A 48,653-nucleotide genomic window follows, 5' to 3' on the forward strand; every position below is an offset into this window, starting at 1 on the left:
CACAGGAAGCACATTGAAAAGAAAGCTTGTTTTCAAGCCAATAATGCTTGATTCCAGTACATTTCTTACAGATGATTCCTTGCTTGATCCTTTGTGATTTGATGAATTCAACACAGGAAGCCTCGTCAGGAAACCGATTAATGAAATTGATAATATTCATGGTCAAAACCGTTTATTTTGACCTAATTTAAATCGAGTTAAACCCTTAATAAAGCAATTGACACCAACTGTCAAAAAGAACTTATTTGGCTACTGGTGACTTTGCGGATATTCATAGTTTCTTATCATAAGTTTTCTAAAATATCCGAAAACCCATTTTATTTCGCTAAATCTACGGGGGACTTTCCATTCTCCATTTTGACATGGAGATCAGCACCGCTTCTTACTAATAATCTGACTAAATCTTTGTTGCCATTGTGGGCTGCTGAGTGCAATGGAGTGACTCCTTTTTGTTGTTTGGTATTGACATCAGCATGGTATTCAATTAGGAGTTTGGCAATTTCAAGATTGGAACTGGCACAGGCGGAGTGAAGTGGAGTGACCCGAAAAGAATTATTGGAAGGGACGTTTGGGTTGGCATTCTGAATTAAAAGCAAACGGACAAGTTCCACATGTCCAAAATAGGCGGCTAATCCCAAAGGTGTAAATCCATCGGCTGAAAAGCTGTCGATTAATTGAGGGTTTTTAGAAAGTATCTTTTTAATTCCATCCACATCGCCAATGCTAGCTAACTCATGTAAAGTCAATTCATCTAAATATAATTTCAAGAGTTTGACTGCTTCAGAATTCTTGCAATAAGCAGCAAATTGAAGTAATGAAATCCCCTGCTCGGTCTTCTTTTTTGCCAGGTTAGGATTAGTATTAAGAAGGGAAGCCAAATACTGGGTGTCGCCCTTTTGTATAGCGTCTAGGGCAGCCTTCATTCCTTTTTCTCGTTTAAAATCTTTGCTGCGCGCTCTTCCAGATCATTGAGGTCATTTTTCTCTTTGATCGTTTCCCTGCTCATTCTCAAAATCATTTCTGCATGCTTGACGATTACTTCTTGTTGGGGTTTCCTTTTAGCAAAGAAATGGATAGTGATTAGAGCCTCCATCAGACGAATAATCACTGCAGGACTTCCGATGGAAAATTGCCGTATCTGATTGAATGCTGCATCCATCACACCCTCAAAATCTAGGGTATCTGCGATAATACGTAAGTTTTGATCTTGATCGAACCGGTATTGTGATGGAAATTTCACATCTGCCAAGTAGCTCAGCGTGGAGGATAAATTATCAATACAGGAAATAGCCGTGTAGGGGTCATTTACTCCGGGGGAAAGGGCGCGAGCGGCAATCTCCACCATCTGGTGAATGGAGTACTCGAGATCTTGCTGAGCGGTTTTTGTTTTTCCGATGACAAATTGATCATGGATTTTTCGTAGAGTATTTTCTTTCAATTCCTCTTTAGAATAAATTTTCCCCAGCTCTTTTCCTTCAACCAGATAGCTTCCCGGCCTATTGTTTAATTCCAAAACCAAGTCTTCTTGGCTAATTATTCCCATTAAATTCTCACTGTCTGCATATTGTAGGTAGCCGCTTTTCGGAGATTCAATTAGAAATGTTTTTGGATAAGAAACTAAGATTTTTTTAATATCCAATGCTTCAGGATTATCTGGTTCATTTCCCATTTTTTCTGGAAAAAGCGTTTTTACCTGGATGGCAATAAAATCCGAAATGTCAGATACTACCTTGTCTGCCTGAATACTTATAGCGATTTGATGGATGAAAACTATTAGCAAAATAATATTGACCACAGTCGCTAAAATAGCCATCAATATGGCTAAAGAGGGGATAAAGGTATAATCCTGCTGATCTTTGATCGAGTTGAGCACCAAAAGACAATACAAATAGGTGGAAATGTAAGCTCCCAAAACCACCTGATTGAGACGGATATACATGAAGTTTTTGATCAGTCTTGGGCCAAACTGAGAAGAAGCCAAAGTGAGGGCTACCAAGGTGACTGAGAACACCGTTCCGGCAACACCAATCATAGCCCCCGATATAGTGGTGAGAATACTTCTTGCGGAATCTAGATTTTGGACGAAAAAAAATCGAAGAATTCCTTTTTGGTCAATTTGGATCAAACTGTCGACATACACCATTCCAACTGACAAGGCGATGGAAAAAAAGATCAATAATACAGGAATAAACCAAAAAGAGGCTTTGAGTTCATTCCAGAAAAAGAGGAGTTTTTTCATAGGTAGGGAAGAGTTATAAATTGTGCCCATTAAGGATCATCCCATCCTTAACCGTCTTGAGATAAGTGGCGATTTTACCATCTTCTCCGATTTCGCAGACCCGGTAGGAGGGGAAAGGATTGCCCCAAGACCCTCCAAAATGTCCCGACCACAGGAACGGTTTCTTCTGGTAGAGCATCTGTCCATCTATGTCGTGATCATGACCATGAAAAGTCGCCTTTACATTTGGAAAACTTGTCACCAAATCAAGAAATTCGCTGCAAGCGATACCATGACGCGTCCAGTCATTTTGGGAAATATGGATAAAGACAAAAACCTGATCCAGGACCTTGTACTCTTCTAGTTTGGATTGAGCAAACTCCAAATCAGCACAGAGGTAATCCCCTTTTTCATTTGAGCAGTCGAGTAGGATGATCCCGACTTGATTCTGATGGATAAATGAAAAATTGCTGGGTCTCCCCCAAATCTGCTCCCAGGCAAGTAGACTCACCCGATCATGATTTCCTTTGGTGGTGAAGTAGGGCATGGAAAGTTGATCATAGACCTTTTTCACCGCGGACATCCATTTGGGGTCATCGTGAATGAGATCCCCATTGAACACCACAAAATCCAAATCCTTTTCTTGGTTTAGTGCTTCGATAAGTTGCCGATGAGAGTTTTCAAAATCCGTGTTAGGCTGCCCATAATGTCCATCAGAAGCTGTGATGAACTTAATTTTGGTTTTCTTCGGGAAATCCATTTTCCCATAGAGTAAAAAGGGCATAGTCATGATTGAAGAGCTTAAAAGACTGATTTTTTGGAGAAAGGGTCTGCGCTGCATGATGACAAGATATTTTAAAAAGGCAGAAAGAAATAATAAAAACCCAAAAAAACACCTGATATTTTGACATTATAGAGGCATTTTTTTGGAGTGGTTAATAGTAGTAAATTTTTAATATTTAGTAATTGATACTTAACTATTTAACAGTAAAGCTTTGGAGATAAAAGATTTAGAGAAGATCTTTACAAAAATTAATAAGATCCCCTAATAAATGAGGACTAAGTTTTGGTCTATAGTTTTATTATTTCTTTTGTATTTCTCGTCAAATCATACCCTGATAGCTCAATGCACGGATTGTGATGTGACGGTTGATGGAAACAATCCTCCTGTCGGCATTTTTTCGAATGGAGCGAAAGTTTGTATAACGGGTAGTCGGACGAATCAGCTCAATTTTAATAATCGGAATAATATTCAGGTTTGCATAGCAGATGGTGTCTCGTGGAATGGTGATTTTAATCAATTATCCGGCCTCAGTGAAATTCAAAATTTTGGATCATTAACCTTCAATTCTAACCCAAATGGGAGTTGGACAATCCTCAATTATGGAGCATTAGAGTTCAGTCAAAATCTTAACTCTAACAAGACCATTTTTAATTATGGTCAAATGACTGTGAACGGTGATTTTGATATTAATTCAAATGCTAGACTCGAAAGTAACGGCACCCTATCCATAAGTGGAAATACCAATTTCAATAGTAATGGTCAAGTGGTATTGGTAGGAGAAACTTTTGTAGGGGGATCCGTTGTGGTCAATTCTAATACTGACATCAAAATGTCTGGAAATCTTGAAGTTTCCGGAGCGCTTCAACTCAATTCCAATAGCTCTATTTCAGGAGTCAATTCCAATTTTTGTAACTTTTTATCAGTGGGAGGCACTTTTTCCAATAATGGAGAAATTCGAGGTAACGGTCTTACATCCCCTAATTCAACACTTTTTGTAAATAAAAATCCTAACGGAAACGTATTGTCCGAGTCTGCAGTAGTAGGGGCCTGTCCAAGTGTTGATTGTGTAGAAACTTACACCATTACCACTACAAATGGATTCGATCAACTTTATATTTTTAATTGTACGGATACATTTTTAATTCCTGATTTATTGGCGGATGAGGAGATTTTAGATGTTGAGGTGGCATTGATAGCAGGTGCTGGAGGGGGAGGATTTGGTGAGGCAGCCGGTGGAGGCGGGGCAGGAGGTATTGTTACGGCAACTGGTATTTCCTTACGTGTAGGTCAAACCTATCCGGTTGCTGTAGGACCTGGGGGCTATGGGTCTAACGCTTCAAATCGGAGAGGTGAAAATGGTTTTGAATCAGTTTTTTTTGGGTTAACATCCAATGGAGGCGGGGGAGGCGGTTCTCAATCACAGGCCTCAAGAAATGGCACTGACGGTGGAAGTGGTGGAGGAGGTGGTGCAAATAATAATCCTGGAGGAGGAGAAGGAAACGGTGGTGGCGGTATTAATTCTGAAGGAAATTCAGGTGGAGAAGGAAGCCGAAAAGGGAATGGAAACCAACTTAATGGAGGTGGGGGCGGGGGAGCTGGAACTCCTGGAGAAGGTGGAGAAAATAATAGGCCTGGAGTAGGAGGAAATGGAGTTCCTCTACCAATTTTAAATGGTTTTCCTGCTATTCCCAATGCTTTTGCAGGAGGAGGCGGAGCGACAGGCCGAAATCCCGCCCAACAATATGGTAGAGGGACAGGTGGTTTTTCTTCCTCCATTAAGCTAGGTGGAGATGGAGATCATTTGGATCCAGGTGACTCTAATTCCGACGGAATAGGTCAAGAAGGTCGACCCAATACGGGTTCGGGAGGAGGAGCCGGCAGTGTAAGAGGAGGTGCAGGGTCTGCTGGAAAAGTGATTATTAGACTTTCTTATAGAATTCTTCCTTTGAAGTTTAGGAGTATTGAAGCTAATTACGAGGAAAATTCGCATTCGGTCAAAATCGATTGGTCCATGTTTTCAGAGGTAAAAGATTTGATGCTTACCGTACAGCGATCCTTTGATCAAACTAAGACTTGGGAGGCGATTCATAAGATTGATTCAATCGGGAACGAATCTGAGGAACTAGTCTTTTCTATCCGGGATGAAGATTTAACCTTAGCAAGAGATGTGGTTTTTTATCGAGTCAAAGCTGAAGGTTCCAAGGGTATATATGGGTACAGTAATATTGCTTCTGTAGAGGTAAACTCTCCAAAAAAGGGTTCTCTCTGGAAGGTCTTCCCTAACCCTATGGGCTCATCGGAGATTCAAGTCATTCCTGTAGATTATCCAAGGGAACTGGAAGACAAGATTGAAGTGTCTATTTCTGATTTTTCCGGTAGAACTTTTAGCTTTACCGCATCTGATCCGGAAGAATTGACCCAAAGACTAAATGAGTACTTTAAACTAGCTGAAAAGGGAATTTATATTCTTCAATTTATCGATTCTAGAGGTCCAAGTGTAATTAAGCTTTTCAAATAAAAATCCCTGCTTAATAGTTTATCAAGCAGGGATTTTAGTATTCAAACTAAGCTTAGCCGTTTTCTTCCACCCATTTTCTGGCACTGACGAATGCCTCTAGCCAAGGTGTAAAATCGTCTTGCCTATCGCTAGGGTAGTGGGCCCAGTTCCAGGGCTTCAGACTTCGCTCGATATGCGGCATGATAGCCAAATGTCTGCCATTTTCAGAGGCAATCCCCGCTACTGAATAATCTGAGCCATTAGGATTTCCAGGATACGTATCGTAGCTGTATTTCATGCCGATTTGATAGGCGTTTTCTGCTTCGGGCAGTTTGAATTTACCTTCTCCGTGGGCGACCCAAACACCTAGTCGCTGACCGCTAAGTGCGCCTAGCATGACCGTGTTGTTTTGAGGCACTGTCACATTGACAAAGGCAGATTCAAATTTATGGCTCTCATTATGAAGCATTTTGGCTTTTGTGGAGTTGGTCTTGCCTACTAGTCCTAGTTCGACCATCAACTGACAACCATTGCAAACACCTAAGCTCAGCGTATTTTCTCTAGCGTAAAAATTATCTAGCGCCTCTTTAGCTTTAGGATTGTAAAGGAATGCACCTGCCCAACCTTTGGCAGAACCTAATACATCCGAATTGGAGAATCCTCCCACAAACACAATCATCTGCACGTCCGAAAGGTCTTCTCTACCAGAGATCAAGTCGGTCATGTGGATGTCTTTGACCTCAAAGCCAGCAAGCCAGAGTGCATAGGCCATTTCTCGATCACCATTTACCCCTTTTTCGCGGATAATAGCTGCCTTAGCTTGGTTTTTTTGACTTCGGAAAGGATCTAAATTTGCCGCTTTGAAACTTCCTTCCCAATCCGAAGCAAACTCATAGCTTAGTGGCTGGTTTTTATAATTCTCAAATCGCTGTTTGGCGAGCTTTTCCCCACTTTGTTTTCTGTCGAGAAGATAGGAAGAACGATACCAGGTATCTCGCATTTCTGAGACCTCCATAGACAAACCAAGTCCGTCTAGGCTTACTTGACCGCTAAGATTTACATCTGCAATGGAAATAAAGTCCACATCATAGTTATGGAGAATGGCCCTTACCACTTCAGTTTCTTTTACCTGAATTAATACTCCCGGATTTTCGGCAAAAAGCGCTTTTACCAAATCTCGCTCTTGGAATCGCTCTGTTTTCACTTTTAATCCTACCTGAGCACTTGGGAAGCACATTTCCAAGAGGGAGGTGATGATTCCACCTGCTGAGATATCGTGTCCTGCCAAAACTAAACCTTGCCCGATCAATTTCTGAACAGCCATAAAGGCATGACCGAAGTATTCAGCGTCTCCAACGGTAGGAGTTTCTTGACCGATTTTATTCAAAACCTGATAGAAGCTTGAGCCGCCTAGCTTTGCGCTATCCTTAGAAAAATCAATCCAATAAATCTTTGAGCCTTCTTCAGCTTGGAGTCCAGTCTTAACAGTTTTATTGATATCAGCACATTCTCCCACAGTGGATATAATCACCGTACCCGGAGCATATACCACTTTTCCGTCTGGATACTTTTGGGTCATGGAGAGTGAATCTTTTCCGGTAGGGATATTGATTCCTAATTCTATGGCAAATTGGGATACTGCCTCGACAGCTCGATATAGTCGGTCATTTTCTCCTTTATTCTTTGCAGGCCACATCCAGTTGGCAGAGAGGGAAATGCCTTTCATTCCGTCTGTGATCGGCGCAAATACCAAGTTAGTTAAAGCTTCTGCAATTGCTAATCTGCTGCCCGCTTCCGGATTTGCTAAAGCTGCAACAGGGGCATGTCCGATGGAAGTAGCGATTCCCTTGTTTCCTGTGAAGTCCAAAGCCATTACAGCCACATCATTGAGTGGTAGCTGAATTTCTCCCACGGTCTGTTGTGTGGCCACACGTCCGGTGACCGATCGATCGACCTTATTGGTCAACCAATCTTTGCATGCCACAGCTTCGAGTTGAAGTACTTGCTCGATGTAGGACTTTAGCTGACTGATTTGATAGCTTCCTTCACTGAAGTTGGACTGAGTAGTAGCGTCTTCAAGGATTGTTTTTGGAGAGGATCCAAACATATACATCAAATTCCAGTCTACGGGTTTTTCGCCTGTTCTCTGGTTTTCAAACTTGAAATGCATGTCTCCCGTTGTCTCACCTACTACATAAAAAGGAGCTCTTTCACGCTCAGATAGCTGTTTGAGGGTAGGAATATCTTTTTTGTCCACGACTAATCCCATTCGCTCCTGAGATTCATTGCCGATGATTTCTTTGGCAGAGAGCGTCGGATCACCCACAGGTAATTGATCAATATGGATTGTGCCTCCTGAGTTTTCTACCAGTTCGGAAAGACAGTTGAGGTGTCCTCCTGCTCCATGGTCGTGGATGGAAATAATCGGATTTTCGTCGCTCTCAGCCATAGCGCGGATCACATTAGCTACCCGCTTTTGCATTTCAGGGTTGGATCGCTGAATGGCATTGAGCTCGATCGCATTGGAAAGCTCTCCAGTATTGAGCGAGGAGACGGCCGATCCACCCATTCCGATGCGGTAATTGTCCCCGCCCATAATGACGATTTGATCCCCGGTTTTTGGTTCTGCTTTTTTGGTGTATTTGGCATTAGTAAAGCCTACTCCACCTGCAAGCATGATGACTTTGTCGAAGCCGAATTGGATGCCTTCTTCCTCATGCTCAAAAGTCAACAATGAACCAGAAATCAAAGGCTGGCCGAATTTATTTCCAAAGTCTGAAGCGCCATTGGAGGCCTTGATTAGAATGTCCATTGGCGTCTGATAAAGCCAAGGTCTCTCGTCGAGTTTTTCTTCCCAAGACCGGTTCTTTTCGCTCCTTGGATAGGAAGTCATATAAACAGCAGTTCCTGCCAGTGGGATAGAAGCTGTTCCTCCCGCCATTCGGTCACGGATTTCTCCTCCGGATCCGGTAGCTGCTCCATTAAAAGGCTCTACTGTGGTCGGGAAATTATGCGTTTCTGCTTTGAGGGAAATGACGGTGTCGATCTCTCGCTGCTCAAAAAAATCTGCTTGATGCTGTGTCTTGGGAGCGAACTGAAAAGCTTTAGGCCCCTGCACAAAAGCCACATTATCTTTGTAAGCCGAAGCGATGCGGTTTGGATTTTTCTTGGATGTTTCTTTGATGAGCTGGAATAATGTCATCGGTTTCTCTTCTCCATCGATCACAAAAGTACCATTGAAGATTTTGTGACGGCAGTGCTCTGAATTAACCTGAGAAAATCCAAACACCTCAGAGTCAGTCAAAGGTCTTCCGAGTTGAGAAGAGACCTTTTCAAGATAGCTTACCTCTTCATCGCTAAGAGCAAGGCCCTCTTTTTGGTTATAAGTAGCGATATCGTTTACCTCTTGAATGGATTCAGGCTGGATATCGATATCAAAAATAGACTGAGAAAGTCCGTCGTATGCCTTTTGGAGCATGGGGTCTATTTCATCTCCTTCGGATAGAGGTGAAAATTCTTCTACACGTTGAATCCCAGAGATTCCCATATTTAGAGTGATCTCCACAGCATTAGTAGACCATGGGGTGATCATTTCTTTTCGGGGTCCGGCAAATTTTCCGGTGATTTCAGCATCTGATAGGGCTTTTGCCTCGCCAAAAAGCCAGGAGAGCTTAGCTAAATCATCAGATGCGAAAGGATGGGGAGTCTGTACAGCGTAAACGCTTTTTTGAGGGGATTCAAAGAAGAAAATCATGTCCTTGAGCTGGTAAGCTGCAAAGGTAAGGAATTGGTAGAAGGAATGGAAAAGCAAAAGATCAGAAAATCGATCACTTTTCCATTCTTTGTGAGAAAGGGTTAAAAATAGGGATTGCTGATAAACTGTTTACCGGAACAACATTCCTTTTGATCGATTCCAGTGTTTTTCAGCAGGCCCTAAAATAGACCGGTAATAGTACCATCCTCTTCGATGTCAATCTTTTCGGCTGCCGGTACCAAAGGCAATCCTGGCATTCTTAGAATTTCACCAGCTATAGGAATGATAAACCCGGCCCCGGCTGCTATTTCGAAATCCCGTATTTGAACTTCAAAGCCTTGAGGTCTACCTAGTTTTTTCTCGTCATCACTCAGACTTTTTTGGGTTTTTGCGATGCAGATGGGGAGGTTTCCATAGCCCAACTCTTCAAATCTTCTCAATTTATTTTTGGCGGCATTCGTCAAAATGACTGATTCTGCTCCGTAAATGATTTTGGCGACTTTTTCGATTTTGGTAAGTGTATTGTCCTCCAAATTGTAGGTGAATTTAAGTTCTGAGGAATCCATTTGCTCGGCAGTTTCTGCTACTTTTTGCGCTAGCTCCATACAGCCTAATCCACCTTTGGCCCATCCTTCGCTCAGAGCTGCTGCTACTCCTAACTTTTCGCAATAGTCCAGAAGAAGTGATTTTTCTGCCTCGGTATCGCTAGAAAAGACATTGATGGAAATCACGACAGGTACTCCAAAGGACTTAAGTGCGTTGAGATGACCATCCAGATTTGCAAACCCCTGTTCCAAAGCTTCGATATTCTCTGTTTCTAATTCTTTGAGTGCTTGCCCACCATGGTATTTGAGTGCTCTGACGGTAGCTACTAGTACAATGGCTTTTGGTGCAATCTCGGCCTCCCGGCATTTGATGTTTAGAAATTTTTCAGCACCTAGATCGGATCCAAATCCTCCCTCGGTCACGACGTAGTCGCTCAGACTCATCCCGATTTTAGTGGCTAAAATAGAGTTGGTTCCTTGGGCAATATTGGCAAAAGGTCCGCCATGAATGATGGCTGGGTTATGCTCGAGGGTCTGGACAAGGTTGGGTTTGATCGCCTCTTTCATCAAGGCGGCCATGGCACCTTGAGCATTGAGATCACGGGCAAAGATGGCCTGACCTGACACAGTGTCTCCGATGTAGATATTGGCAAAACGTTCTTTGAGGTCAGCGATGCTTTTACTTTGGCAAAGAATAGCCATGACTTCGCTAGCCGCTGTGATATTAAAACCGCTCTCTCTTGGAATTCCTCCATTAGTACCTCCCAGTCCCAAAACGATATTGCGAAGCGCCCGGTCATTCATGTCCAAGGTCCGTTTCCAAAGGACCTTCCTAGGATCCAATTGGAGACTTCTTTTTTTGCTCTGCATGTTATTGTCAATCAACACGGCCAGTAGGTTGTTGGCTTTTTCGATAGCGGAAAAATCCCCAGTAAAGTGTAGGTTGATGTCTTCCATCGGGATGACCTGACTGTGGCCACCTCCTGCAGCCCCTCCTTTGATTCCGAAAACGGGACCAAGACTTGGTTCGCGGATGACTGCGGTACTTTTTTTACCGATTTGGTTTAAAGCATCCACTAGTCCGATAGTAGTAGTAGTTTTTCCTTCCCCTGCAGGAGTGGGGGTGATCGCGGTGACCAATATCAACTTGCTTTTTTTGACTTCTTTTTCATCTAAAAGTGAGAGTGGAAGCTTGGCTTTGTATTTTCCATAGTACTCCAGATGCTCTTCTGAGATGGATAGTTTTTCGGCAATTTCACGAATGGGGGCGGGGGTAATACGGGTGGCTATTTCTAGGTCTGTCATAAATTAAAATTTCTGTGAAGGTAAACTTGCCCATTGGGATTTGCTTGGGTTTTTGTTTGTTTTGAAGATGATATTTGTCAGAAGATGGGGCTCGATTCCTCTTGATTCAGGTGCTCTATTGCAGCTTCAATTAGTCCACCATGCCCCACTGAAAGGGAGTGGCTCTGAAGGTGGGGGATTTTTTTGATAAAACTGGAGAGACTTTTAGGAGTGATCATTCGGTCATGTTCTCCGATGAAGAGTATCATGGGGGTTTTGAGTACTTGAGCCTGTAGAGTGATTTTGGATAGCTTGAGCTGTAAGTTCCCGTAGACTCGCCATGTGAAATAGGCTTGGGCCCTTTGGGATCGAGTACTCATTTGTGTTTTGACAAATTTGACTAAGCTACTTTCAAGAATACCGATGGTATTTAACTTTTCTACGATGCCAAAAAAACCTTGCGGTTTGAATACCACTCTTTTAAACAGCGGATGAAAATAACTTGGGTAGCTACTCATGCTATAACTTATCCCTGTTTTGATTCCATCGGGAGCCAGGAGGATAAGACTTTTCACTTGCTTGAAAAAAAGCTCATAGGTAAGTAAAGAAAATTTCCCTCCCATACTGTAACCGATGAGGTGGAAGTCCGTGAAACCTTCTTGGTGCTGAAAGTTTTGGAGGATTTGTTTCCAATGATTTTTGGTCAAAGGGGATGAGGACTCGTACCATTGGCTTCTCCCATGATAAAACATGTCAATAAAGTGGAAAGTGAAGTTAGGTTTCAGTAGTGTCTGAAAGCCTAACATATCTCGGTGATCTTGCCCAAAACCATGAAAAAGCAAGACATGATTTGGCCCTTTTCCTATGCTTTGATAGTGGAGTTTTCCATAGTTGGTGGATAAAATTTTCATTAAGCGAAATTTATTTTTAAAAATAAGATAAAACAAATAAGTGTAAGGTTTTAGTAGTCATTAACAGAATAAAATATTTTAAATTCAATTTTAATAATGTAAAAAATATTAGGTGAATCCATTTTTCATTATTTATCGAAATAAAGTTTGATAAAAAAACTCAGGAAACTTTGAACCATTAGATAGTTTCTCTAGTTTTGACCGAAATTTTAAGAGACTAAGTGGAGACGAGAGAAAAAATATTGGATGTGGCCATGGAGCAGTTTTCCCGTTTTGGGGTGAGAAACATCACCATGGATGATGTGGCTAGATCTGTTGGAATTTCTAAGAAGACCCTTTATCAGGAGTTTACAGACAAACGGGAGCTAGTCATGGAGGCTTTCAGGAGGATGCTGGTTTTGGACAAAAGTAAAATGAGTTTTGTTTTCGAGGCCGAGGATGGAGTGATTGAGCACTTGGTGAGCTTGTCTAAAATGATGCGGGAGCGGTTGGGGAATATTAATCCTATTGCGATCATGGAGGTGCAGAAATATTTTCCTGAAGCTTGGGGAATGTTTGAAAAGCACAAAGAAGAGGTCATCATGGTGGACTTGATCAATATTCTTGAAAAGGGAAAAAAATTAGGTTATTTCAGGTCAGAGATAGACTCTGCAATCCTGGCAAGACTTAGAGTGAATCAGATTACCTCTGCATTAGAGCAGACTAGTTTTCATACCGAACCCCACGAACTTGTCGAAATGCAAATGGAAATGATGGATCATTTTCTCCATGGCATATTCACCGAGAAGGGGCGACAGTCTTATTATAGTCAACAAAAATCACAAGCTTGAAAAACAAAGCAATGAAAAAAAATCTTTTTGCCATTTGGCTCTTTCTTTCGCTACCTTTTGCCGCTATGGCCCAGGAGCAAGTTCTCCTAACACTAGAGGAAGCACTTGCGATTTCGCTGGAAAATAATGTGGACGTAAAGAATGCCAAACTGGAAACCTTGATATCCAAGGCCACTGTAAAAGAAACCACTGCTAGTGGACTACCCCAAATCACGGGTACTTTCGACTTGAATTATAACCCTGCTATTCCGGTGGTTTTCCTTCCAAACGAACCTCCGTTTGGAGACCCAAGTATTCCTTCAGATGTGATTCCAGCGAGATTTGGAGTGAGTTATCAGTCTTCCTTGGGGGCTAATGTGCGTCAAATGATTTTTGACGGTTCTTTTTTTGTCGGACTTAGAGCTGCAAAAACCTATAAGCAATTGACAGATTATGATCTGGAGAAAACAGAAATCGACGTCATTGAATCGGTCAAAAAAGCCTATTACGGTGTCTTAGTAAATGAAGAGCGGATTCGTCTTGCTCAAGCTAATCTTTCTCGCATAGATACCCTATTAAATGAAACTAGAGCATTGAACGAAGCCGGATTTGTGGAGAAAATAGACGTTTCTCGAATTCAGGTGCAGCGGAATAATTCCTACACACAATTGGAACGTAGCCGTGCAGCTTTAGAAATATCTAATCAAATACTAAAACTTCAGATGGGTCTTCCTCAGGAGTACGATTTGGTACTTACCGAGGAGCTGAAAGATTTTAATAAACTGACTGAAACAATCGACTTATTGGATGATCCGGGAAGCGACCGGATAGAGGTGAAGCAGCTGAGCACCAACATTGAACTCGTAGGCTTAGACCTTAAAAACAACCAAAGTCAATACATGCCTACTATTGACTTGGTTGGAAACATCCTAAGAGCAGGTGCCGGTAATGATTTGAGCTCTGTGTATAATAAGCAAAATTGGTTTGGGAGTTCACTCATAGGAGTTAGCATGAGCATTCCTATTTTTGACGGTTTGGCCAAAAGTGCCCGAATCCAAAAGAATAGAATTCAGATGCAGCAATTGGAAAATCAGAAGTATTTTATCCAAGAAAGTATCAAAAATGAAGTCTTCTCTGCCAAAACCAATCTGAAAAATGACCTAGCTATTCTTCAGGTTCAAGAAGAAAATTTGGAGCTTGCTCGAGAGGTCTTTGACATGTCCCGGATCAAATATACCGAAGGCGTAGGATCCAATTTGGAAGTAGTGGAGGCGGATGCAGCTCTGATCGAAGCAGAAATCAATTTCCTTTCAGCCCTCTATGACGGATTAGTGTCCAAAGTAGACCTCGAGAAAGCATTGGGAATATTAAATACATCAATAGAAAACTAAATCAACTATTTCTTTTCAATAGGAAGGAAAAAAGTAATCATAAAAGCGAAAATGAAAGCAACCTTAAAATTTTTAACCCTCGCAATAGTAATGGTGTCAGCTTTTGGCTGCGCGGAAGAGGAAAGCGTTGAAGCAAAAAAAGCCGAGTTGGAAGAACTCAAAGCACAAGTAATCGAGCTGAACGGTAACATTCGTGCACTCGAGTCTGAACTGATAGAGCTAGATCCTGAATTTGCAAAGCAAAATCAAAAATCTGTGCTCATTACCACGGCTGATGCATCAAAAGGTAATTTTGAACATTTTGTAGAGGTGACGGGCTCAGTACTTTCTAAAAAGAATGTCAGCATTTCTGCAGAATCTTCAGGCAGAATACTAGAGATTCCGGCTATAGAGGGAATGCGCGTTAGAAGAGGGCAGGTCTTGGCGAAAATTGACTCAGAGAGTATCCAAAGAAATATTGAGGAAGTGGAAAACTCTTTGAGTCTGGCAATGACTCTTTTTGAAAAGCAGGAGCGGCTTTGGAAGCAAGAAATCGGAACAGAGGTACAGTACTTGGAAGCCAAGAATCGAAAAGAAGGTTTGGAGCGTAATCTAGCCTCTTTGAAGACTCAGCTGGATAAGGCCTTCGTTCGGGCGCCATTTGACGGCACGGTAGAGACGGTGCAGGTTCGGTTGGGTGAATTGGTACAGCCTGGTGCTCCGATGTTTCAGTTTGTAGGTGATAGTGATTTATTCATAGAGGCAGATATTTCGGAGTCCTATGTGGGTGTATTGGGAAAAGGAGATTCGGTACGAGTGAACTTTCCCTCTATAGGTCAGGAAATCAAGACTAAAGTTTCTTCCGTTGGGGCGATTATCAATCCTAATAATAGAACTTTTAAAGTTGAAGTCTTTTTGCCTAGCATAGCAAATGTAAAACCGAACATGCTGGCCGTGATGAAAATCAAAGACTATGAAAATACCGAAGCTGTGATCGTGCCATCTAAGCTAGTTCTCAGCGATAATCGAGGAGATTATGTGTTTATCGTGGCAGAAGGGAAAGCTAAAAAGGTCTATATCAAACGTGGAAAGACTTTTCAGCAAAATGCAGAAATATTGGAAGGACTCAGCGGGGATGAAAAGTTAGTGGATAAAGGATTCCGCGAAGTAGGAGATAATTTTAACGTGAACATTGCGCAGCAGTAAATCATGTCAGAACAACCAAAATCGAAAACAACGAGAGAGTTCGGTCTAACAAGCATGAGTGTGGATAATTCCACCTCTATTGTTATTCTGACTCTGATAATTACGGTGCTCGGTATAGGTGCCTATCGTACCATGCCGAAGGAAAGTTTTCCCGAAGTAGTCATCCCAACAGTCTACGTGGGAACACCCTATCCGGGTAATTCTCCTGTCGATATGGAAAACCTGATCACTCGTCCGATTGAGAAGGAACTTAAATCACTCAATGATGTCAAGGATATCAAATCCACTTCTGTTCAGGATTTTTCCTCTATCGTAATCGAGTTTAATCCTGGAGTAGAAATCTCAAAAGCCATTCAGGATGTAAAAGATGCAGTAGATAAATCCAAAAGTGAGCTACCATCGGATCTGGATCAGGAACCTAATGTGTTGGAAATCAACACTTCGGACTTTCCGATTATGAATGTGAATATATCTGGGAATTACTCTGAGGCGGAACTCAAGAAATTTGGAGAATACCTGGAAGACGAGATCGAAAAGCTCCCAGAAATCTCTCAAGCTGATCTAGCAGGGACGGTGGAGCGCGAAATCCAAATCAATGCGGACCCCTATAAAATGGAGGCTGTAGGAGTGAGCTTTGACGATATTTCCAATGCGATTCGTTCAGAGAATGTGACGATCTCAGGGGGAAGTATTCGTGGAGGAGATTTTCAGCGAACCCTCCGTATCGACGGTGAATTCACCGATCCTATGGAGATTCTAGATGTGATTGTCAAGACAGACAATCAGAAAATTGTATTCCTCCGCGATGTCGCCGAGGTAAAGGATACCTATAAGGATCGTACTTCCTATGCTCGCATGAAAAATCTACCCGTGGTCACGATCAATGTGGTCAAGCGGAGTGGAGAAAACCTGCTTAATGCAGCAGATAAAATCAAGGAAATCATTGCAAAGACGAAGGCAAACCGTTTTCCGTCAGATTTGGAAATCACTATCAATAATGATCAGAGTAAGACCACTCGAACTCAGGTAAGTGACTTGGAAAACTCCATCATCTTTGGTGTAATCCTAGTGGTATTGGTATTGATGTTTTTCTTGGGTTTCCGAAACGCCCTTTTTGTGGGTTCGGCGATTCCGCTTTCCATGTTTATTTCATTTTTGGTGCTCAATGCTTTCGGGATTACGCTAAACCTAATGGTGTTATTTTCCCTGATTTTGGCTCTGGGTATGCTCGTGGACAATGGTATTGTGGTGGTGGAAAATATCTACCGACTGATGTCCGAGGGCAAGTCTCCTATTCGAGCTGCTAAAGAGGGAGTGGGTGAAGTAGCTTGGCCGATTATTACCTCTACTGCTACCACCTTAGCGGCATTCTTGCCTTTGGCTTTTTGGCAGGATACCATCGGAGATTTCATGAAGTATCTTCCGATCACGTTGATCATTGTTCTTTCCTCTTCTCTTTTTGTAGCACTGGTCATCAATCCTGTGCTGACCTCCATGTATATGAAAATAGAGGATGTCAATAAGGTGAAGAAAAAGCAGAAGCCGATTATCGTAGCGGGAATATTTTTGGTTTTATCGACCATTTTCTATTTCCTCGGATGGACCGCTTTTGGCTCTTTGGCACTAGTTGCTTCAGTGTTGACCTTGTTTAATGTGTTTTTACTTCGAAATGCAATCAAATGGTTTCAGACTGTCTTCTTGGTAAAGCTGGAGAATGTTTATGAAAACACATTAACCTTTGCACTGCGAGGTAAAAACCCATACTTCTTCTTTGGAGGAATTAATTTGTTGTTGGTTTTTTCTCTTGTTCTTCTGGGAATTCGAGCCCCGAAGGTGCTTTTCTTCCCCGATAACCAACCGCAATTGATCAATGTATATGTAGAGTTTCCCATCGGGACGGATATCGAGGCGACCAATGAATTTGTGGACGAATTCGAAGATAGAATGACGGAGTCTTTGTCAGAATATAGTGATATTATAGAGTCCATCATTTCTCAAATCGGAGAAGGTACAGGAGACCCTACCGAGGGATCTACAGGGGAAGCTACCCCTCACAAGGCTAAAATCACGATAGGTTTTGTAGATTACATTGATAGACAAGGCGTGAACACCAATAAAGCCATGGAGGAGATTAGGGACATGGCAGAAAACTACGCAGGTGTACTCATCACTGTAGATAAGCAGCGCGCTGGTCCTCCGGTTGGAAAAGCCATCAATATTGAGTTTTCAGGAGAAGATTACGATCAGCTGATTAGCTATGTCAATCGGACCCTAGAGTTCTTAAATGGAAAGAATATTCCTGGTGTGGAAGAGCTTAAGACGGATTTGTCACTTGGTAGTCCCGAACTGATAGTAGATATAGACAGGGACAAGGCGAGAAGGTTTGGGCTGTCCACCTCGGTGATCGCGACTGAGATGCGTACTTCTTTGTTTGGGCTGGAAGTTTCTAAATATAAAGAAGGGGAGGACGATTACCCTATTCAGCTCAGACTGAATGAAGATTACCGCTACGATATTGATGCTTTGGTCAATAAGAAAATCGGGTTTAGGGATAAGTTTGGAGAAAAGCGAGAAGTCCCTGTATCAGCTGTAGCTAATATTGAATACGGTTCCACCTATGGCTCTGTCAAGAGAAAAGATTTGGAAAAGGCAGTTACTATTTTCTCCAATGTTTTGGATGGATTTAATGCCACGGAAATCAACACAGCTATCAGGGAATATATGGAGGGTTTTGAAGTGCCTGATGGTATTACGGTGCGGTTTACCGGAGAGCAAGAGGAGCAGGCTAAATCGATGGAGTTTTTGACCCGTGCATTGGCTATAGCTGTTTCCTTGATATTCTTGATTATCGTAGCCCAATTCAACTCAGTTACTACACCTTTCATCATCATGGCATCTGTCGTTTTGAGTACTATAGGTGTATTCTTAGGCTTGGTGATTTTCAACATGGATTTTGTGGTGATCATGACGGGGATCGGGATTATATCCCTCGCCGGTGTAGTGGTAAACAATGCCATTGTACTGATCGATTATACCAATCTCGTTAGAAGTAGAAAAAGAGAAGAACTAGGTATGGCAGATGATGAGTTACTTTCTTATACCGATTTGGTTCGAAGTATTGTGGAGGCAGGCAAGACCCGTCTGAGACCTGTGCTATTGACAGCTATCACTACGGTATTGGGATTGATTCCTTTGGCGATCGGTATGAATATCAATTTCAGTACCTTATTGAGTGATTTTGACCCGCAGTTTTATGTAGGAGGGGATAATGCAGACTTTTGGGGCCCAATGGCTTGGACTGTAATATTTGGGTTAACCTTTGCGACCTTCCTTACGTTAGTCATCGTACCAGTCATGTACTTGCTGGCAGATAAGTTGAATATGAAACTGCGTAAGTTAAAAGCATGATTGATTTAAGGTTGGTGGTTTTTTAGACAAAACCTCCGGAACGATGTTCCGGGGGTTTTTTTGTGTTTGAATTAAATTCTTTGGGAATCCTATGAAGTGATTGTGCCGGTCTGTAAAAGTCAAAAGCCTATTGCTAAACAATAGGCTTTTGCAGGATATGAAGAAAATCATAATAAGCTTTTAAGGCTTTATTCGACTAAAATGGCAAATCATCTTCTGTAGACTCAACCATTTCTTTTTGATTGTTATTTTGACTGGATGGCTTTCCACCTAGAAAAGTGAAGTCGTTGACGACAATCTCAGTAGCTGATCGCTTGATGCCATCTTTATCGGTATAGCTTCTGTTGGAGATTTTTCCTTCCACAGCGACTTCTGATCCTTTGTCGGTAAATTTATGCAGGATCTCGGCCTGCTTACCCCAGAGTACCAATCGGTGCCAGCTGGTATTGTCTACGCGCTCACCTTTTTGATTCTTGTAGGATTCATTGATGGCTAGGGAAACTTTGCCTAGGACTTGCCCGGATTCTAAATTTTTGATTTCGACTTTGTCGCCTAAGCGACCGATTAGCTGTACTTTGTTTCTAAGCGTGTTCATGATTTTAATTGTTTAAGTGAATGAATTAATGAAATTGATTTCGCTCGAAGTAAATCGTTGAGTCAAAGTTGGGAAGGAGGGGAGTGATAAGTCGGGAGACAGTCGATAGTATCCGATAGTAATCGTTTGCTGTCGGATAATATGCGTTTTTTGCATATTTAGGTTGATTTTGAAATTTCAAATTTTGGGTTTTATTAGGTGGATTTGGAAAAATCGCGAATTTGAGACTAAAAGTTTTCTCCGAAGTAAGGGTGCTTTCAACCCCACGAGTTTAGAAAAGGCAAGAACAAATAGATGGAAAAATTATTTTGAAACTAAGTAAGAAAAAGCACTGTTTTAAATTGGTGCATTTTGTAAAATGCCCTAGCGTTTTCACAGAATAAATTCCCGTTGTAGATTAGAAGCTCTATTTGAATCCCCCTTGTTCATGAGAAAATTTTGGCGCCCATTCACATCCATGGGATCATTCCTCTTGCTTTGTTTTCTTCTTCCCAGGCTTGCCTTGTCTCAAGTGGATAGTCTGGATAGTTTGCAGACAGTCTTGAAGCAATTATCCAAACAGGATACTAATTATGTCTTGACATTGATAGAGCTTTGCGAATCGAGCACTTTCACTGCTGAGCAGGGAGGAAAAGCTTATGCTGAGGAGGCTATAAAGGTATCCAAAGACCTGGGTTTTAAGCGTGGAGAAGCTTTGGGACATAATTCTTTGGGAGCGTATTTTTTACAAGTGGGAAACCTAGAGCGAGCATTGAAAGAGGTGCTACAGGCCGAGGGTATCTACAGGAAGATTGGAGAGCGCGAGGGGATATTAGCCGTTTATAATAATCTGGGGATCATTTACAATCGGACAGAAGAGTTGGACAAAGCCATCAAGGTCTATGAAGATGCTATTTCGGTAGCAAAGGAGTTAGAGCTTGACCTTCAGCAGGCGATTCTTTTCAATAATTTGGGGACAGTTCATGACAAAAGAGGAGAGTATGAATTGGCATTGGAGGCTTTTGAAGAAGTCCTGTCCGTAAGTGAGCGTGCAGCTATCGAGGTAGGAAAGATGATGGGCTACAGTAATCTCGGTTCAGTTTACCATACCATGGGGCAATTCGAAGAGGCTGAATCGGCCTATTTTAAGGCTTTGGAAATCTCTGAAGGAGGAGCATATACACGAAATCAGGCTTCCAATTACTTTGGGATTGCTGAGGTGAGAAGTGGACAAAGCCGGATGAATGAATCGAGAGAATGGTATCAAAAAGGAATAGCATTAGCGGAAGAAATTAACTCTTTGCCGCTCCTGCAGGAAGGATACGAAGGGCTGGCTGCTTTAAATGAAAAAGTAGGGAGCTATGCTCAAGCTTTGGAGCATTATAAGCTGGCCCAGGCTTTTCGTGATAGTCTGGCGATGGCAGAAAGGGCCGAAACCATAGAAGAGCTCAAGACCCGCTACGAAACTTCCCAAAAAGAAGCAGAAATAGAAGTGCTTTCTCAACAAAATGAAATCCAAAACCTGGAACTCCGTCAAAAGAACCAATTGTTATGGTCTGGGGGAATAGGAATCGGGCTTTTGATCTTGATAGCCTATGGATATCAGCAGCGTAAGCAAATTAAAAATCAAGTCGTTTTAGCTGAATTAGAACAAAGATTCTTGCGGTCACAGCTCAATCCTCATTTTATTTTCAATGCTTTATCCTCCATTCAGAATTTTATGTTGAAATCTGATTCGAAAAAAGCTGCAATTTATCTATCTAAATTTTCTAAATTGATGCGGCAAGTGTTAGAAAACTCTCGTACCGAATTTATTTCCCTAGAGGAAGAAGTACGAATGCTAGAGAATTATTTAGAAATTCAGCAGGTCCTCTCGAATCAAAAGTTCAGTTTCGAGATTAAACTTTCCGATGATTTAGAGCCTCAAAGTTTTTCTATACCCCCGATGTTTGTGCAGCCTTTTGTGGAAAACGCTATCGAACATGGACTGGTCAGGGAGCAGGGTTCTGTTCAAGTACATTTTAAAAAAGGGTTAGATTACATTACTATTACAATTTTGGATGATGGAGTAGGGATAAATAATACCTCTACCCAGTCAGCACCCGGGCACCAATCCCTCGCCACCTCGATTATCCGTGAGCGAATTGACAATTTTAATCTAAAACTGAACCATAAGATCCAAATTGAAATGCAGGACCGGTCGGTGATAGATCCCCAGCAGAGCGGAACTCAGGTTCAGCTTAGAGTCCCCTATCAAGAAAACTAATTTTATTCAATGAAAGCCATACTCATAGACGATCAAGACCATGTGCGGGAAAATCTCCGTATGCTTATCGAGACTTTTGTGCCTGAGGTAAACGTAGTGGCGGAGGCAGAGGGAGTTCGCTCGGGCTTGGAGTGCATTCGTGAGCATCAGCCCGATTTGGTCTTTTTGGATATAGAAATGAAAGATGGGACTGGCTTTGATTTACTTTCGCTGATGGGTGATCAGAGCTTTAAACTGATTTTTGTCACTGGACATGATGGCTTTGCTATAAGAGCTTTCAAAGTCAGCGCCATAGACTATATTCTCAAGCCGGTGGATGCAGAGGACCTCGTCAGGGCAGTAGAAAAAGCCAAAGTATATCCTGCACTTCAAGAAATTCAGGTACAGCATGCGCTCAACAATTCCAAATCAACTAGCCCAGAAACGCTTCAAATCGTCCTCTCTGATTCAGAAAATATTTTTCTGATCGACCTGAAAAATATACTTCGCTGTCAGGCAGAGGGTAATTACACCAAGTTTTTTTTGGAAGATGGACGGGTGATCCTAGTGTCCAAAACCCTCAAGGAGTACAATGATCTTTTGGAACAAAATAAGTTTTTCAGAACCCACCAATCCCACCTGATCAATCTCCGTTTTTTTGATCACTATGATCGACGTGAGGGAGGGATGATTTATTTGAAAGATGGGAGTCAGGTACCGCTTGCAACACGTAGGAAGGACCTGCTGATCTCTGTTTTGAAATCAATCTAAACCCTATAGTTTTATTAAGGTTCACAAGCACTTCTGAAAATCTTCTAAATCTTTAATTTTGAGATAAGCGGTTTAAAACAGTTTTTTGTGACCTTAAAAATCGGATACTCGGAGTAAGTCCTCGCTTACTCACAGGTGAGTAGCGCTTACTCATTTGGTAAAATCCATAAAAAAATAGCACTTACCTTAGATTCATAAACAAGGAGGTAACCTCCAGGTTTGCGGTGAAATGGTTATTTGATTTACTAATCAAGATAGTATGATGAATATAAGATGGGCACTTAAAGTAATGGTTCTGATAGGTGTACATATTTTAGTAATTACAGTTTTAAACCAGCTTTTTGAGAGTTTATTTTTTTAAAAAACAAGCGGTGCTGAAAAGGGGTGAAAATTAGCATCATTTTTTAACCTATCTTTTTTTGCATTTTTTTGACTTTCATTTTTTAGCCAGTCATTTTTCCTATTTTTGAGCATGATGATTCGAGTTTTGTATTCCTTTCTGGTGTTCAAATTTTCCTTTCTTCTTTTCTCTTCCTTGGTCTATTCTCAAGAAATTTATCGAGATGATCAGGGGAGAGAAATAGGGAAAGCCTACTTTGAAAAACAAATCCTCGAAGGGCCCTACTTCGGAATACCTGGACAATCTGCAAATGAAAAGGTATTGGTTCATCGTATGCCATCCGGCAAGCTGGAAGACACTCGAGTTTTCTTTGAGAAAACAGGAAGTTTGGAAGCCTATGAGGAAGGTAAATCTCTACTCATTGTCTTTTATCCTGGCCCTGACGAGTGCAATACCACTGCCCAGCGCAACCCACAGGAATATTATTCTAAAAATCACAAAGCGCTGCTTCGGTGGACAGGGAAATTAAATGCCGCTGACCCCGTATATATTTATGCTTCTCCTGTGGGACTTCAAGTTTCCAGTTCCGAACTGACTTGGAATTCTGATCCTGAATCCATTTTTCAGCAGCAGTTTTTTCGTTTTCCTTACCCATGTCAGAGTTTTATGGTTCTACACCCCGATGGTAGATATCGAGGGATCCTAGGCGAGTTTCCCTTAGATCAGATTCAAGTGGCATTAAAGAAGATAAAGCGTGGAAAATAAAGACACTCTTCGGATCGAAAAGGCAAGCCGAGAAGATTTGACTATCCTTTTGCAAGTGGCAAGAAAGGCATTTGTCCAGGCTTTTACAGCAGGAAACAAAGCAGAGAATGTGCAAGCTTACCTGGAGGAAGCCTTTACCTTGAGTCAGTTTGAAAAGGAGATAGCAGTCACCTCTTCTTCTTTCTTTCTGGCAAAGGTGGATGAAAAAGCCGTGGGTTATATCAAGCTTAATGAAACTCCCTCTCAGACGGATATCCATGATCCCGACAGTTTGGAAATTGCCCGACTTTACCTCTTGGAAGAGTACCTCGGAAAAGGCTATGGAAAACAACTTTTGCATTTTGCTTTTGATCTAGCTCGGAAAAAAGAAAAAACGTATCTCTGGCTGGGTGTGTGGGAGCACAATACCAAGGCGATACGTTTTTATGAGAAAAATGGCCTGAGAATATTCGGCAGTCATCCTTTTCCTTTTGGAGATGAGTTGCAGACTGATTATCTCATGCGGATTGATTTTTAAGTTCCGATTTGACCTCGCTTAGCCATTCTTTGCATCTTTTTATTCGCATAGATAGCTACTTCCACCCGTCGGTTTTGCTCTCTTTGGATTTCGGTTTCATTGGAGTTTAGAGGGAGCAACTCACCCATTCCCTTGCTATTCATTCGCTTGGTGATTACGCCCTGATCACTGAGATAGTCCTGTACAGCATAAGCTCGCTCCGAGGAAAGAGTCAGATTGTAGGATTCCTCTCCCGTCGAATCGGTATGACCCTCGATCATGACATCGGTATCTTCATATTTATTTAGCGTAGTCGCCAAATTCTGAAGATTGGTCTTGGATGAAGTATTTAGGGAGGCTTGATCAAATCCAAAGAGCAATCCCGAGTCAAAAGTGATTTTTATCCCCTCAGCCACTCGTTCTACTTTTGCTCCTTCGAGATCTCGTATCAACTCTTCAGCTTGCTTGTCCATCTGATCTCCTATGATGGCACCCGCCGAACCTCCGATGGCCGAGCCAATAATTATCCCTGTGGCGGTATTGTTCTTGCCTCCTATCAATCCTCCTATAACACCACCGGCTGAGCCACCGATAGCACCTCCTTTGACGGCATTACTGGATTTGCAAGATGGGCTAAGTGCTAAAATTCCAATAATACCGAGACCCAATAAAATTTTGTTTGAGCATTTCATGACATATTTGTTAAAGTGTGTACTGTCATCTGGAAGACTAAGTGCTGGATGGATAAAAAACAAAACCCAGAAAGAGAGGACAGATAAAAATTATAGAGGTAAGGTACGGATAATAAGCTTCTTATTCGCTATTTATTTTTTGTAAAAACACCTTGCTTAACGAGGAAAAGCTGGGGTAAGGATTAAAGTCCTAACTGCATACCAAAGTGGGTGTTATGGGTTTGATTGGGATCTAATTCTACAGATAAATGACCGGTACTTTTAGGAAAAAGACTGAGGCTTCCATCAAGGGGGACTAGCAGTTTCAGATTTATTGGATAAGAATAGGCAGGAGTTAAAAATGTAAGGTATTTTTGAAAGAAAAACCATGAAGAGGATTTTCCACTTGCTCATCGCTTTTCTATTTAGCTTTACTTTAGGATTTTCACAGGAGAAGACGGATAATATTGTCATTCTTATTTCACTTGATGGGTTTCGATACGATTATGTTGAGCGTTTTCAGCCTGAAAACCTGTCCCGCTTTGTCCAATCCGGTACTGCTGCCAAAGGCTTGATTCCTTCCTTTCCCAGTAAGACCTTTCCGAATCATTATACGATCGCTACAGGAATGAAACCGGAGCATCATGGTGTGGTAGACAATACCTTTTATAATCCTGAAAAAGATCAAATTTACTCCATTGGTAACCGCGAGGTCGTCACAGATGGAAGCTGGTACGGAGGTACTCCTCTATGGGTATTGGCTGAGCAAAACGGAATGAAAGCGGCAAGCTACTTTTTTGTGGGATCGGAAGCAGCGATCCAAGGGGTGAGGCCGAGCTACTACTACGATTACGATGGCAAAGTCCCAAATCTTACTAGAGTTGCCAAAGTATTTGAATGGTTGCAGTTACCCGCTGATGAACGCCCTCAGATGATTACCTTGTATTTTTCGGATATGGACGACGTGGGGCACGGCTATGGACCGAGCAATGATGAGCAATTAAAGCGTAGGTTGGATCGCTTAGATCGTGAGTTGGGAGCTTTGTTTGAGGGATTGAAGAGCTTTGATCTGCCTATTCATGTGATTTTGGTTTCTGACCATGGGATGGTAGATGTCCCTAGAGCCCAATTGATCAATTTGGAGCCTTTGGTAGAAGGCTTGGATGCCCGCGTAGTCAACTCAGGAGCTTTGGTTCATCTGCATCTTGAAGATCAAAATGACAAAGCGGCCTATAAGCAGCTGATCGAATCTCGGGGAAAGCATATTCATGTGATTGATATCGAAGACCGGGAATACTATGAGGACCTTAGCCTGCATAGAAACTTGATGGGGGATTTGTTGATCATTCCTGATTTGGGCTATTATTTGACGGATAATAGGGGCTTGTTTCGCTACCAAAATCGGGCCGCCAGCATGAAAACGGAGGTTTTTGGGGAGCATGGATTTAGTCCAGACTATCAGGAAATGCAGGGTATTTTCTATGCCTCAGGCCCGAATATAGAAACTCAGAAGGTAATTGAGCCTTTTTCTAATGTTCATATTTATCCGCTGATCTGTGAGCTATTGGGATTACCAATACCGGAAAATATTGATGGTAAATTGGAAGTACTAAAGCCAATTTTGAAAGATTGAATATGGATAAGATAGACATTAGAAGTAGAAAGGAGGTTGATTTTTTGGTGAGGAGATTTTACGATCAGATTCGTCAGCATGAGACCTTAGGGCCTATTTTCAATGGAGTAGTGGATGATTGGGAACATCATTTGGTGCATTTGAGTGATTTTTGGGAAATCATCCTATTACAGACCGGGCCCGGTAGAGGTAAGTTTAATCCGGCACAGGTTCACGTAGCTGTCGATCGGAAAGTAGATCATCAAATAGAACAAGCACATTTTGGAAATTGGCTAGACCTGTGGTTTCAAACTATCGATCGATACTTCGAGGGGGAAAACGCCAACTATGCTAAAGAGCATGCCCGCAGAATGGCCCATATGCTTTTTATGAGAATTTGGGAAGCGAGAAAAATATCCTGAAGTTCTTGATAGTCAGCATTTTTTTGTAGATTCAATGCACTTTTAATTAGGTCCTTATGAAAAAGTTTGTACTCCCATTTTCCGTTCTGTTGATGGTGTTGAGTTTCTCTGGATTGGCCCAGGGTTTATTTGACAGCCAGGAAGCCTTGCCCCTGCGCTTGAGTTTTTCGATCAAGGAAATGAAAAAGATGTCCAATGACTCTACGTATGTTGATGAGGTGCTTTGGTATCAGGCGGAGTCGGGTGAATGGGATTCGCTTCAGGTCGAGCTCAGGACTAGAGGCAATTTTCGTCTGAGCAATTGCTACTACCCGCCGCTTCGCCTCAAAATCAAGAAGAAGAAAAGATCCGGGACGCTATTTGAAGAGAATAAGCATCTGAAAGTCGTACTTCCCTGTGCAAAAGTGAAGAATGCAGACAGCTTTATCGCTAAGGAATTTCTTTGCTATAAGCTGTACGAGGAAGTGACCCCTTATACGTTTCAGACTAGACTGATTCGGGTCGAGCTTGAGAATTTAGATGATAAAAAGGGAGGCACTACCGAGCTATTGGGTTTTTTGATCGAGGATGATGATGATGTGGCTAAGCGCTTCGGAGGGGAGATTGTGAAGAGGGTTAAGGTCCACCCCACCTTTATGCTGGACACGGCTTCAGTGAGACATGACTTCTTTCAGTTTTTGATCGGGAATACAGATTTTTCCAGCATGTTTCGTCATAATGAAAAGATCATGAAAGTGGGAGAAAATGCCGTCGTCCCTCTAGCCTATGATTTCGATATGACAGGATTGGTTAATCCGCCCTATGCCCAAGTCAGCAATTTGGTGGATATAGACTATGTCACAGATCGTCTTTATCGGGGCTACTGTCGCGAACCGGAGTTGATGGAGTATGTCAGACAGGAATTTTTACAAAAAGAGGAAAACATCTGGAAAGTGGTAGCGTCCGCTTCCACCTACATGGAAGAGTCAGAGATGAGATCCTGCAATCGGTTTTTGGAAGAGTTTTTCAAAATCATGAAGGATGATTTTCAGTTTCAACGGATGGTTTTGAAAGCCTGTCTGACTGGAAATACCTGAGTTTTTTAGATTGAGAGTGGATTTTATCTCTGGATTCGCTTGTCAAGATCGAGTGGATAAGTGCTGTGTTGAATTTTTTTAAAATCGGGTGAAAGCGGATTGATGACAAAATTAGTCGATGTTGGGTCTAGCACTGAGGGAACAGCGAAACAAAGTACTCCATTTTTTATCAGCTTACTCCCATACTCCATTGACGCCATAGCTGCTGGTATTTCATTCCAGTTGTTGGGTAATTCTTTTAGGGATGGAAAAAAAATTAGCTCTTCGGAAATAGAGAATTCCATGACAGAATAATCAAGATACCGTTCGGAAGAGAGTAATTCTGGATCTATAGTTAGGCGTTCCAATAAACCTGCCGATAGGCTAGCCGCCGCATAGATTGCAGGCAGTCCAGGTTGGTTCCAGCGGCCTCCATACTGCTTGGCTCCCTCGCCGCTTGTGTCAGAATATTTGGTAAGTGCGATTCGATAAGCTTTCATAAGAGTCAAACTGCTATGCCGTGCTGAAGCCTCAGAATCTCGGTCTTGAGTAATTCAATCCCCTCTGATGAATCAATAAGGTTTATGGGAATGTGGTGATCGAGAGTAAAAAGCGGTCGCTCCATCCATTTTCTAAATCCCTCCTCTCCAAAATAATTGATCCCAACAGCATAGAAATCGGCCAACTGATAAAGTCTTTCGGATTGGGCGGTGTCAAAAAATTGCTTGCGCTGCAAAGTTTTGGCGGAAACTCCCAATACTTTGGCTAAACTAAGGTAATCGAGACCTGAAGTTGTTTTGAAGCTTTCAAATGAGCTTTTTGTAAGGCCACTTCTATAAAACTCGATTCGGTTAAGCGGGTTGTTTAATCCTGAAGTATCTAAATTGAGAATTTTTTCGGGTGTCAATTTTGACTTTTGATATATTACTATTTCAGGTTCGCTGACTTTTGAGGACTTCTTTTTCATTGCCTAATCGGTAATTTGTCCTTTAATATAACGTAATTTGTCCAAAAATGATTGTTTTTTCATCTTTTATCCTTAATTCTCACCGAGATTTCTACCTGAAAATTGATCGACATAAGAAGAAACTTCGTGAGAAAAGAGCCTGTATGCTTATCAGCACATTTTAGTAAAAAAATCTAGTTGCATTGGTAATGAAGCTGGAAGTGATAGAAATACTTTAAAGAGGTGAAGAAGAAGGCTGCATCTAATACCTTTAGAAAGCCCAAGAAAGTCTGCTGCCCTCCCTTATCCCGACAATTGTCTTGGATAGGCTCCTCATAAATAAAACCCACCCAAATTTTTCTTAATGCTCAGCCCTCTCCCGCATTCCAATAGGCCATTCGCTCCAGTTTTTCTACTTCCATAGAATAGAAGCCAAATTCTTCCACGACCTTACCCTCGATTCGGTAGATCGCTCGGCCTTTGAAGGGATACTTTTTGACCACAGGAGGGAAGTGTACCGTATCGATCCAGTCACCGTCCCGATCCAGCAAAGTTCCGAAGTTCATCACTTCTCCCTTTACCGTGCGGGTGTATTTGACCGTCACCAGATAGCCGACAATCATCACTCGTTTTCCCAAATGCTTTGTCATTTCTCGGGCTTTGATTCCTTGGACGCTTTGGTCTTTGACCAAGTGAAAGGGGGAGTCGAGCGGAAACTCCAGGATGTCAATCTGATCCAAAATATCCTGCCGAATATCCGTCTCGTCGAGTTCTGGGACTTCAGGTGGCTTTTTGCCAAAACTGATTTCCGTAGAAGTCGAGCGGAAAAGCTCATTTGTACTAGGAATGGCTTTTCGCTTGTTTTGGAGAAAATGGGCTTCCCAAAGGAGCTCCTGCTTGGTCTTACCCGTGAAGCGAAAGCAGGTCATTCGGATCAGAATCAGCAGCTGCTCAAGTCCGATTTCGACCCGAGCCACAAAATCGGCCAAACCTAGAAATGGACCATTCGCTCTTCGCTCTGCCAGCAATTTTTCTACGGTGGCCTTTTCCAGGTATTTCATGTGGATAAAACCCAGAAAAACGGTCTTTCCGGTGATCTGGGTCAGGTATTGACTTTCGTTCAGGTGTGGAGGCTGAATATCGGCCCCATTCATCCGGAGTTCGTGAACATAGAATTCGGTATGATAAAATCCCCCAAAATTATTGATCACCCCGACCATGAATTCTAGGGGGAAGTAGGCTTTCAGATACAAACTCTGATAGCTTTCTACGGCGAAGGAAGCCGAGTGTCCCTTGGCAAAGGAATACCCCGCAAAGCTTTCGATCTGATGCCATACTTCGGCTGCAATCTTATCCTCCCTGCCCAGCTTTTTGCAGTTTTCGAAAAACTGGTCTTTCACTCGCTGAAATTCATCTTTGGATCGGGATTTTCCACTCATTCCCCGGCGCAGCACATCCGCCTCGCCCAAGCTCAGCCCGGCAAAGTAGTGGGCGACCTTGATCACATCCTCCTGGTAGACCATGATGCCGTAGGTCTCGGGCATGATTTCAGCCATGACGGGATGGGCGATTTTTCTCCGATCCTGATCGATGTGTCGCAAAATATACTCCCGCATCATCCCTGAGCGGGCGACTCCAGGCCGTATAATGGAGCTAGCTGCCACGAGCTCAAGGTAGGTGTCTGCTTTCAGCTTGGCTAAAAGCATCCGCATCGCGGGTGACTCCACATAAAAAGCCCCGATGGTGTGCCCGGTGCGCAAGTGCTCTTTGATTTTGGGGTCTTTTTTGAATTTTTCGATCTCCCGAATATCTACTTTCACACCCTGATTTTGGTAGATGATCTCCAGTGCAGACTTGATGTGTCCAAGCCCCCGCTGACTCAGAATATCAAACTTGTGCAGACCAATGTCCTCGGCGGTGTGCATGTCGATATGAGCGAGGGGAAAGCCTTTCGGAGGCATGTCTGTGGCGGTATAGTAGTGGATAGGTTTGTGCGAAATCAAAACCCCACAAGCATGAATCGTCAGATGAGAAGGCATATCATGCAGCACCTGCGAATACTTGATGATCAGCTTGCCAAACTGATCAGGTTCGTAGCCCTGCTTGTCCGCATGATGGATCAGGGATTCGATATCGGTCTTGGGCAGGCCAAAGACTTTTCCCAGCTCCCGCAGCATGGACTTGTACTGAAAAGTATTGTAGGAGCCGAGTAGTGCGACATGTTCTTCTTTTCCGGAATTGTATTTTCGGAAAATGTAATCGGTCACCTCGTCCCGATCTGTCCAACTGAAGTCAATGTCAAAATCGGGGGGATTTTCCCTGTAAAGGTTGATAAATCGCTCAAAATACAGATCCAACTCGATCGGGTCCACATCTGTGATGCCCAGACAATAGGCCACGATACTATTGGCACCGGAGCCTCGGCCCACATGGTAGAAGTTGCGGTGCTGCGCAAAGGTGATGATGTCGTAATTGATCAGAAAATAGGAGACAAAGCCCTTTTGCTGAATCAGCTCGAGCTCCTTTTCGATCCGCTGACTGATTTTTGGGCTCAGATCGGGGTATCGGCGAATGGCTCCCTTGAAGGTTTCCTGACGGAGAAAGTCAAAATCCTCCCAGTCCGAACCCAAGATATCACGCCGGTTTTTGACGGCTTGGAAATAGAAGGAAAACTGACATTGCTCGAGTAGCTTTTGGGCATTGACGAGCAGGTAGCTGTGATTTTCGCAGCGGGGAATTAAATCCGCATAGGAGTAGAGTTGATCGGTGACATCTGCCTGCTCGGTCATCGGGAGTTTACTCAGTAGGGTATTCAGGTCCATGCTGCGTAAAAGTCGATGCGCATTGAATTGGATTTTGGAACTGAAAGTAGCCGGCTGAAGGAGAACGAGTTTTTCCTTTCGCCGGTACCAAGGTGAGGTCAGTAGCTTATTGAGTTGGGCAGGATGTATGCCGACAAATTCATTTTCCCGCAGGGGAAAGGCCTTCTCTGAGAAGGGGTAGATGATGAAGCTGTTCTCAAATTTGGGAGCCTTTGATGTAAAGCTTCGCTTGTGGACTCGATGATCGGAGAGGTGCTTGTTGAGTTCGAAGAAACCTTCTTGGTTTCGGGCGAGTCCGATGTATTGCTGCTGTACGCCATTACGAAAGTCGATTCCAATGACGGGGTGAATACCGGATTTTTGCGCAGCTCGGATGAAGGGAAATACCCCTGCGGTAGAGTTAATGTCAGTGAGGGCAAGTGCGTCGAGTTTTTTGCCTTTCGCCTCAGCGATCAGCGCTTCCACAGACATCGTCCCGTATTTGAAGCTGAAGTGAGAATGGCAGTTGAGAAACATTTGAAGTGAGAAGTATAAGGTATCAAATACGAAAACCGGAAATACGATTTTCGAAGTATGCATTGCGAAATATGCTTCCTGCGGTCAGGAGATCGTCCGGTTCGGATTACAAATCCTACGAAGACCTCGGGATCGCAAATCCCCGAGTAGCGAAGATTCCTGAAGAGTAGACAGAAGCAGAGTAGCAAGACCTTCGAGGTTTTCAAAAACCTTAAAGGTCATTCGTGATAAAATGTCAATTATTTTAACATTTTATTGTTTATAAATTAAACAAAAGAATTGAGATCAAGTCAAGAGCTTGACTGATTTTTGAAGGGAACTGTCGGAAACTTGATGAGGGTCAGCCTATTTTAATTTCATATTTATCCAAAAGCCCAGGAAGACCATTTAGGTCAAAATAAGCCCCTCGGATTCGATTGGTTTCGGGATCGAGACGGAGATTTTGGGAATTGCGGAAATCAGCCTTTTCCAGATTCGTCTGATCAAATACGGCGCCCATCAAGTCGGACTCCTGAAAACTCACTCCGCTGAGATTGGCTTGGGAAAAATCCACTTCGAACAAGCGAGAGCTGATAAAAGTGGATTGCTTGAGTTGGAGATTGAAAAAGTTGCAGTAGTCCAACTGGCAATTTTTGAAGTAAAACTCAATCAAAAAGGGGTTGGCATTATTAAAGTGAACCCCCAGAATTTTACATTTTTTGAAGTTGACCTGCCGAAAGGAAACTTTCGAAACTTTGCTATTGCTCAGATCGCAGGAGTCAAAGCTGCAGTTTTCGAAGGTTGATCCCTGGAAGTTCAAATTGGAAAAATCACAGGAACGAAAAATACAGCCCTCATATTCTCCGGTTTCAAAATCAGAGGCAGTAAGATTTTTGAAGGTTTGGTCAGCAAAAAAAGTCATGGTTTCAATTTTCTCCTAAATCGTAATTCGTAAATCGAATATCATAAATCTACAGTCCCGCCAAATCCCATTTGGCAATCGTATCCTGAATCAATTTTAGCACTTTGGCATTGACTTTTTGGAAATACTCATCAGCCTGAGCCTGATCAAAGTTAGGATATCCTTGTCCTTCTTGATAGAGGCCGATAGCGGATGGGAAAGGAGCGGCAGACCAGGATTTGTCTTTGGGATAAGCTGTCGCTTGATTGTCTTGGTAGCGCTCTTTTTGGATCAGTGTAGGATCGATAGCCTGAATGTATGCCGTTTCATTGAGCCCGGCATGACCTCCGTCTTCCTTGAATACTTCCAAGGTCACATCGGAGGCATAGGACCACCAATTGATGACTAGGGTGCGTACGCCCATCTCGTTGGCCACTTCGGCGGCGATTTTTTGCAAAACGGCGGTTTGACCTCCTCCGTGTCCATTTAGAATGATGATATTTTTAAACTCGTTTTTGGCCAAGCCTTTTAAAATATCCCGGATAAAAAGCGAATAAGCTTCCTCACTGATTTCGAAAGCACCGGGGTAGTTGGCCAACAAGCCTGTCATCCCATAATTGAGGGTAGGAGCAATCAGGGCATTCAGCTCATCGGCAAGTGCTTTGGCCATAGCAGCTGGGGCCGTATTATCTGCCCCATTATTGATGACACCATGTGGTTCGAGTGTGCCCGTGGGAAGTAGCACTGTGGATATTTTATCGGGTACAAATTCGGCAAACTCCATCCAGTTGATCCGGTCCATCTCTCGGGTGGAGAGGTTTTGTGCCCATGAGGTAGATGCTATAAGCAGTAAAATACTGCAAAGTAATGGGGGAAGAGTGAATGATTTCATATTGACAATTTTGTGATGGGCAATGTACGGCTACTTTCTGCAAGTATCTAGGATGGAAATAATGACTTTTACATCTTGATTGAGGCTCTAGGGAATTTTAGGCATTAAATGATTTGAGATTAGCTAATACTCAAGCTGTTTTTGCTCAAAAGCAGTTGGAGTAGACCTTAGGGCTTTTTTTCTTTTTCGAAGCTGATACGAACTTCTGTGCCTTGATTGACTTGACTGTTGATGTGAAACTTCCCTTTGTTTTTCTCAACAAACTGTCTGACTAGAAGCAGCCCCAATCCGGTGCCTTTTTCTTTATTTGTTCCCTCGGAAGACTCCACCCTCACCATTTTAGTGTTGATTTCATTGAGTTTTTCGGGGGGAATTCCAATACCTTGGTCTAGTATGATCAGTTCGATATAATTTTCACTTTCCTCTACACTTACCTGAACGCTACTTTCTCTGTGGGAGAATTTGATCGCATTTTGAAGGCAATTTTGAACGATGATTTTGACTTGTTGCGGATCAGCCAAGATGCGACTCAATTCTTTTTCCTCTTTCCAGTCGATGTGAATCCCTTTTCCCAAGGCCTGAAACTCTAAATGCTTGATCTGACTTTCAATGATTTTCTGGAGTTCGATAGGCTCTCTTTTGGTGATGATCCCATCGAGTTGGGCATGTGCCCACTGCAAGAGTTCATTGATCATATCCTGAGTAGCATTGACCTGCTTGATAAGAATGCCTCTGGCTTTTATTTTTTCGTCTTCTTTGAATAAGCCCAATTCCTCCAGTTCCAAAAGTTGTTTGATAGAATTGATAGGAGCTTTGAGATCATGCGAAAGAATCGAAAACAGCTTGTTCTTCTCTTCGTTGATTGCCGTCAGTTTTTGATTTCTGGCTTCTATTTCTTTTTGTTTTTCGCTTAGGTTTTGATTGTATTTATTCTTTTGCCGCAGAAGTCGCTGAAAGAGAAAGATAGCTGCTATTGCTATTCCCAACCCGACCAATAGAACAATTAAAAGATTTCTGCTAAGTGCAATTTCCTTTTTGGAAGTTTCCTGTTCATTTTTGAGTACTTGGTTTTCAGCTTCCGTTAGTTGTAGTTGCAAGTAGCTGATTTCTGCATTCTTGTTTTGATTGTATAGGCTGTCGGAGTAGGTTTTGTTGAGTCTGCTGTAAACCAAGGCGTCTTCAAAAGACCCTAAGTCTTCATAGGCTTGATAGAGTACAGCGGTAGCCCGCTCTTTGTCCCACAAGGCCTTTACTTTTTCGGCATATCCTAGAGAGGTTGTGCCGTATTGGATGGCTTGCTGTGGATTCCCTTCGGCTAAAGCTACTTCAGCTAGCCCAGAATAGGCAAAGGTCAATTCCCAATTGTTGGCATCCTCGCTGTTTTGGATAATCTCAAAGTAGTTCTCTTTGGATTTAGCTAGCTCGCCTAGTTCATAATAAATTTTTGCTCGGCGATTGATGCTCATCAAGTATAGGGGATCGGACTCATTCCCTTTCAAATAGCCCAAGGCTTCTTCAAGAGACTGTAAGGCGGCTTCATTTTTCCCACTTTCGTCCTCAGAAATACTTTTGTTGAAGTGGTTTTTGGCCAAGGCTGTACTATCCTTCAATTCTTTATTGATGGCGATGCATTGGTTAAAGATTTCTATGGATTTTTCGTACTCATGCTGGCTGAGATAAATGAGAGCACGCCCATTGAGGGCATAGACAAGTTCGGGGAGATTTTGCTCATCTTCCAGGATTTCCAAAGCCGCGGAATAATACCTCATCGATGCGGCATAATCACCTTTGATGTAATTGAGCGCGCCCCATACATTTTGGAGAATTCCCTCCCTTAGCTTTTTGTCCTCTTGTTCGCTCTCCCATTTTTTTTCTGCTTGTACCAAAAAATACATGGCACTGTCAGAATCGGTGTAGAGCAATCGCTTGGCTTGAGATACTAGAGAATCAAATTTTACCCCTTGTGCCAATACAGTAGGACTATAAAGCACAAGAAACGAGATAAAAACTAGGTATAGTTGACGAGTCATAAAAAGTTAAAAAGGGTCAATTGTTGAATTTTAGGGCACTTTATTGATATGCTTTGTTTATTATTCTAAAAATAATACAATTAAAGTTCTCCTAGGAGACTTTCGATATCTAATCTTCTGGTGTACATCGTCAGTGCTCCACGCTCATCTTTTGGCCAAAGTTCTTTAGGTCTATCCCAATAGAGCTCGACTCCGTTTTCGTCCGGATCATCCAAATACAAGGCTTCCGAAACCCCATGATCAGCTGCTCCCGTGAGGGGATACTTGGCAGCTTGAAGGCGCCCAAAAATTATGGCCAGATCTTTACGTGTTGGGAATAAAATCGCCGTATGGAATAATCCCGGATAGCTTTTGGGTGCCGGAGAACTTCCCTTGCTTTGCCAAGTATTGAGTCCGATGTGATGATGGTATCCTCCGGCCGAAATAAAGGCAGCCTCCTTGCCATAGCGCATCATTAACTCAAAGCCTAGCAAGCCACAGTAGAATTCCAGGCTTCGCTCCAGATCGCTTACTTTGAGATGAATATGTCCAATCCGGGCTTCTGAGGGAATGCGGTACTTTTCCATAATGCTTTTTTGACTTAGGTTCAATTACCAGTTTGGGCGAATACCGGGCGCAAATGGGAAACGTTGTTGCTTGTAAAATTCTAAGTCTCCTTCCGGTTGCTCTATGGAATCGGGGAAAGGTCGCTTAGCGAAAGTCTGAAAATAGAGCAGGGAAGAATTTCTCCACCATTCGGCTTCTTCGATCTGAACGCCCAGCAATTGATCTACATGGGAAAAGCGCTCCGAATCGACGAGTTTTTCTAGTTCTCTCCAGTTGGAGCGCATTTCCCGAGCGGTCTTCACTCCTTTGTCGTAGTGTAGGCCAATTTCCTCCCAGAGGGTGTTCCCGGATTGCATTTGATAGTCCCATGGTAAATGATGAAACCAAAGCAAAAACTTTTCGGGAGTTTTTTTAGGATCTGACCAGGTCTTGCTAATTTCATTAGCATACTGATTCAATGCTCCACTTCCAGTTTCCGTCCGATCAAAACCAATTCCCAAGCTATCAGCACGATGGTAATAGAGCGAAGTCCAATCTGCTCTGCCTCCTTCTACCCAGGGTCCAGGTCCATAATGATGACTTCTTCCCATTAGATGATGCAGGCCTAGCGGAGTCATATAATTCACTGCGGCTTCATGGGAAGCCAGCATGATTTCCTTGATTTTGGCTTGGATTTCAGGTTTTTGACCGAAAGTCAATTTTATCCACTCCTCTGAGATCTCAGCAGCAGAGCGATCCGGATCCCAAGCCAGCTGCCCAAAGGCATACCAATTGGCCTGCCCAAACAAATGCCCTGTCCAATTTCTATCTGTGCCGATATTGGATACTCCAGCCATCAAGGTGAGGTTTTGCTCAGTATCAGAACCGTCGATGACGCGCGCCACCGTACTGCTTGGTTTTGGGCGGTAGGTTTTATCCATTAGAATCTCTTCCCACATCGTACCGAGATAGACCAATTGGGTGGCTTGGCCGAGGTATTCTTGAGTGATCTGAAATTCCATGCCTAAGTTGGTTTCTTTCACTGCCCCAAAGAGGGGATGAAAAGGCTCTCTTGGCTGAAAGTCTATTGCGCCATTTTTGACCTGCACGATGACATTGTCACGGAATTTTCCATCGAGGGGCTCAAACTCCAGGTTGGCCTGCTTGTGCCGATCTTCATCGATCTCATGAGAATAGACAAAAGCTCTCCAAATGACAATTCCTCCATGAGGAGCAAGTGCATCGGCAAGCATGTTTGCACCCTCTGCATGATCTCTGTTGTATTCATGTGGTCCCGGCTGCCCCTCTGAATTGGCCTTGACCAAAAATCCTCCAAAATCCGGGATGGCCTCATAGATCATATCGACGCGTTCTTTCCAGAAACTCCGGACCTGCTCATCGAGCGGATCTGCGGTCTCAAGATTGCCCATCTCGATAGGAGCAGAGAACCTAGCGGTCAGAAAAACTTTAATCCCGTAGGGGCGAAAGAGGTCTGCTAATACCTTTACTTTTTCCACAAAATCCTCTCTCAATATCCAAGCATTCGCATTGACATTGGTGAGGGAAACTGCATTGATTCCAAGGCTTGCATTTGCTCGGGCATAGTCGATGTAGCGTGGATCTACATAGCCGGGAAGGCGATGCCAGTCCCAAATAGAAAAACCAGCATAGCCTCTTTCTACTGTCCGATCTAAGTTGTCCCAATGGTTTAACATTCGGAGTTTAATCTTCGGATAATCAGTTTTTTCCGTATCCTTATCAAAAGTATTACTTTGAATGCTTTTCAGAAAATCAAAACTAGCATAAAGTGTTGACACCGGACTATTTCCGATCAAGGCATAGTAGCTTTTACCCTCGTGAATGATACTTCCTCTCCAGTAGCCTTCCTCTCCGAGCGCCTTGATTTTGGCTTGATGCTCAAGCCCGAGAAATTGCGAAAGCTCCTGTCTCGTTCCTATCCAAAGTTGGGTGGTTTGAAAGCGGTCTGCACTGTATTTTGGTGCTTGTTTTAGAAAGCCCTGACTGGCGAGTTCCAGTTCTTTTTTGATGGCCTCATGGCTCGGGTTTTTGCCAAAGAAAAAGATACCCGAGAATAATTCTGAGACGGTTTGGTGAAGTTCTGAGCGCTCAATAGGCTGGTAATCCAGCCACAGTTTGTAGCCGTCATTGGCTTGGAGATGTCCTGTAAAAAGAAAAAAGCAAAGGATAAAGGGAAATAGGTTTTTCATGGGTATAAGGTTTGAGGGCAGAATTTCTAAAAAATAAGCTTGAATACCTATGTTTTATAGATAGAAAATTGAAAAGGTATCGCAAATCTTTTCCGACAATTTTTGTCAAAGTTAAAGTTCCTTTACCGATAAAGTCGGGACCTTTTCTATCTTCGGGAAAGACTTTTTCGCTATGGAAAACAAACCCTTTATCATTTACAAATCCTCGGCAGGTTCGGGCAAGACCTACACTCTGACCCTGGAGTACCTCAAGCTTGCCCTAAGGCAACCCACCGCCTTTCGACAAATCCTGGCAGTGACCTTTACTAACAAAGCTACACAGGAGATGAAAGAGCGTATCCTGTCAGTGCTGAGAAGGATTTCTCAGCAAGTAGATGAGGAGGAGTTCCTAGACCAGGAATTGAAGGAATTTCTCCAAGTGGATGCCGAGGGCTTGAGGCAAAAGGCAAAAGCGACCTTGACGGCAATTCTGCATGATTACAGCCATTTTTCGGTCAGTACGATTGATAGCTTTTTTCAAAAAGTGGTGCGTGCTTTTGCGAGAGAAATAGACCTTAATGCGAAGTTTGAAGTGGAACTGGATCAAGATGGGGTCCTGCAGCGGGTAGTGGATCGCGTTGTCATGCAGGTTATGGACGATGAGTTTCTGCATAAATGGCTCGTGGATTATGCCATTGATCAGATTCAAAATGGCAAGTCTTGGGATATCCGAAAAAATATTCACGGCTTGGGCAAGCAGATTTTTCAGGAGAATTTCAAACAACATGCCGCCGAAATCAAGGCTTTCCTCAGTGAAAAAGAAAATGCCGATCAACTCCAGAAGCTAGTCAGAAAGCGAAGGGATGAGCTAATAAAACTTGGGAAGGCGATTAAGGAACAAGCTAACCAAATACGAATAGCTCATGGTTTAGAATGGAAAGATTATAATCGGGGATTTTTGGCCAAGTTTGACAAGTTTGGAGATAGGAATTCTCCATTTTCCGATTTTACAGATTTACAAAAAGAAAAGGCTTCCTCACCCGAGGGCTGGGCTACCAAAACTAGCAAAAACAAAGAGGCGATTGAGAGCTCCTATTATGCGGGACTGGGAGAGCTTTTGGGAAGAGTACCCCAACTCGAACAGCAATGGAATACCATCAGTGCCATCTCTAGAAATATTTATGTATATGGGGTTTTTCGGAATCTAATCGACGACTTATCTCTGATCAAAGAAGAGGAGAACATGCTGTTGATTTCGGATGCCAACGAGTTTCTCAAAGAGATCACGCATGAAAATGATGCTCCCTTTATCTATGAGAAAGTAGGGAATCAGTTCCAACATTTTCTAATAGACGAGTTTCAGGATACTTCAGGCTTTCAGTGGGCAAGCTTCAAGCCTCTTCTTCAAAACTCCCTCTCTTTTGGACATCCCAACCTACTGGTAGGAGACGTCAAGCAATCCATCTATCGCTGGCGTGGTGGAGAGATGAAGCTGCTACTCGAGCAGGTGGAGCAGGAAATCGGGGCTCATTTGATCGATGCCAAAAACCTCGCCACCAATTATCGGAGTTTGCCGCGGATAATTGAATTCAACAATGCGCTTTTTCATGCGCTTCCGGCTTCCTTTGAGCGGGTGCTTTCGAGTGCTTATGGGGTGGCAGACCCAAGTATTCTTTCCAAAGCCTATGGGGATGTGGAGCAAAAAGTATCTTCAAAAAAGGCTAATTCAGCTTTCCAAGGCATGGTTCGCATGGAGTTTTTGATGGAAGACAAGGAACTGGAAGATGAGGGGAAGTTTAATGCACAAGTGATTCAGAAAATTCCCGAGCAGGTCAGAAAGCTTCAAGATTTGGGCTATCAGCTCAAGGATATTGCTTTTTTGGTACGGACCAAGTCTGAAGGGGAGGAAATCGCCGATTGCCTGATGCTGGAATCGGCCGAAGCTCAGGATAATCACTACCGCTACGATGTGCTTTCTGACGAATCCATGTTTCTAGACAAAGCCGCCTCGGTCAAAGCCTTGGTTTCGGCACTTTCATACTTGTACCAGCCGGAAGATGAAGTGCAGTTTAAAACCATGTGGTATTACCGTGCCGTATTGTTGGATCAGAAAGTCGATCACGATCTCTTCTCATTGAATCAGATGGACGAGGCTTTTGCCATGGACATTGCCTCATTTAAGGAGCAAGAACAGGGATTGCTGCAACTTTCTCTTTTGGAAATGACCGAAGAGTTGATTCGGATCCTTGGGATTCAAGAGACGGGTTTGGAGAAGGCGTATATTTCAGGATTTCGGGAAGCGATCTTCGACTTTATCTCTAAAAACCGCTCTGACCTAGGTGCCTTTCTGGAGTGGTGGGAAGTCAATAAACAAAAGCGAACGGTAAAAATCCCCGAAGGCCATGATGCCATGCGTATCCTGACCATTCATAAGTCCAAAGGACTCCAATTTAAAGTGGTTCTGATGCCTTTCTTGAAATGGACGATTTTTGATGCCAAACAGGATAATATTGTCTGGTCTCCTTTTGAAGATACAGAATCGGGACTCAGGGCGGTGATTCCGCTGAACCTACAAGGCAGCCTGAGCCAATCTTTTTTTGCTGATACCTACGGAGAGGAAGCGACCTTGGCCTATCTGGACAGCTTGAATATGATTTATGTAGCACTTACTCGAGCTGAGGAGATTTTCTGGTCTTTATCTCCTTACAAGGGGTCATTTAATTCAGAAAATTACCTTGAGCTTCATTTACAGCAGCTCTTGGAAACTGGTATATCGGAAATCGGAGCGATGGATAGTGAGTCCAATGTCTTTCAACTGGGAGACTGGCCCGAGTCGACGGTTCCGGAGAAGGCCCACTTTCAAGCTCCATCCTTGCGCTGGACCTACACAAAGTGGGAAGAATTGCTGGAGGTGAAGCAATACGCGGTTGATTTTTCCGCTGAGGGAATGGAGCAGCGAAAGAAACGGAACTTTGGTCTCTTGGTGCATGAGATTCTGGAAAAATCAGATACCCTAAAACAAGCCGAACTAGAGCTGGATACCCTATACTTTGAGGGAAGACTGAGCTCCGAAGAGAAAGAAGAAGTGCTTTCCCAACTCAAAGGGCTTTTCGAAAATGCCCTTTTTGCCTCTTGGTTTGATCCTGAGCAGCTTTCGCTGAATGAACAGGGGATTCTTTTGCCGGGAGGAAAGCAAAAAAGACCCGATCGAATTCTGCTGCATCAAGAGGAAGTCGTGGTGGTCGATTTTAAAACAGGAGAAGAGCAAGACCGCTATGCCAAGCAAGTCAAAGAATACATGGAACTGGTTCATTCGCTCACCCAAAAGCCTTGCAAGGGCTATTTATGCTATTTAGAAACCGGAAAAATCAAAGAAGTACATGCATAACTTTTTAAGAAATACCGCTGAAAAAATCCTCAAGCAATCAGATTCCTTGCGAGAGCTCGTAGTGGTTTTGCCCAATCGTAGGGCAGGGCTTTTTTTCACCCAACATCTGGGGGCGCTGATCGATCAACCCACTTGGATGCCCGAGGTCAAAACCATCGAGGATGTATTTTATGATTTTGCCGGCAAGCGCCCGGCCGATGACTTGACGTTGATATTTGAGTTGTATCGGGTGTATGGGGAGTTACATCCCGAGCCGGAGACTTTTGACCGCTTTTTCTTCTGGGGGGAAATGATCCTAAAGGATTTCAATGATGTGGATCAGTTTATGGCCGATCCTGACAAACTTTATCATCATTTGGCAGAAATCAAGGAATTGGAGTCGGATTTGAGTTTTTTGACCGATAGTCAAATCGAGTTGATCCGTCAGTTTTGGAATTCCTTCATCACGCAGGATAAAAAGCATCAGGAGAAATTTCTGAAATTTTGGCAATTGCTCAAGCCGCTGTACCGCGTCTTTCAGGCTTCACTCGAAGTATCCGGTTTGGCTTATTCCGGCAAGCTATACAGACAGGTAGCTGAAAAATTGAACACTATTCAAAAACCTAACAAAAAGTACCTATTCGTCGGTTTTAATGCCTTCACCAAAACAGAGGAAGTGCTGATCAAGCATTTTATCAAAGAGTTTGGCGCAGAAATCTACTGGGATGTGGATGCCTACTACACCCTAGATGGAAATCAGGAAGCAGGACTTTTTTTCCGGGAATACCGAAGAGATGCGATCCTGGGACCGACTTTTCCTGAGGAGCTTCCCGAAATGATTCAGGAGAAGTCTGCCAACATAAAAACCTATGCCACCCCATTGAAAGTGAATCAGGCCAATCTGGTGGGTTCATTGCTTGAGCAAATTCCCCAAGAGGAGCGACTCGAGGAAACCGTGGTGATTTTACCCGATGAGCAATTGCTCTTTCCGGTTCTCCATTCCTTACCAGAGCGGATCGATCAGGTGAACGTGACGATGGGATATCCCGTCAAAAATGCTCCTGTCTATGCTTTTTTGGAAGCGGTCTTGGAGATGCAGCGCTTCATCAAACTGGAGAACGGGGAGGCGTATTTCTATCATCAGCCCATCAAAAATTTACTTTCTTCCACCTACCTCAAAAGCGTTAATCCCACCTTTTGCAAGCAGGTTTTGGGAGAGATTCAGGCCATGAATAAGGTCTATATTCCCAAGGCTGATTTACAAAAGGGAGGAAAGATCTTCGAATTGATTTTCCAGAAATTGGAGGCGGATCAATTATTCCCTTACCTGAGTAGTTTGATGCAGGAATTGGCCGAACTGCTCCAAGAGGATATGTTGCAGCGCAATTACCTTTTTCAATGCTTCAAGCAGCTTACCCGACTTCGGGACACCTTTGAGCAGCAGGAGCAGTTGGGGATAGAGCGGGAGTTTTTTATCCGCTTGTTTCGGCAGGTATTTCAAGAAGTCAAGTTGCCTTTTGAGGGAGAACCCCTTCGCGGACTGCAAGTCATGGGGGTGCTGGAGTCCCGGAATTTGGATTTTCGTCGCGTCATCATCTGCAATATGAACGAGGATAGTTTTCCGCCCTCAGCGGGCTTGAATTCCATGATTCCATTTACTATCCGAAGGGCTTTTGGCCTACCCGTACAGGAGCAAAATGATGCGATCTATGCCTACACCTTTTACCGTCTTTTGCATGCGGCGGAGGAAGTTCACATGATCTATACCACTGCCGCTGACCAAGGAAAAGCCGGGGAAAAGAGTCGCTACATTCAGCAGATGGAGGTAGAACTCAATCAAGAGGTAGCTGAGGAAGTGATCTACGTCCCCATTGACCAAAAGTCAACTGCAGCCATCCAAATCGAAAAGGTGCCTGCTATTCTTCAGACCATGGAGCGCTACTTGGTAGGGGAGAGCGGTCATTCCGAGACGGCATTTTCCCCTTCAGCGTTGAATGTTTATTTGGATTGCCATCTGAAATTTTACTTGCAATACATCGCAGGTATCAGTGAGAAAGAGGAAGTGAGTGAGGAGATCGACGCGGGAGTTTTTGGAAACCTGGCCCACTACAGCTTGGAAAACCTATACGCTGGATTTGTCCAGCGAAAAAATCGAACTCAAATCGAAAAAGAGGACATCGCTGAGCTGCAGAAAAACTGGATTTTTCCTGCAGTAGAAAAAGCGATTCGGGATTTTTACCATTTGGAGGAGGAGGCCGATACCAAGCTCAATGGTCAACTGGCCATCGCCCGGGATGTGATCCAACGCTACGTGGAGCAGGTCTTGGAATACGATGCCTCAACGGCACCCTTTCGATTGGTATCTCTGGAAAAGGAAAAAAAGTATCAAACCGGCTTAAAAATTCTGACCCCGACCGGGACACGAGAGGTCATGCTACGGGGGATTATCGATCGAGTAGATGAGCTCAATGGTGTGATTCGGCTGATAGATTATAAGTCGGGAGGAGATCAGAAAACCTTTCCGGATTTGGAGGCGCTTTTTGACCGTAGCTTGGAGAAAAGAAACAAAGCAGCCATGCAAACGCTGTTTTATGGCTTAATCTATCAGGGAACCCATCCCGAAAACACCGCCCCACTCAAGCCCGCCATCTTCAATTTGAAAGAAGTTTTCAAAGATAATTTTGATCCCTACCTCTATCAAAAGGAAGGCAGAAAGGCCGGAGTAGAAGTTATGGATTACAAAACCTATGATCAGGATTTTCAGGCCAAATTGAAGGGTTTATTGGAGGAGATTTACAATCCGGAAGTTCCTTTTGACCAAACGGAGGTGTTGAAAAAATGTGAGTATTGTCCGTATAAGGAGATTTGTGGTCGGTGAGAGGGGAATTGGAAATTAGAAGTTTACCAATTAGCCCAATAGCTTGACATGGTTCAATTAACGCAGGCATCACTGAACTCCGACCTACGCTTCATCCTCAAGGCTGGCCAATCAGGGCCGGTGCAATTGTATTCCACCAAACTGATCGTGCGATCCATGCGCTAGAAACATGCACAGGCAGCAGGAGGACAATACTCATCAATGTGGCAGGATGCAGTTTTCTAAATGCGCGCCAGTCAAACATTGCGAGCGCGATCAAGAAGGGATAGATGATCAAGTAACACGCGATATCGAGGACAAATGGGTCAATATCTGGAATGCGCAAGGTCCACCGCGTAGCTGCTGGTGCGACAAGGCAGAGTGCGGCGACAAACGCAAACCGGCGGTGCCACTCCTTATGTCGGGTGACGAGCAGGATTGCGGCGATCATGAATACCGAGAACAAGGTCATATCGGCTAGGTTAAACCAGGTGAATTCGTAGGGATTGACCATAGTCTCTAGACGTCGCTGGGCGCCGCGTTGCGCCATCCAAAACCCGAGCGGTATTATAAGCCCCGTCAGCGCAAATCCTATTAGGCCGATTTCGCGGTGCCGGCCGATTTGCCCCCTTGCAACTAGCCACGTTTGCCATACATAGAGGCCAATCCATGCGAAGAAGGTGAGACCGTGTAAATGGTGCAGAGTATCGAAATTGCCCGATCCTTTCACTAAAGGGAGATAGTAGGTAAGAGGGAAACTTAGCACCACGATAACCATCATAATGAGGGCCGACCAGGCGAAAAACTGGGGACGCTTAAAAGCAATTGGGTCAACAGGATTTCCATAAAGCTTAGTTTTTTCAACCATAACTGATTTTGTTCAAATTCAAAAATGTCGTTTTATAAGTTATGCTCACGTGATTCAGCTTGGAGACGGCGGGCCTGTCTGACTTCAGGCGGGCATAGGGGGCCGTACACTTCAAACTTACTCCTAACTTGTTAAAGGTACTGATTTTTATATTTACTCGTTACCGCCGGATGTATCCATGGTAATGTGCGTGCCTTGAATGGTGAATAAAGGTCAAAAACATGATCGTTCCAACGGGTGAAATGCCTGTGCCGACGAATGACGGCATGCCTTGTGCGGCTTTGGTCCCGAAAGCATTCGGGATCCTTGCTTTCAGGGTTGACTGATTTCATTTATTCTTGTTTGAAGTTCTGAAACTCTTTTTACCAATCTGTCAAAAGTCAACGCTTCCCCATAAATCATAAACTTGGTCATTTCTGAATAGTCACTCTCGTATTCTTTTATAACTGTGTCTGGTGGTATGATTTTGATTTTGTCAGGAGTATGGTTAGCATAGTCAAGCCCCCTCAACGGATTGAATTTTTCTCTATGAGCAACAATATTGTTGTAAAGTTCCTTGTTTTGAAGTGCTGTTACACCGTGATGAGTGTCCATTAACCTCTCTAAATCATATAAATGCCTTGAAAGTCGGTCTATGCGAATTTTTTCAGGCTCTTGCGAAAACTCTTCGTGAAGCAAGAATATCTTTTCAAGGAAAGTTCGTTGGGGTAGAACCGTAGGAATTGAATATGCATCTGTTGCAAAATCCAAATTGGAGAAATTCACACTTAGAATGGAATTGATTTCACGCTTCTCTGTCGGCTCCATCAAGGAACGAGAACTTACTTCAATCAAAACTCTTTGAGGTAGATATTCCGATGTATCCACTACCGAATTGTAATGAATTTCAATAACCTGTGGGTCTTTGTCTGAATCGTTAACGGGTTGTGCAAATAGCTCACATTCTGCTATTGCTTCCCAATCTGTCAAAGTTCGTGTTAAGTCTTTGAGAAATTCTGTTGAAATGAATTCACAAGATTGTTTTCTAAGCTTTCTTATTTGTGTTTTACTAATGTCTCCTTCAAATCCGAAAACTTGCGGTCAATTGCCAAGTCAATATCTTCTGAAAATCGCTCTATCAAATCCCATCCCTTGCTCAAAGAAGTTCCACCTTTGAATACAATGTGCTCGCTGTAGGGCAAAGAAAATGAAGCATTCAAACATAATGATACCCACCAATCTTTCTCAATGGCAATGGCTGTCAAACCTGTTAATTCTGTCGCCTGGTTGAGGATTTCAACCCTTCTTTCCCTTGATAGTGTTAGCCAATTTGTAGTCATTCAATTACTTGCATTACTATTTTGTTAATCCAAGCAGGGGAAAGTTTTGCATCGTTTATGATATTCTCTTTCTTTTCATTCTTTAGAATGGCTTGAATTTTTTCTATTGTTTTTTCATTTACTTTATTTTGACCAATGGTTTTAAGTGCCTGAATAGCTAAACCGCTTATTTCTCCTTTTACTAAAAGATTCTTCGGGCTTGTTTTTTTAAATGTGATAGTTCGCTTGCCGACTTTTACGGTTCTTGCAGCCCCATCAGTCAAGTAAACTACTTTCATTGGAACTTGGGTAGATAAACCTAATTTGTTTAAGGCTTGAACGCCTGCCGGAATAATTCTCGCTTTATCCCGTCTTGCAATGGCTTTGGCTATTTCTTCCGTAGATGGAAAGAGAGTTCCAAGTTCTTTATCAATTTTTGGATATAAATATATCCCGTGCGCCAAACGGACAAGAATTTCCTTTTCTTTCAGGCGAAACAAGGCTTTCTTAACGCTTTCAGGATTGCCATAGTCTAAAAAGTCGTCAACAAAGAGAACACTACCCTTTGGGTAGGTTTTAACTGCTTCTGCAATTCTATTTTCTACTTGTGGTCTTTCCATTGATTTTAATTCGTCCCAAATTTAATAAATATTTGGGACAAGAAAACTATTTGTGAGCATTTTCATAAAGCCTTTTCTTTCTTGGCTTTAAAAATTCAAAAAAATTGATGCTCTAATATTTGCAGGTCTGAAGTATTGAAAGCAAAATCAAATGATGTTCAATGTTCAAAACTTAGCACCACGATAACCCTCATAATGAGGGCCGACCATGCGAAAAACTGGGGACGCTTAAAAGCAATCGGGTCAACAGGATTTCCATAAAGCTTAGTTTTTTCAACCATAACTGATTTTGTTCAAATTCAAAAATGTCGTTTTATAAGTTATGCTCATGTGATTTAGCTTGGAGATCGCGGGCCTGTCTGACTTCTGGCAGGCATTGGGGGCTGTAAACTTCAAGCTTACTCCTAACTTCTCCAAGATACAGATTTTCATATTTACTCGTTACCTCCTGATGTATCCATGGTGATGTTGTGGTGTTCCCGCTAAAGAGGGACAGGCTGTGATTTTTTATTCTTTAGAAATGAATTCAGTCCAAGAAACTATTTTTGTCTTCTCTATCTTCCCTAATACTAATAAATCAGAATCTCCTGTTACTAAGAAATCTGCTTTACCATCAACCGAAAGACTCAATAAGAAATTATCTTTTGGATCTCTTCATTCATTGATTTTTGATTCCACCTTAATCAATTCCCCAAAAGTTTCCATTTGGGTCAGTAGTGTTTGGATATCTGATTTTTTAAAAAATCTTTTATGATTATCCGCAATCATGCCAGTATGGGTAAATTGAAGCAATAATGAGTCTGTCAAAGAGTTTTTGACCGAAGTATCTTCTGTTTAGCTTGTAACAAAACTCATCCAGATAGTTCTGCATCATTCGTTCGCTGATCATATGGTATGTCTGCAGGTGTTTCTTTAAGTTACTGATGGCAATATGAACCCATTTGAGGTTAAAATTGCCTTCTTGTGTACCAGAGATTTCTCTGACATGAACATCAATACAATCACTCAGGTCTGAGAAGGTGGTACTTTTATCTGTTTGAAGCACAGCGTTTGAATCAATGTAATCCTTGATTAAATGCTGTGCGGTT

The 48,653-nt window shown here is 42.9% G+C and carries 37 protein-coding genes and 1 pseudogene; 14 read left to right on the plus strand and 24 right to left on the minus strand.

Annotated elements, in window-relative coordinates; all coding sequences use genetic code 11:
* The 4 genes from BLQ57_RS16890 to BLQ57_RS16905 all read right to left on the minus strand — a co-directional run.
* On the minus strand, window positions 1-160 hold a 160-nt coding region (locus BLQ57_RS16890), incomplete at its 3' end, for a transposase (protein ID WP_139162780.1).
* A gap of 157 nt (window positions 161-317) precedes the next feature.
* Window positions 318-923 carry an ankyrin repeat domain-containing protein gene (locus tag BLQ57_RS16895; RefSeq protein ID WP_087940739.1) on the minus strand — a complete coding sequence of 202 codons (606 nt, stop codon included), beginning with the start codon at window positions 921-923 and terminating at the stop codon, window positions 318-320.
* Window positions 920-2,239 carry a DUF2254 domain-containing protein gene (locus tag BLQ57_RS16900; RefSeq protein WP_087940740.1) on the minus strand — a complete coding sequence of 440 codons (1,320 nt, stop codon included), beginning with the start codon at window positions 2,237-2,239 and terminating at the stop codon, window positions 920-922. Before BLQ57_RS16900 ends, BLQ57_RS16895 begins: the two co-directional genes overlap by 4 nt.
* A 13-nt stretch (window positions 2,240-2,252) precedes the next feature.
* Window positions 2,253-3,059, minus strand: a complete 807-nt coding sequence (locus BLQ57_RS16905; protein ID WP_169712784.1) for a metallophosphoesterase family protein — start codon at window positions 3,057-3,059, stop codon at window positions 2,253-2,255.
* 211 nt (window positions 3,060-3,270) lie between these two features.
* Between BLQ57_RS16905 and BLQ57_RS21230 the strand changes: the two genes are divergently transcribed.
* A complete protein-coding gene (locus BLQ57_RS21230) occupies window positions 3,271-5,520 on the plus strand; it encodes a glycine-rich domain-containing protein (protein WP_087940741.1) in 2,250 nt (749 codons plus the stop codon).
* 52 nt (window positions 5,521-5,572) lie between these two features.
* Here BLQ57_RS21230 and purL read toward each other — a convergent pair whose 3' ends face one another.
* The 3 genes from purL to BLQ57_RS16925 all read right to left on the minus strand — a co-directional run bounded on the left by purL (window position 5,573) and on the right by BLQ57_RS16925 (window position 11,993).
* On the minus strand, window positions 5,573-9,253 hold the full coding sequence (gene purL / locus BLQ57_RS16915; RefSeq protein WP_087940767.1) for a phosphoribosylformylglycinamidine synthase: 3,681 nt from the start codon (window positions 9,251-9,253) through the stop codon (window positions 5,573-5,575).
* A 179-nt stretch (window positions 9,254-9,432) separates the two neighbouring features.
* Complete coding sequence (locus BLQ57_RS16920; RefSeq protein WP_087940742.1) at window positions 9,433-11,103, minus strand: formate--tetrahydrofolate ligase; 1,671 nt, start codon at window positions 11,101-11,103, stop codon at window positions 9,433-9,435.
* Window positions 11,104-11,180: 77 nt separating this feature from the next.
* The gene (locus BLQ57_RS16925; protein ID WP_087940743.1) at window positions 11,181-11,993 is read right to left on the minus strand and encodes an alpha/beta fold hydrolase; all 813 of its coding nucleotides are present in this window, start codon (window positions 11,991-11,993) and stop codon (window positions 11,181-11,183) included.
* Window positions 11,994-12,214: 221 nt separating this feature from the next.
* On the opposite strand from BLQ57_RS16925, the gene BLQ57_RS16930 reads away from it, so the two are divergent.
* The 4 genes from BLQ57_RS16930 to BLQ57_RS16945 are packed head-to-tail and all read left to right on the plus strand — an operon-like array spanning window position 12,215 to window position 18,786.
* A complete protein-coding gene (locus BLQ57_RS16930) occupies window positions 12,215-12,823 on the plus strand; it encodes a TetR/AcrR family transcriptional regulator (RefSeq protein WP_240507854.1) in 609 nt (202 codons plus the stop codon).
* An 11-nt stretch (window positions 12,824-12,834) separates the two neighbouring features.
* A complete protein-coding gene (locus BLQ57_RS16935; RefSeq protein WP_087940769.1) occupies window positions 12,835-14,193 on the plus strand; it encodes a TolC family protein in 1,359 nt (452 codons plus the stop codon).
* 51 nt (window positions 14,194-14,244) lie between these two features.
* Window positions 14,245-15,378: an efflux RND transporter periplasmic adaptor subunit gene (locus BLQ57_RS16940; protein ID WP_087940744.1), complete on the plus strand. Its 1,134-nt coding sequence runs from the start codon at window positions 14,245-14,247 to the stop codon at window positions 15,376-15,378.
* Window positions 15,379-15,381: 3 nt separating this feature from the next.
* Complete coding sequence (locus tag BLQ57_RS16945; protein WP_087940745.1) at window positions 15,382-18,786, plus strand: efflux RND transporter permease subunit; 3,405 nt, start codon at window positions 15,382-15,384, stop codon at window positions 18,784-18,786.
* Between the two features lie 196 nt (window positions 18,787-18,982).
* Here BLQ57_RS16945 and BLQ57_RS16950 read toward each other — a convergent pair whose 3' ends face one another.
* Both BLQ57_RS16950 and BLQ57_RS21235 read right to left on the minus strand, forming a co-directional pair.
* Complete coding sequence (locus BLQ57_RS16950; protein ID WP_087940746.1) at window positions 18,983-19,381, minus strand: single-stranded DNA-binding protein; 399 nt, start codon at window positions 19,379-19,381, stop codon at window positions 18,983-18,985.
* Window positions 19,382-19,393: 12 nt separating this feature from the next.
* On the minus strand, window positions 19,394-19,537 hold the full coding sequence (locus tag BLQ57_RS21235) for a hypothetical protein (RefSeq protein WP_169712785.1): 144 nt from the start codon (window positions 19,535-19,537) through the stop codon (window positions 19,394-19,396).
* A 271-nt stretch (window positions 19,538-19,808) separates the two neighbouring features.
* Between BLQ57_RS21235 and BLQ57_RS16955 the strand changes: the two genes are divergently transcribed.
* From BLQ57_RS16955 to BLQ57_RS16970, 4 genes are all read left to right on the plus strand, one after another.
* Window positions 19,809-21,626, plus strand: a complete 1,818-nt coding sequence (locus BLQ57_RS16955) for a tetratricopeptide repeat-containing sensor histidine kinase (protein WP_087940747.1) — start codon at window positions 19,809-19,811, stop codon at window positions 21,624-21,626.
* A gap of 9 nt (window positions 21,627-21,635) precedes the next feature.
* Complete coding sequence (locus BLQ57_RS16960; protein ID WP_087940748.1) at window positions 21,636-22,376, plus strand: LytR/AlgR family response regulator transcription factor; 741 nt, start codon at window positions 21,636-21,638, stop codon at window positions 22,374-22,376.
* 472 nt (window positions 22,377-22,848) lie between these two features.
* The gene (locus BLQ57_RS16965; protein WP_087940749.1) at window positions 22,849-23,481 is read left to right on the plus strand and encodes a hypothetical protein; all 633 of its coding nucleotides are present in this window, start codon (window positions 22,849-22,851) and stop codon (window positions 23,479-23,481) included.
* Entirely contained in the window at window positions 23,471-23,998 is a 528-nt protein-coding gene (locus BLQ57_RS16970) for a GNAT family N-acetyltransferase (RefSeq protein WP_087940750.1), read from the plus strand. The genes BLQ57_RS16965 and BLQ57_RS16970 overlap by 11 nt, the downstream gene beginning before the upstream one ends.
* On the opposite strand, the gene BLQ57_RS16975 is transcribed toward BLQ57_RS16970, so the two are convergent.
* On the minus strand, window positions 23,995-24,669 hold the full coding sequence (locus BLQ57_RS16975; protein WP_087940751.1) for a YiaD family glycine zipper/OmpA-like lipoprotein: 675 nt from the start codon (window positions 24,667-24,669) through the stop codon (window positions 23,995-23,997). The two genes, BLQ57_RS16970 and BLQ57_RS16975, sit on opposite strands and share 4 nt — an antisense overlap.
* Before the next feature lie 367 nt (window positions 24,670-25,036).
* Here BLQ57_RS16975 and BLQ57_RS16980 point away from each other — a divergent pair, with 367 nt between their 5' ends.
* Genes BLQ57_RS16980 through BLQ57_RS16990 form a run of 3 tightly spaced genes read left to right on the plus strand, consistent with a single transcriptional unit; the run spans window position 25,037 to window position 27,758 of the window.
* On the plus strand, window positions 25,037-26,281 hold the full coding sequence (locus tag BLQ57_RS16980; RefSeq protein ID WP_087940752.1) for an alkaline phosphatase family protein: 1,245 nt from the start codon (window positions 25,037-25,039) through the stop codon (window positions 26,279-26,281).
* Window positions 26,282-26,283: 2 nt separating this feature from the next.
* Window positions 26,284-26,682, plus strand: a complete 399-nt coding sequence (locus BLQ57_RS16985; RefSeq protein ID WP_087940753.1) for a group III truncated hemoglobin — start codon at window positions 26,284-26,286, stop codon at window positions 26,680-26,682.
* A 56-nt stretch (window positions 26,683-26,738) separates the two neighbouring features.
* Window positions 26,739-27,758, plus strand: a complete 1,020-nt coding sequence (locus BLQ57_RS16990; RefSeq protein ID WP_087940754.1) for a hypothetical protein — start codon at window positions 26,739-26,741, stop codon at window positions 27,756-27,758.
* A gap of 23 nt (window positions 27,759-27,781) precedes the next feature.
* Here BLQ57_RS16990 and BLQ57_RS16995 read toward each other — a convergent pair whose 3' ends face one another.
* The 8 genes from BLQ57_RS16995 to BLQ57_RS17030 all read right to left on the minus strand — a co-directional run bounded on the left by BLQ57_RS16995 (window position 27,782) and on the right by BLQ57_RS17030 (window position 38,576).
* A complete protein-coding gene (locus BLQ57_RS16995) occupies window positions 27,782-28,237 on the minus strand; it encodes an RES family NAD+ phosphorylase (protein WP_087940755.1) in 456 nt (151 codons plus the stop codon).
* Window positions 28,238-28,242: 5 nt separating this feature from the next.
* Window positions 28,243-28,704 (minus strand): antitoxin Xre/MbcA/ParS toxin-binding domain-containing protein, encoded by a 462-nt coding sequence (locus BLQ57_RS17000; protein ID WP_087940756.1) that lies wholly within the window; start codon window positions 28,702-28,704, stop codon window positions 28,243-28,245.
* Between the two features lie 347 nt (window positions 28,705-29,051).
* Window positions 29,052-32,021 carry a DNA polymerase III subunit alpha gene (locus tag BLQ57_RS17005; RefSeq protein ID WP_087940757.1) on the minus strand — a complete coding sequence of 990 codons (2,970 nt, stop codon included), beginning with the start codon at window positions 32,019-32,021 and terminating at the stop codon, window positions 29,052-29,054.
* Window positions 32,022-32,361: 340 nt separating this feature from the next.
* A complete protein-coding gene (locus tag BLQ57_RS17010; RefSeq protein WP_087940758.1) occupies window positions 32,362-32,922 on the minus strand; it encodes a pentapeptide repeat-containing protein in 561 nt (186 codons plus the stop codon).
* Between the two features lie 49 nt (window positions 32,923-32,971).
* Window positions 32,972-33,793 carry a creatininase family protein gene (locus tag BLQ57_RS17015; RefSeq protein WP_087940759.1) on the minus strand — a complete coding sequence of 274 codons (822 nt, stop codon included), beginning with the start codon at window positions 33,791-33,793 and terminating at the stop codon, window positions 32,972-32,974.
* 167 nt (window positions 33,794-33,960) lie between these two features.
* Window positions 33,961-35,823, minus strand: a complete 1,863-nt coding sequence (locus BLQ57_RS17020) for a tetratricopeptide repeat-containing sensor histidine kinase (RefSeq protein ID WP_087940760.1) — start codon at window positions 35,821-35,823, stop codon at window positions 33,961-33,963.
* A gap of 80 nt (window positions 35,824-35,903) precedes the next feature.
* Window positions 35,904-36,389, minus strand: coding sequence for a VOC family protein (locus BLQ57_RS17025; protein WP_087940770.1), 486 nt, complete (start codon window positions 36,387-36,389; stop codon window positions 35,904-35,906).
* A 24-nt stretch (window positions 36,390-36,413) separates the two neighbouring features.
* The gene (locus tag BLQ57_RS17030; RefSeq protein ID WP_087940761.1) at window positions 36,414-38,576 is read right to left on the minus strand and encodes an alpha-glucuronidase family glycosyl hydrolase; all 2,163 of its coding nucleotides are present in this window, start codon (window positions 38,574-38,576) and stop codon (window positions 36,414-36,416) included.
* Between the two features lie 172 nt (window positions 38,577-38,748).
* Between BLQ57_RS17030 and BLQ57_RS17035 the strand changes: the two genes are divergently transcribed.
* Both BLQ57_RS17035 and BLQ57_RS17040 read left to right on the plus strand, forming a co-directional pair.
* Entirely contained in the window at window positions 38,749-41,943 is a 3,195-nt protein-coding gene (locus tag BLQ57_RS17035) for a UvrD-helicase domain-containing protein (RefSeq protein ID WP_087940762.1), read from the plus strand.
* The gene (locus BLQ57_RS17040) at window positions 41,936-44,800 is read left to right on the plus strand and encodes a PD-(D/E)XK nuclease family protein (protein WP_087940763.1); all 2,865 of its coding nucleotides are present in this window, start codon (window positions 41,936-41,938) and stop codon (window positions 44,798-44,800) included. Before BLQ57_RS17035 ends, BLQ57_RS17040 begins: the two co-directional genes overlap by 8 nt.
* A gap of 97 nt (window positions 44,801-44,897) precedes the next feature.
* Here BLQ57_RS17040 and BLQ57_RS17045 read toward each other — a convergent pair whose 3' ends face one another.
* From BLQ57_RS17045 to BLQ57_RS17065, 6 genes and pseudogenes are all read right to left on the minus strand, one after another.
* Entirely contained in the window at window positions 44,898-45,647 is a 750-nt protein-coding gene (locus BLQ57_RS17045) for a hypothetical protein (protein ID WP_087940764.1), read from the minus strand.
* Between the two features lie 312 nt (window positions 45,648-45,959).
* The gene (locus tag BLQ57_RS17050) at window positions 45,960-46,616 is read right to left on the minus strand and encodes a nucleotidyl transferase AbiEii/AbiGii toxin family protein (RefSeq protein ID WP_205635639.1); all 657 of its coding nucleotides are present in this window, start codon (window positions 46,614-46,616) and stop codon (window positions 45,960-45,962) included.
* Between the two features lie 65 nt (window positions 46,617-46,681).
* Window positions 46,682-46,966 carry a nucleotidyl transferase AbiEii/AbiGii toxin family protein gene (locus BLQ57_RS21585; protein WP_205635640.1) on the minus strand — a complete coding sequence of 95 codons (285 nt, stop codon included), beginning with the start codon at window positions 46,964-46,966 and terminating at the stop codon, window positions 46,682-46,684.
* The gene (locus BLQ57_RS17055) at window positions 46,963-47,565 is read right to left on the minus strand and encodes a DUF6088 family protein (protein ID WP_087940765.1); all 603 of its coding nucleotides are present in this window, start codon (window positions 47,563-47,565) and stop codon (window positions 46,963-46,965) included. Before BLQ57_RS17055 ends, BLQ57_RS21585 begins: the two co-directional genes overlap by 4 nt.
* Before the next feature lie 507 nt (window positions 47,566-48,072).
* A pseudogene (locus BLQ57_RS21590) lies at window positions 48,073-48,207 on the minus strand (putative toxin-antitoxin system toxin component, PIN family); the annotation flags it as partial.
* Window positions 48,208-48,319: 112 nt separating this feature from the next.
* Window positions 48,320-48,653: transposase (locus BLQ57_RS17065; RefSeq protein WP_139162781.1), on the minus strand; the 334-nt coding region annotated here is incomplete at its 5' end.

The organism is Algoriphagus faecimaris (assembly GCF_900101705.1).
GTDB classification, from domain to species: Bacteria; Bacteroidota; Bacteroidia; order Cytophagales; family Cyclobacteriaceae; genus Algoriphagus; species Algoriphagus faecimaris.

Bases quoted from the DNA above. Each gene is read 5' to 3' on its own strand.
- BLQ57_RS16895 (WP_087940739.1), bottom strand. From the start codon at position 923: ATGAAGGCTGCCCTAGACGCTATACAAAAGGGCGACACCCAGTATTTG.
- BLQ57_RS16900 (WP_087940740.1), bottom strand. From the start codon at position 2,239: ATGAAAAAACTCCTCTTTTTCTGGAATGAACTCAAAGCCTCTTTTTGG.
- BLQ57_RS16905 (WP_169712784.1), bottom strand. From the start codon at position 3,059: ATGCAGCGCAGACCCTTTCTCCAAAAAATCAGTCTTTTAAGCTCTTCA.
- BLQ57_RS21230 (WP_087940741.1), top strand. From the start codon at position 3,271: ATGAGGACTAAGTTTTGGTCTATAGTTTTATTATTTCTTTTGTATTTC.
- purL (WP_087940767.1), bottom strand. From the start codon at position 9,253: ATGATTTTCTTCTTTGAATCCCCTCAAAAAAGCGTTTACGCTGTACAG.
- BLQ57_RS16920 (WP_087940742.1), bottom strand. From the start codon at position 11,103: ATGACAGACCTAGAAATAGCCACCCGTATTACCCCCGCCCCCATTCGT.
- BLQ57_RS16925 (WP_087940743.1), bottom strand. From the start codon at position 11,993: ATGAAAATTTTATCCACCAACTATGGAAAACTCCACTATCAAAGCATA.
- BLQ57_RS16935 (WP_087940769.1), top strand. From the start codon at position 12,835: ATGAAAAAAAATCTTTTTGCCATTTGGCTCTTTCTTTCGCTACCTTTT.
- BLQ57_RS16940 (WP_087940744.1), top strand. From the start codon at position 14,245: ATGAAAGCAACCTTAAAATTTTTAACCCTCGCAATAGTAATGGTGTCA.
- BLQ57_RS16945 (WP_087940745.1), top strand. From the start codon at position 15,382: ATGTCAGAACAACCAAAATCGAAAACAACGAGAGAGTTCGGTCTAACA.
- BLQ57_RS16950 (WP_087940746.1), bottom strand. From the start codon at position 19,381: ATGAACACGCTTAGAAACAAAGTACAGCTAATCGGTCGCTTAGGCGAC.
- BLQ57_RS21235 (WP_169712785.1), bottom strand. From the start codon at position 19,537: ATGCAAAAAACGCATATTATCCGACAGCAAACGATTACTATCGGATAC.
- BLQ57_RS16955 (WP_087940747.1), top strand. From the start codon at position 19,809: ATGAGAAAATTTTGGCGCCCATTCACATCCATGGGATCATTCCTCTTG.
- BLQ57_RS16960 (WP_087940748.1), top strand. From the start codon at position 21,636: ATGAAAGCCATACTCATAGACGATCAAGACCATGTGCGGGAAAATCTC.
- BLQ57_RS16965 (WP_087940749.1), top strand. From the start codon at position 22,849: ATGATGATTCGAGTTTTGTATTCCTTTCTGGTGTTCAAATTTTCCTTT.
- BLQ57_RS16975 (WP_087940751.1), bottom strand. From the start codon at position 24,669: ATGAAATGCTCAAACAAAATTTTATTGGGTCTCGGTATTATTGGAATT.
- BLQ57_RS16980 (WP_087940752.1), top strand. From the start codon at position 25,037: ATGAAGAGGATTTTCCACTTGCTCATCGCTTTTCTATTTAGCTTTACT.
- BLQ57_RS16985 (WP_087940753.1), top strand. From the start codon at position 26,284: ATGGATAAGATAGACATTAGAAGTAGAAAGGAGGTTGATTTTTTGGTG.
- BLQ57_RS16990 (WP_087940754.1), top strand. From the start codon at position 26,739: ATGAAAAAGTTTGTACTCCCATTTTCCGTTCTGTTGATGGTGTTGAGT.
- BLQ57_RS16995 (WP_087940755.1), bottom strand. From the start codon at position 28,237: ATGAAAGCTTATCGAATCGCACTTACCAAATATTCTGACACAAGCGGC.
- BLQ57_RS17000 (WP_087940756.1), bottom strand. From the start codon at position 28,704: ATGAAAAAGAAGTCCTCAAAAGTCAGCGAACCTGAAATAGTAATATAT.
- BLQ57_RS17005 (WP_087940757.1), bottom strand. From the start codon at position 32,021: ATGTTTCTCAACTGCCATTCTCACTTCAGCTTCAAATACGGGACGATG.
- BLQ57_RS17010 (WP_087940758.1), bottom strand. From the start codon at position 32,922: ATGACTTTTTTTGCTGACCAAACCTTCAAAAATCTTACTGCCTCTGAT.
- BLQ57_RS17015 (WP_087940759.1), bottom strand. From the start codon at position 33,793: ATGAAATCATTCACTCTTCCCCCATTACTTTGCAGTATTTTACTGCTT.
- BLQ57_RS17020 (WP_087940760.1), bottom strand. From the start codon at position 35,823: ATGACTCGTCAACTATACCTAGTTTTTATCTCGTTTCTTGTGCTTTAT.
- BLQ57_RS17025 (WP_087940770.1), bottom strand. From the start codon at position 36,389: ATGGAAAAGTACCGCATTCCCTCAGAAGCCCGGATTGGACATATTCAT.
- BLQ57_RS17030 (WP_087940761.1), bottom strand. From the start codon at position 38,576: ATGAAAAACCTATTTCCCTTTATCCTTTGCTTTTTTCTTTTTACAGGA.
- BLQ57_RS17035 (WP_087940762.1), top strand. From the start codon at position 38,749: ATGGAAAACAAACCCTTTATCATTTACAAATCCTCGGCAGGTTCGGGC.
- BLQ57_RS17040 (WP_087940763.1), top strand. From the start codon at position 41,936: ATGCATAACTTTTTAAGAAATACCGCTGAAAAAATCCTCAAGCAATCA.
- BLQ57_RS17045 (WP_087940764.1), bottom strand. From the start codon at position 45,647: ATGGTTGAAAAAACTAAGCTTTATGGAAATCCTGTTGACCCAATTGCT.
- BLQ57_RS21585 (WP_205635640.1), bottom strand. From the start codon at position 46,966: ATGACTACAAATTGGCTAACACTATCAAGGGAAAGAAGGGTTGAAATC.
- BLQ57_RS17055 (WP_087940765.1), bottom strand. From the start codon at position 47,565: ATGGAAAGACCACAAGTAGAAAATAGAATTGCAGAAGCAGTTAAAACC.